Source organism: Nocardioides caeni, from assembly GCF_004912195.1.
In the GTDB taxonomy this organism is placed as follows: domain Bacteria; phylum Actinomycetota; class Actinomycetes; order Propionibacteriales; family Nocardioidaceae; genus Nocardioides; species Nocardioides caeni.
Genome location: NZ_STGW01000004.1, coordinates 126,550 through 183,035 on the forward strand (window position 1 = coordinate 126,550; position 56,486 = coordinate 183,035).

Here is a 56,486-nt window from a genome sequence, read left to right on the forward strand (position 1 = left end):
CGCCGGGCTGGCCGGGCTGGCCGGGCTCGTCGGGGGCAGGCACCTCGCGACCGTAGCAAGCGGGTCTGCGCGAGACTGGGCCCGTGGAGATCCCCGTCGTCGGTGCCGTCGTGGTCCGCGACGGCCTCGTCCTGTGCGCCCAGCGCGGCCCGGACGGCTCCTTGCCCGGCAAGTGGGAGTTCCCCGGCGGCAAGGTGGAGCCCGGGGAGTCACCCCGCGGCGCCCTGGTCCGGGAGATCGACGAGGAGCTCGGCTGCACGGTCGAGGTCGACGAGGAGATCGCGACGTCGCCGTACGACGACGGCCGGGTCGTCGTCGTGCTGACCACCTTCTGGTGTCGGCTCGTCGGCGGCGTGCCACGGCTCACCGAGCACGCCGAGCTCCGGTGGGTCGCGCCGGGCGACCTCGCCTGCCTCGACTGGGCACCTGCCGACGTACCGGCCGTCGAGGTGGTGGCGGCCGCCTTCAACTCGGCCTGATCGACCGGGATCTGATCAAACAGGCTGATCAGATCCCGGTCGATCCCCCACGCCGACGGCCCGGCCCCTCCGAAGAGGGACCGGGCCGTCGGGTCGTGCTGTGATCAGCTGCAGCCGCTGGTGGAGCCGCAGCCCTCGCAGACGTAGCAGGAGCCGGCTGGGCGCATCTTGGTGCCGCAGGTCATGCAGAGCGGGCTGTCGACGGCGTGGCCGGTGATCTGCTCGAGCAGCTCGGCGGTCGTCTTGGCGGTCTTGGTCTCGACGGTCGGAGCGCCGGCCAGCGGATCGGCATCCACGACGTCGGACTCGACCACGATCGCCTCGACCGGCGCGGCCTTGGCGACCGGCAGGGACTCGAGCAGCTCGGAGGCGTTGCCCGTCTCCTCGAGGGGCTCGTAGGAACCGGTCTCGAGGTGGCGCTGGCGCTCCTCGGCGGAGTAGATGCCGAGGGCCGAGCGCTCGTCGAACGGGAGGTAGTCGAGCGCCAGGCGGCGGAAGACGTAGTCCATGATCGACTGGCTCATCCGGACGTCCGGGTCGTCGGTGAGACCGGCGGGCTCGAAGCGGAGGTTGGTGAACTTCGAGACGTAGGTCTCCAGCGGCACGCCGTACTGCAGGCCGATCGAGACCGCGATCGAGAAGGCGTCCATCACGCCGGCCAGGGTCGAGCCCTGCTTGCCGAGCTTGAGGAAGATCTCACCCAGCGTGCCGTCGTCGTGGGCACCGGAGGTCATGTAGCCGTCGGCACCGGCGACCGAGAAGGACGTGGTGCGAGCGGTCCGCGACTTCGGCAGGCGCTTGCGGGTCGGGGCGTAGACGACCTTCTCCACGACCTTCTCGACGACCGTCTCAGCGGCAGCGGCGTCCGCGGCGGCGGCGTCCTTCTTGGCCTTGCCGCCACCGTCGGCCAGCGGCTGGCCGACCTTGCAGTTGTCACGGTAGATCGCGGTGGCCTTGAGGCCGAGCTTCCACGACTCCAGGTAGATCGTCTCGATCTCCTCGACCGTCGCCGACTCCGGCAGGTTGACGGTCTTGGAGATGGCACCGGACAGGAACGGCTGGCAGGCCGCCATCATCTTGACGTGGCCCATCGGCTTGAGGGACCGCTCACCCATCGCGGTGTCGAAGACCTCGTAGTGCTCGGGCTTCAGGCCGGGAGCGTCGACCACGTGGCCGTGCTCACCGATGTAGTCGACGATCGCCTCGACCTTCTCGGCGTCGTAGCCGAGCTTGGTCAGCGCCCGCGGGATCGTCTGGTTGACGATCTGCAGGGAGCCGCCGCCGACGAGCTTCTTGAACTTGACCAGCGAGAAGTCCGGCTCGATGCCGGTCGTGTCGCAGTCCATCATGAAGCCGATGGTGCCGGTCGGGGCGAGGACCGAGGCCTGCGCGTTGCGGAAGCCGTTGGTCTTGCCGAGGTCGACGACCTTGGCCCACTCCTCGGTGGCCAGCTTGTGCACCTCGGTGTCGGCGATGTGCAAGGTGCGCACGTCGTCGTTGGCAGCCTGGTGCTTGCGCATCACGCGGTTGTGCGCCTCGGCGTTGCGGGCGTAGCCGGCGTAGGGACCGACGACGGCGGCGAGCTCCGCCGAGCGGCGGTACGACGTGCCGGTCATCAGCGACGTGATGGTGGCCGCCATCGCGCGACCGCCGTCGGAGTCGTAGCCCAGGCCCATCGCCATCAGCAGGGCGCCGAGGTTGGCGTAGCCGATGCCGAGCTGGCGGTAGTCGCGGGTGGTCTCGCCGATCGGCTCGGTCGGGAAGTCGGCGAAGCAGATCGAGATGTCCATCGCGGTGATGATGAACTCGACGGCCTTCGCGAAGAGCGGGGCGTCGAAGGTGTCGTCGTCGCGCAGGAACTTCAGCAGGTTGAGCGAGGCGAGGTTGCACGAGGAGTTGTCGAGCGACATGTACTCCGAGCACGGGTTGGACGCGGTGATCCGGCCGGTCTCGGGGTTGGTGTGCCAGTCGTTGATCGTGTCGTCGTACTGCAGGCCCGGGTCGGCGCAGGCCCAGGCGGCCTCGCTGATCTTGCGGAAGAGGCTGCGGGCGTCGACCGTCTCGATGACCGAGCCGTCCTTGCGCGAGCGCAGGCCGAACTCGGTGCCGTTCTCGACGGCCTTCATGAACTCGTCGTTGACGCGGACCGAGTTGTTGGCGTTCTGGTACTGGACCGAGGTGATGTCCTTGCCGCCGAGGTCCATGTCGAAGCCGGCGTCACGCAGGGCGCGGATCTTGTCCTCCTCGCGCCACTTGGTCTCGACGAACTCCTCGATGTCGGGGTGGTCGACGTCGAGGACGACCATCTTGGCCGCGCGACGCGTGGCGCCGCCCGACTTGATGGTGCCGGCCGACGCGTCGGCGCCGCGCATGAAGGAGACCGGGCCCGACGCCGTGCCGCCGGAGGACAGCAGCTCCTTGGAGGAGCGGATCCGGGAGAGGTTCAGACCGGCGCCGGAGCCGCCCTTGAAGATGAAGCCCTCCTCCTTGTACCAGTTGAGGATCGAGTCCATCGAGTCATCCACCGAGAGGATGAAGCAGGCCGAGACCTGCTGCGGGGACTTCGTGCCGACGTTGAACCACACGGGAGAGTTGAACGAGAAGTACTGGTGCACGAGCAGCCAGGTCAGCTCGTGCTCGAACACCTCGGCGTCCGCCGCGGACGCGAAGTAGCCGTGCTCGATGCCGGCCTTGGTGTAGGTCTTCACGACCCGGTCGACCAGCTGCCGCAGCCCCGTCTCACGCTCGGGCGTGCCGACCGCTCCACGGAAGTACTTCGTCGTGACGATCGTGGACGCGTTGAGGGACCAGAAGTCGGGGAACTCCACGCCGAGCTGCTCGAAGACGGTCTCGCCGGTCTTCCAGTTGGTCTGGACGACGTCGCGGCGCTCCCAGGTGATCTCGTCGTAGGGGTGGACGCCCTCGGTGCTGAAGACGCGCTCGATCTTCAGTGCCTGCTGGGTGGCAGCGTTGGTGTTGCTGGCCGTCTCGGTCATGACTCTCCTGATTTCCTGGGTGGCGGCGGGTGCGGCGGTGCGTGGCGGGAGCAGGGGAAGAGTGATGGCCCGGCAGGCAGCTTCCCCACTACCTGCCGGGCGTTCGTGGTCAGCCCGTCGGGGCTGGGGCCGGACTGAGGTCCGGTGCCAGCTGGCGCTCGGCGCGCAGCAGGGCGATCTCGTTCTCGAAGTCGGCCGCGGACTCGAAACCGCGGTAGACCGAGGCGAAGCGCAGGTAGGCGACCTCGTCGAGGCGACGCAGCGGCGTCAGGATGGCCAGCCCCACCTCGTGGGCGGCGATCTCGGGACTGCCCGCGAGGCGGAGCTGGTCCTCGACCTCCTGGCCGAGCCGGGCCAGGTCGTCCTCGTCGACCGGGCGGCCCTTGCACGCCTTGCGGGCGCCGGCAATGGCCTTCACCCGGTTGAACGGCTCGGTCGCACCGGAACGCTTGAGGATCGTCAGCTGCATCAGCTCGACCGTCGTGAAGCGCTTCTCGCAGTCCTGGCACATCCGGCGACGGCGGATGGAGCTGCCGTCATCGGCGACCCGGGAGTCGAGGACCTTGGTGTCCGTGTGCTTGCAGTAGGGACAGTGCATGGTCTCTCTCCTCTCGGATCGGCTCCTGGCGGGCGAACATTGTGGATGACCAACGCTGTGGAGAACCACGGTTCGACTGTGCACGAGGGAGCGGTTTCTGTGCATCCCCACCCCTCGTCCTGTGGACTAGATGTGGAGAACTACATCGTTGTAACTACTAGATGTAGTGGTAACCGTACGCCGGGCTCACCACGGGTGCATGGCCGGGGTGGGATGAGTTGCGGGAATTTTTTCCCGCAGGGCGTTTGCGCACGTCACAGGGCGTGAAACTGCCCGATGGACAGCCGTCCACGCCCGCGTGTCGCCCACGATCCGCGGACCGCACGACCGACTGAGAGGCATCTCCATGACCACCACCCCCTGGCGGCGCGCCGTCGCCGCGCTCGCCACCGCAGCCATCCTGCCGTTCGCGCTGAGCGCTTGCGGCGACGACAGCTCCGGAGGCGATGACGACAAGGGCTCGAGCAACTCGTCGGAGGACAAGAGCGACGATGCAGCTGACGCCGCCGCCGACGACGCCGCCGCCGACGCAGAGAGCCAGCTGGAGGAGCTCGAGGAGTCCTCGGGTGTCGACGTCGAGACCGGAGGCGACCTTCCCGAGGGCTTCCCCGAGGACGACATCCCGCTGGTCGGCCAGGTCGAGCAGGGCGCTGCCATCGACACGCCCGGCGCTGTCGGCTGGTCGGTGGCCACGTCCTACGACGGAGCCAAGGACGCCGCGCTCACCGAGGCATCCGAGGCTCTGACCGAAGCCGGCTTCGACGAGCAGACCGCAGGTGCGATCCCCGACGGGGCGCTCTTCGCCAAGGGCGACTACTCGGTGACGGTCGCCGTCGTCGAGGACGGCAGCGGCTCGACGCTGATCTCCTACGCGGTCGCGCAACTCCCCAGCTGACCCGCCGAGGTGGAGGGTTCCGACGCGAACCCTCCACCCATCGGACACAATGGCGGCCGTGGCGGGAGGAAAGCGGAGCGGGCAGCGACAGAAGGCGCGACTGCGCCCCGACCTGCTCCTGCTCGCCCTCGGGGCCACCTTCGCGCTGGTCGCCTGGGGATACCTCGTCATCGCCGCCATCGACTTCGGCGCCTCAGCCCGGCACGACGGACGGACCAGCGCCTGGTTCTTCCTCGCCGTCGCGAGCATCGGCGCCATCTTCTGCCTGTTCCTCGCGTTCATGCTGGTCGTCCGCATCACCCGCGCCCTCGGTCTGACCGCGACACCCGACCCACGACCGCAACGCGACCCGAACGCGCCGAAGGGCGGCAAGCGCGCTGCCCGGTGAGGTCGACAGCGCATCTCGCCACCCTTCGGCTTCCCCAACCTCCGCCGGGGTCGAAGCGGCGGAGTGATCACGGGCGGCCCTAGCGGGACGCGGGCACGCGCAGCTCCTGGCCGGCGTAGACGACACTCGAGTCGAGCGCGTTGAGCTGCTGGATCTCGGCCACGACGTCACGGACGTCGCCGCCACCGGCGACGTCGCCGGCGATGTCCCACAGCGTCTCACCGGGAGCCACGGTCACGAGCTCGATCGCCGGGTCGCCGCCACTCTCGCCGCTCGCAGCCGAGCCCGCCGCCAGCGACAGGGCCACCGTGGCGACCACCAGCAGGGCCAGCACGAAGACCACCAGTCGGCCGCGGCGCGTCAGACGTACCGAGGAGGACGGACGCGCCGTCGGACCCGCGACGGGCCGGCGGACGGACTGCGGGGCCAGGGTGATGGTGCTCATGGGGACCTCCGGGGGAAGGAGCGGGGTCGGATCGATGTGGTGGGGGAAGACTCGCGGAGCCCTCCGACACAACCTGTTCAATCAGCTGGTCACCCAGCCGTTCGATCAACCGTTCGATCGAACACATGTACGAGGTTAGAGCAGGTGTTCGAACAAATCCAGTGCCTCTCGAATATTCGTTCGAGCCCCTCTGGTCCCGGAACCGGGCGACACGCCGTTCGAACAGATGTTTGAAACGGTCCCGTCGATCCACTAGCGTGGACGCACCGGACCAGCTGGCGAGCTGCCGGCAAGCCGTCGCGATCCCGCTGGCGAGCTGCCGGCGAATTGGAGGGCACCATGGCCGACCGCAAGGGCGAGTCGACGAGCACGAGCAGCAAGCGCAGCACCAAGGGCGCGGTCTCCGAGCTGCCCGACGGGCCGGCCGACAGCACCGGTCTGACGCCGCGCCAGCAGCGGATCCTCGCGCACATCAAGGACAGCATCGAGAAGCGTGGCTACCCGCCCAGCATGCGCGAGATCGGTCAGGCCGTCGGGCTCACCAGCTCCTCCAGCGTCGCCCACCAGCTGCGAGCGCTGGAGGAGAAGGGCTTCCTCAAGCGCGACCCCAACCGGCCGCGCGCGTTGGAGGTCTTCCTTCCGGAGGTGCTGGCGGCACGACGGGCGATGGGCAGTGCCGAGGAGTCGGTGATCGACGAGACCGGGATCGGGGACGCCGCACCGGTCCCGACCAACGTCCCGGTCGTCGGTCGGATCGCCGCCGGTGGCCCGATCCTCGCCGAGGAGCGGGTCGAGGACGTCTTCCCGCTGCCGCGCCAGCTGGTCGGCGACGGCCAGCTGTTCCTCCTCGAGGTGCAGGGCGAGTCGATGATCGAGGCTGCCATCTGTGACGGCGACTACGTCGTGATCCGCCAGCAGCCCACCGCGGAGAACGGTGAGATCGTCGCGGCGATGATCGACGGCGAGGCGACCGTGAAGACCTTCCAGCGCAAGGACGGCCAGGTCTGGCTGCTCCCCCACAACCCCGCCTTCGAGCCCATCGACGGGACGAACGCCACGATCCTCGGCAAGGTGACCGCGGTCCTGCGCAAGGTGTGACGTACGGTGGGGCGGTCCCTCGCCGTCTGCGAAAGCGCCTTCCCCATGACGTCCTTGCGCCGGGCCCCGGTCCGCGGCCTGCTGGCCCTCGTCCTTGCTGCCCTGACCGCCGGTCTGATGGTGGTGTCCCTGGTGGGTGCGCCCGCCCAGGCGGCTCCGGACCGACCGGCCGGCGCGCCCGCCCCCGCCACGGCGCCCGGCGACGACGACCTCACCAACGAGCAGGTGGCCGAGCAGGCACTGGAGACCGTCGAGGCGGCGATCGCGCCCGGCGAGCCGGACACCGCCGCGCAGCCCGACCCGGCCGCGCACCAGGAGTTCACCTCGGCACTGCGTGACCTCTCCTCGCTGCAGGACTACCTCAGCCCCGCCAAGCAGAAGGTGGCCCAGCGACTGCTGGCGCGTCCGACGGACCCCGTGTCCACCTGCAGTGACTCCGACTACGCCTGCTTCGGCTCGGCGCCGGTGCAGAAGCTGTGCAACGCCCTGATCTGCGTGCACTACACGAAGACCGGACCCCACCGGGTCCCCGGCGACAACAACGGCCCCGGCGGCTCCTGGAACGGCACTGCCGGCGGCGCCCCCGACTACGTCGAGTTCACCCTCGCCACCATGACGACGGTCGCGAAGCGCTATGTCAACGCGGGCTACCGCCCCGTCGTCTCCGACGAGGGCGCCGACGGCACCGCACAGACGGACATCTACGTCGCCGACATCGGTGGCGGCGCCTTCCCGCTCTACGGCTACTGCTGGACCAACGACGCAGAGAACGCCCACGTCACCGTCGCGCCCTACTGCGTGCTCGACAACGACTACAAGTCGAGCCAGTTCCCGACCCACACCCCGCAGGGCAACCTGCGGGTGACCGCGGCCCACGAGTTCTTCCACGCGGTGCAGTTCGCCTACGACTTCTACGAGGACGCCTGGTTCTTCGAGTCGACGGCGACGTGGGCCGAGGACATCTTCTACGACACCGTCAACGACAACCGCCAGTACCTGCCCTACGGTCCCCTGGGACGCCCCGCCAAGTCGCTGGACCTGTGGAGCGGCCTGACCCCCTACGCCTCCTGGATCTTCATGCAGTTCCTCGGCCAGCGCTTCCCGGCCTCCCAGGGCGACATGCCGGTGATCATCCGTGAGATCTGGGAGAAGCTGTCCCACACCGGGACCGGGGCGGAGAGCATGTACTCCGTCCAGGCCATCTCCTCCGCGCTCGAGGCGCGCGGCACCGACCTCACCACGGAGTTCGCCAAGTTCACGGCGTGGAACCGCCGCCCGAGGTCCTTCTATGCCGAGGGTGCGGCCTACCGACCTGCCGGCCTCTCGTCGAGCTATCGGATCAGCCCGTCCGACACCGCGAAGCGGGTCCGGTTCAGCCTGGACCACCTCAGTGCCCGGCACTACCGCTTCACCTCCGACTTCCGCGGCTCCAAGCGGCTCGAGATCAAGGTCAACCTCAACGACAGGGAGGCTGGCGGGTTCGCCTACGTGCTGTTCAAGCCTCGCGGGGAGGGTGCCCGTCTGCGGGTGATCCCCCTCAACGCCGCCGGCAACGCCACCGTCACCTATCCGTTCGGGAGCTCGGTCGACTGGATCGAGGTCGACGCGGTCAACGCCAGCGCCCGCTACACCGCGTGCGACACCGCCCCCGCGGACGAGCGCCCCTACTACACGTGCGGCGGCCGCCCCGTCGACGACCGCATGGCGCAGGCCATCACGGTCCGCGCCGTCAACCCCTGAGGCGGGTCAGCGCCGAGCGCACGACGGCGGGGTCCGTCGTCGGCCACATCGGCGGCAGGCTCGCCTTGAGGAAGCTGCCGTAGCGCGCCGTCGCCAACCTCGGGTCGAGGACCGCGACGACGCCCCGGTCGCTGGTCGTGCGGATCAGCCGGCCCGCCCCCTGGGCGAGCAGCAGCGCGGCATGGGTGGCGGCGACCTGCATGAAGCCGTTGCCACCCGCCTGGTCGGCCGCCTTCTGGCGCGCGCTCATCAACGGGTCGTCAGGGCGCGGGAACGGGATCCGGTCGATGATGACCAGCTGGCAGGTGTCGCCCGGCACGTCGAGCCCCTGCCACAGGCCCAGGGTGCCGAACAGGCACGTGTGGGGGTCCTCCACAAACTGTCGAGCCAGCTCGGGCAGCTGTGCCTCCCCCTGCGCCAGCGTGGTGAGGTGCGGCAGGGCTGACCGGACGTGCTCCGCAGCGGCCTCCGCCGCCCGTCGGCTGGAGAAGAGTCCGAGCGTGCGCCCCTCGGCCGCGTCGACCAGCTCGGTGATCTCGTCGAGCTGTGCCTTGCCCAGGCCGTCGCGACCCGGCGGGGGAAGGTGCCGGGCGACGTAGAGGATGCCCTGGCGTGAATAGTCGAACGGGCTGCCGACGTCGAGGCCACGCCATGGCTGGGCGTCGGGCGCCACCGTCGCCGACGCAGACGGGGCCGCCAGCTGCTCGGACGGCTTGAGCCCGACCGAGGTCGCGACCGAGCTGAAGTCGCCGCCGAGCATCAGCGTCGCCGACGTCATCACGACGGTGTTGTCGGCCAGGAGCTTGTCGCGCATCTGGCCCCAGACCTGCAACGGCGCGATGCACAGGACCGGCGGCATCCGGTCGGAGCCCTCCGTGCGCCACAGTACGTCGGACTCGGACGCCGCAGCCATCCGCTCCGCCGTCGTGAAGACCTCCTGGACCATGCCCTTGGCCTGGGTGAGCGCGGGGTCGGGGTCACTGCCCTGCTCGGCCTTAGGGAAGGCGGAGACGCAGGCGCGAGCCGCGTCGCGGACGAGGGCCAGTGCGTCGGCGAGATCCTCCGGGATCCGCTCGAAGCGTCCGGGCCTGGCCTCGGCGACCGCGGACCGCAGGGCGTCGGCAGCGTCGGCGAGGTCGTCGCCCTCGCTGCCGTCGACGTGGCGCACGCTGCGGCGGGCGGCGCGCTCCACCTCGGCCGCCCACAGCTCGTCGGTGGCGGCCTGGGTGACGCGGGCGGCGAGCTCGTGGGCCTCGTCGATGATGACGGCGTCGTAGTCGGGGATCATCGGGATGCCCTCGACCGCGTCGATCGCGAGCAGGGAGTGGTTGGTGACGATGAGGTGGGAGCGCTGGGCCTTCTCCTTCGCCCGCTCCGCGAAGCACTCCTCGCCGAACTGGCACTTGGAAGCGCCGAGACACTCACGTGCCGAGACGGCGACCTGGCGCCACTCGCGCTCGGTGTGACGAGGAGCCTCGTCGCGTTCGCCCGTGCCGCCGTCCTCGGCGACCTGCTCGGCCCACTCGCGCAGCTCGAGGACCTTCTTGCCCATCGAGCCGAGCGCCGCCTCGGCCTGGATCAGCTCGCCCTGGTCGTCGGGCGCGCCCTGGCGGACCCGGTGCAGGCAGGCGTAGTTGGAACGCCCCTTGAGGACGGCATAGCTGGCGTCGACACCCGGCACCGTGCCGACCGCCTTGACCAGCCGCGGCAGGTCGCGCTCCACCAGCTGGGGCTGCAGCGCGAGGGTTGCGGTCGCGACGACGACCCGGCGGTCATGGAGGAGCGCCGGCACCAGGTAGCCCAACGACTTGCCCGTGCCGGTCCCCGCCTGCACGAGGAGGTGCTGCTTCTCGGCGAAGGCGGTGGCGACCGCCTCGGCCATCGCGACCTGGCCGTCGCGCTGCTGTCCGCCGAGCGCTGCGACGGCCGTGGAGAGCAGGTCGCTGACGGGGGTGGTCACCGGCAGAACCCTAGAGCGTGGGGCCGACGGGTCCGGCGCCGGATCCACAGGCCCGACGAGCTCAGACCGCGTAGGCCGCGAGCTCGCTGGCCAGCGCCTCGGAGGCGCGGCCGCTGATGCGGGTGCCGTCGGCGGTGTGCTCCATGCCCGTGATCTCGCCGTCCTTGTGGATCCGGTCGACGAGATCGCCGCGGGCATAGGGCACCAGCGCGGTGAACTCGACGCGCGGACGCGGCAGGTCGGCCTCGATCGCGGCCAGCGCCTCCGCGATCCCCTCCCCGGTGTGGGCCGACACGGCGACCGAGTGCGGCTCGCGCCGCCGCAGCCGGTCGACGACCAGCGGGTCGGCGATGTCGGTCTTGTTGATGACGACGAGCTCGGGGATCTCGGTGGCGCCGACGTCGGCGAGCACCTCGCGCACCGCCGTCAGCTGCCCCTCGGGATCGGGGTGGGAGCCGTCGACGACGTGGACGATCAGGTCGGCGTCGGCGACCTCCTCCAGGGTCGAGCGGAACGCCTCGACGAGCTGGTGCGGCAGGTGGCGGACGAAGCCGACGGTGTCGCTCAAAAAAACGTGGTCGGGTCCAGGGTGGCGAACAGCGCATCCTCGACGANCGGCCGTCGGCCGTCTCGGTGCGCCGCGTGGTCGGGTCCAGGGTGGCGAACAGCGCATCCTCGACGAGCACGCCCGACCCGGTCAGTCGGTTGAGCAGCGAGGACTTGCCGGCGTTGGTGTAGCCGGCGATGGCGACCGACGGGATCTCGTTGCGGCGCCGCCCCTGGCGCTTGGTGTCGCGGGCGCCCGACATGCCCTTGAGCTCGCGGCGCAGCTTGGCGATCCGGTCGTTGATGCGGCGGCGGTCGGTCTCGATCTTGGTCTCACCGGGACCGCGGCCACCGATGCCGTCACCACCGGCGGCGCGACCACCGGCCTGCCGGGAGAGGTTGCCACCCCAGCCACGGAGCCGCTGCTTCATGTAGGTCAGCTGGGCCAGCTCGACCTGCGCCTTGCCCTCGCGGGACTTGGCGTGCTGGGCGAAGATGTCGAGGATCAGCGCCGTCCGGTCGACGACCTTGACCTTGACCTTGTCCTCGAGGTTGCGCAGCTGGGACGGGGCGAGCTCACCGTCGCAGATCACCGTGTCGGCGCCCGTCGCCTGGACGATCTCGCGGACCGCCTCGACCTTGCCGCGGCCGATGTAGGTCGCCGGGTCCGGCCACTGCCGGCGCTGATAGATCGCCTCCAACACCTCGGCGCCTGCGGTCTCGGCGAGCAGCGCGAGCTCGGCCATCGAGTTCTCGGCGTCGGCGACGGTGCCGTCGGTCCAGACCCCGACGAGGACGACGCGCTCCAGGCGGAGCTGGCGGTACTCGACCTCGGTGATGTCCTCGAGCTCGGTGCGCAGGCCGGCCACCCGGCGCAGCTCGTGGCGCTCGACCAGGTCGAGGTCACCCGTGGTCAGCTCGGTGGAGCGGGCCTCGTGAGCGGCGGGCGCGTCGGCGTACCCCGACGCGAAGCCGTCGTCGGGACCGGCCCCGGCACCCTCGTCGAGGTCGGCATCGAGGTCGTCGGCAGCGTCGAGATCGGCGTCGTCGAGGGCGTCCCAGCCCTCCGTGGCGCGCAGCGCGGCGGCGAGGGAGAAGTCTTCAGCATGGTTCGTCATAGGCGTGTCCAGCGTAACGACCGGGACCGCAGGATGCTTCCCGATTTCGTCGCGTGACCCGCGGCACCGTAGCCAGGAGGGCCGGCAGTCGTTTCACCTGACGTGGGTGTTCTTCGACCGGGGGGCGAGAACCGACTCTTCCTCGCCGCCATCATGATCTCAGTCCTCGTCATCGCGGGAACCTTCCTGCTGCGCAATCCGGGAGAGGACTCCGAGACGGCGATCGACTCGGCCCGCCCGGCCGAGCCGACGGCCAGCGCGAGCATCGACCCGACGCAACGGGCCCGTCGCGCCCGCCCGGCGCCGTCCGACGGAACGGCAACGTCGGTGCCCGACGCCGGTGACGCGGTCGCCGCCGACTTCCCGGGGCTCGGTGAGCCCAACGGGATCTCGGGCGAGGGCCGCAACTACTCGCTGACCGAGCACACGATGACCATCCAGCTCTCGAGCCCCAACCCGCTGGGGCTGGTCGCCTACCTGATCCCCGCGAGCACCGAGAACCCGCGCGGCAAGGCGGTGGTCGAGGCGCGGACGTGGAGCCTGACGACGACGGTCTACGGCAAGCCCAAGTACGGCGCGGTCTACGTCCAGGCCGGCTACGACGGCCGGCCGGCGACCTGCGTCATCACGATCGACGGCAAGGTCACCGAGCGTCGCTCCACCAAGGGGCCCTACGGCGCGATGTGGTGCCTGGGCTGACGCCCAGGCACCACAGAGGCAGGGGCCGGTCAGGCCGGGATCACTTCGGGGGCATCCTGATGCCGCCGTCGACGCGGATCACCTCACCGTTCATGTACGAGTTGGTGATGCACTCCAGCACCATCGAGGCGAGCTCGTCGCCGGAGCCCAGGCGCTTCGGGAAGAGCACGTTCTGGCCGAGGTTGGCCTTGAACGCGTCGGCGGCCTCGCCCTCGCCATAGATCGGGGTGTCGATGAGTCCCGGCGCCACCGTGTTGAGGCGGATGCCGGCGGCAGAGAGGTCCCGGGCGACCGGCAGGGTCATGCCGACGACGCCGCCCTTGGACGCGGAGTACGACGCCTGGCCGATCTGGCCGTCGAAGGCGGCCACGCTGGCGAGGTTGACGATGGCGCCGCGGCAGCCGTCCTCGTCGGGCTCGTTGAGGCTCATGGCCGTGGCGGCCTGGCGCACCATGTCGAAGGTGCCGATCAGGTTGATGTGGATGACCTTGGTGAAGGCCTCCAGCGAGTGCGCGGACTCGACGGTGCCGTCGCGGCCGATGGTGCGCTGCGCCCAGCCGATGCCGGCGGAGTTGACGACGGCCTTGATCGGGGCGATGTCGGCGGCGGCCTTGACGGCCGCGGCGATCTGCTCGGTGTTGGTCACGTCGACCTGGGCGAACACGCCGCCGATCTCGGCGGCGAGGGCCTCGCCCTTGTCGGCCTGGAGGTCGGCGACGACGACGGTGGCGCCCTTGGCGGCGAGCTGGCGGGCAGCGGCGGCGCCGATGCCCGACGCGCCGCCGGTGACGATGGCAGATGATCCGGTGAGTTCCATGTCACGGAGCATAGGGGGACGCCGTCGATCGTGACACCAAAGGTGTCACAGTCAGAGACGGGTCACGCCCTCGGCCAGCACGACGGCCGGGCCGGTCATCATGATCCGGTCGTCGACCGTCCAGGAGATGTGCAGCGTCCCGCCCGGCAGATCCACCCGATAGGACGTGTCGCGGGCGGCCTCGTCGGCGAGCGCTGCCGCCACCATCACCGCGCAGGCGCCCGTGCCGCACGCCCTGGTCTCGCCCGAGCCCCGCTCGTGGACTCGCATCGCGACGTGGCCGGGCGCGCGTCGCAGGACGAACTCGACGTTGACGCCCGCGGGATAGACGGCCGCGTCGTGCTCCGGCGCCTCGAGCAGCGGACCCACGTCGGCGAGGTCGCTGCCCTCGTCGAGGAAGGCGACCGCGTGCGGGTTGCCCATGTCGACATGGACCGCCGGCCAGGTCCGGTCGCCCACCGAGACCGACGTGTCGGCGAGGACCCGCGGGACGCCCATGTCGACCGTGATCTCGCCGTCGACCTCACCGCCGGCGAAGGTCAGCACCTTGACCCCGTCGCGGGTGGCGACGGGCACGGGCCCCGCCGGATCGGCCAGACCCGCCTGGGCGAGGTGCCGGCCGAAGACGCGGATGCCGTTGCCGCACATCTCCGAGATCGAGCCGTCGGCGTTGCGGTAGTCCATGAACCACTCCGCCCCGCCGTCCGCCTCCGTCTGTCCGGCACCTGCCTCACCCACGGCCGTCGTCCGGATCACCCGCAGCACGCCGTCGCCACCGATGCCGGCGCGGCGGTCGCACAGCGCCCGCACCCGCTCGGCGCTCAGCTCACCGTGCACCGACCCGTCGGGGTCGGGCAGCAGCACGAAGTCGTTCTCGGTGCCGTGACCCTTGAGGAACGCATAGGACTCAGCGCTGGACATAGAGCCCCTTCTCGTAGCGAGGGCCGTAGTAGTCGTCGAGCTCCTCCAGCGACCGTCCCGACGTCTCCAGCCGGTGCGCGAGCACCGCCCTCCGCGGCACGTGCGCCTCCGGGGCCCAGGTCTCGGGCCGCCAGAGCCCGGAACGCAGGAACGCCTTGGCGCAGTGGAAGAAGACCGTCTCGATCTCGACCACCACGGCCAGCAGCGGACGGTGTCCCTTGACGACCATCTCGTCGAAGAAGGGAGCGTCGCTCACGAGCCGGGCACGGCCGTTGATCCGCAAGGTGTCGCCGCGGCCGGGGATGAGGAAGTTCAGGCCGACCTGGGGGTTGGCCAGGATGTTGCGGTAGCCGTCGGCACGCCGGTTGCCGGGCCGCTCGGCGAGCGCAATGGTCCGATCGTCGAGGACGAGCGCGAGCGAGCCGGCCGGGTCGCCCTTGGGCGAGGCGTCGCACCGTCCGTCGGCATCCGATGTGGCCATCACGCAGAACGGCGAGGACGCCAGCCAGTCGCGGTCGACGTCCGAGAGCCGGGACCGCTCCTTGTCCCGTGCAGCAGGCAAGGGCTCGCCGAGCAGCGCGGCCAGCGCCGTCTCGTCCACGATCTCGTCCCACTCGTCCCGGGTCACGGATCAAGCGTAGATGCTCAGGACACGCGCGGGATCACGACGTGGGCGACGACGAGGTTGTGGTCGGACTGGTGGCTGTCGGACGCGTCACCGAAGGTCCGCACGACGTTGCGGTGCAGGGTGAAGCCGCCGGCGCCCTTCGCGAGCAGGAAGTCGGTGCGGTTGCCGACGCCGGTGGAGTTCCGCGGCGGGTTCGCGACGTGCTTGTTGACGGTGCCGAAGGCCAGCCCGTCCTTGACCGGTGCCGTGCGGGAGTCCCAGAAGCCGGCGCGGACGAAGGTGGGCTGCCCCTCGCCCACGCAGCCGTTGGACTCGTCGCAGGAGCCGGACCCCGCGCTCCCGTCGCTGAAGCTCCCCTTGAAGTCGCCGCCGGCGAGCACCGGGAGACCTGCCGTGCCGGCCGCGGCGATCTGGTCGAGGAGGATGCCGGCGGCCTTGTTGGCGTTGCGCTTGCGCTGGGCGACCGTGCCGCCCGGGGTGTCCTCGAGATGGACCGACACGACGAAGATGTCCTGTCGCTGCGGGTCGGCGACCCCGGCGGCAGGCGTCAGTCGCACGCCCGGCGTCGGCAGCGGGGTCGCGGGGTTGCCGTCGTTGGCCATGCCCAGGGCGGTCCCCTCGACCAGCTCCCACTGGGAGGTCCGCCACATCACCTGCTGCGACCCGACGCCATGGCTGGTCCAGTCCGTCTGCCCCCGTGCATCGAGGCGGGCGAGCAACGACTGCGCACGATCGTCGTTCGCCTCCTGCAGCACCACCACGTCGAGGTCCTGGCTCGCGATGTTCTCGGCGAGGTTCGCGATCTTGGCCGGCACTGCCCCGAGCCGGCTCGGGAGCTCGGTGTTGTAGGTGCCGAAGGCGACGGCGTCACCGGCGTCCGGGACGCGTGACTGGGGGAAGAACCCGAACCAGCCCGACTTGCGATAGGTGCGGGTGCAGCCGTTGTCGTAGTTGAGCTGGCCGTAGACCGGGTTGCCGTAGGCCGGGTGGAGGAAGCGGTCACCTGCCGTCGCGGCGGCGGGCAGCTGGATCGAGACGCCGGTGGAGGCCGGGCCCTGCCAAGGGGTGTGGTTGTGCTCGAAGCCCTTCCAGTAGCCGTTGGGCGCCGCGGACCAGTCGAGCCGGTAGCGGGCGACGTACGGCGTGCGGCCCCACGTGACCCGGGCGGCGGTCTCGCTGGTCTGGACAGTGGCGGAGTGCCTCAGCGCCGGGACCCCCGGCGCGCGGTTGGTGAAGCGGACCTGACGTGCGGACGACCAGGGCCCGACCCGTCCGCTCCGGACGGCGCGCACCTGGACGCGCCAGGGCTCGCACCGGGTGCTGAGCGCGGGCGAGGTGGCCGAGGCGCGGGGCGAGGGGTGGACCCTCGCCCTGGCCAGCGCCGCAGTGGTCCTCCCCCACCGGACCTGGTACGACGCCCCGGGGATCGCCCGCCAACGCACCTGCAGCTTCGCGGCCACCCACTCCTGACCCACGGGGGTCACGCCGGTCACCTTCGGCGGTGGTGCGACCCGCGCCAGCGCGGAGGAGGGGCCGGGCGCCGCGATCGGCACGGCCAGCAGCGCGAGCAGCAGTGCGCCGAGCGACGCCAGGGAGGCCAGGCGGAGGAGGTGCTTCACGGGTCTCCCATCGGCCGGGACTCCGGCGGTCGTAGGCGCCGCAGCCTACGTCCGATCCTCGAGCAGCACGCCGTCGATCGAGTAACGGGCCGTGACGAAGGCACCGTTGCGCGACGTCTCCTCCAGTCGCAGGTCGAGCCGACGCGGCAGGAGCGGCCGTCCGGCACCGAGGACCACGGGTGCGATCGAGACGATCACCTCGTCGAGGAGCCCCGCATCGGCGTACTGCCCGGCGAGGTCGCCGCCGCCCACGACCCAGACGTCGAGGTCGCCGGCAGCTGCGGCGAGCTCTGCCTGCAGGTCCCTCACGTCGCCGCGGGCGAACCGGACGTCGGCGCCCTCGGGCACGGCCAGCTCGCGGGTGGTCATCACCCAGGTCGGCTGCGCGTAGGACCAGGCCTCGCCGGTCGCGCCGAGGTGGTCGAGGACCCACTCGTAGGTCGTGGACCCCATCACCAGCGCACCGATGCCGGCGATGAACGCGCCGTAGTTCTGCGGCCCCTCCTCGTCGAGGTCCTGGCGCATCAGCCAGGCCAGCGAGTCGTCGGGGTCGGCGAGGAAGCCGTCGAGGGTGGTCGCCGTGTAGTAGACGGTGCGGGTCATGGAGCCGAGCCTGCCAGTCTCAGCCGACACCGGCCCCGGCGCGCAGCACCTCCGGGCCGAGCCAGCGGCACGCGACGAGGGCGAGCTCGAGGTCGAGCCGCTCCTCGCCGATCGGCTTGCCCCGCGCCTCGATGGCCCGGTCGACGCGGTACTTCACGGTGTTCTTGTGCAGGTGCAGGCGCGCGGCCGTGGCGACATAGCTCTCGCGGTCCTCGACGAAGGCGAGCAGGGTCTCGCGCATCCGGGCCGCGGCATCGGTGTCGTGCGCGAGGTCGCCGAGCGTGCGGGCGACCATCCGCCGCGTGGCGCCCAGGTCGCCGGCGAGCATCGCGGCTGCGCGGACCGAGGGCTCGGCGTAGGAGACGACGGGCGCGTCGAGCTGGCCGAGCTGCACCACCCCGTGAGCGGCTGCGGCGCCGAGGTGGGTCGCCCGGAAGCCCGGCTCCCCGGCCTCGGGCGTGCCGATCGCGACCCGGATCCCGTCCGCGTCGGACGCCAGCACCTCCGCGATCGCAGCCGTGTCGACCTCGGCCGAGCGGCCGATGGGCAGCCAGGCCCACGCCGTGTCGCGGTCGCGGGGCACGAACAGCGGATGGCCGGCAGCGCCGAGCCGCTGACCGAGCCGTGCCAGCAGCCGTTCGGAGTCGGCCAAACCGGTTTCGGCGCCGGCCGTCCACAGCACCAGCCCCAGGTGGTGCTGGCGCAGTCGGTAGCCCAGCGCCGTCTCGGTCGCGGCCAGGTCCAGCCGGTCGCCGCGCACCAGGGCCTCGACGGTCTCGCGCTGCACCGCGCTGCGGTTGGCCAGCCAGCGCTCGCGCTCGGTCTGGTAGGCGCTCATCACGTCCTCGGAGACCGCGTCGACGTACTGGAAGGAGGTCTCGGTGAGCAGGTGACTGGTCTGCAGTGCCAGGGCCGGGTCGGCCACGCGACGAGCGATCTCGTCGTTGGCCCACCGCAGGATCAGCTGCTGCCCGAGCCGGTAGGCCCGGAGCAACGCACTCGGCGGCGTGCCGCGCTGGGCGAGTCGTCGCGCGTATTCGACGGCTGCCGCGGGCGCCTGGATCTCGTCGACCGGCACGTGGCCGTGCAACAGATGAGCCAGGGTCTCGAGGTTGGAGCCGGCGCTGCCGTTGAGCAGGTCGACCAGCGTCGGGTCCCGGGGCAGCTCGGGGATCCGCTCGCCGAATTGCACGACGAGATGGGCGGTCAGCTCGACCCGTCGCTCGGCGAGCAGCGTGGCGACACCGTGGAGCTCGGTCTCGGCTGCGGACACGGGCACGGGCACGCTCCTCTGCGTGGTTTGGGTCGACGAACCAACGGGTGACGGCCGTCACGTCATGGTGCCAGACTGTGGCGCCGCCATGCCTTGGCTCCGCGGCGGCGAATGTCCCCTCGACTTCGTGCTGTCGGACCAAGAACGGCGGCCGTCCCCGGTCCTAGCGTCGACCCATCACCTCCCGAGCCCCGCAGGAGCCCACGATGAGCCTCGACCACCTCCCCTGGCGGCGCCCCGCGTCGTACGACGACCGCCCTTGTGTCCGCGACGAGCGCACCGAGCTGACCTACGCCCAGCTCGGTCGACGGGTCGACGCCGCCGCCGAGCAGCTCGCCGCCCGGGGCGTCGGCCCCGGCTCCGTGGTGGCAGTGATGCTCCCCAACCGGGTCGAGCTGCTGGTGACGATCATGGCCGCGTGGCGCCTCGGCGCCGCGGCGACGCCGATCAACCCGACCTTCACCGCCAGCGAGGCCGACCACCAGATCGGCGACTCCGGCGCCCTCGTCGTCGTCGCCACCGATCCGACGGTCGTCCAGGGCGACATCGTGGTGCTCGGTGTCGACGCCCTCGCCACCACCCCCGCCGGGACCCTGCCGGCCGCGGACACCTCGACCGACGACCTGGCACTGCTCGTCTACACGAGCGGCTCGACCGGTCGTCCCAAGGGCGTCATGCTCGACCACGGCAACATCGACGCGATGATCGCCAGCATGGGCGAGGCGATCGCCATCCGCCCCGACGACCACTGCCTGCTGGTGCTCCCGCTCTTCCACGTCAACGCGATCTGCGTCAGCTGGCTGACGCCGATGTCGGTCGGTGCGCAGCTGACCGTGCTGCAGCGGTTCCACCCGGTGGAGTTCCTCCGCGCGGTCGAGACCTACCGGCCGACGTACTTCTCAGCGGTGCCGACGATCTACTCCCACCTGGTCGCGCTCCCGGTCGATGTCCAGCCCGACGTGAGCTCGGTCCGCTTCGCCATCTGCGGCGCGGCGCCTGCTCCGCCCGAGCTGTTCGCCGCGGTGGAGGCGCGCTTCGGCTTCCCACTGGTGGAGGGCTACGGACTGTCGGAGGGCACCTGCGCGTCGACCTGCAACCCCGTCGACGGCGTCCGCAAGCCCGGCACCGTCGGCCCTGCCCTCCCCGGCCAGCTGGTCGCCATCATGGCGCCGGACGGCAGCCTCGTCCCGAACGGCGAGCGGGGCGAGGTCGTCATCAAGGGCGGCAACGTGATGCGCGGCTACCTCAACCGCCCGGAGGCGACCGCCGAGACGCTCGGCGACGGCTGGCTGCACACCGGCGACGTCGGGATCCTCGACGAGGACGGCTACCTCCGGATCGTCGACCGCATCAAGGACATGATCATCCGGGGTGGGGAGAACATCTATCCCAAGGAGATCGAGAACGTCCTGCACAGCGACCCGTCCGTCCTCGAAGCGGCCGTGGTCGGCGGACCCGACCCCGTCTATGGCGAGGTGGTGGTCGCCTTCGTCTCCGCCGCCCCCGACAGCCCGGCCGCTGCGGTCGACGTCGACGCGCTGCTCGAGCGCTGCCGCGCCGAGCTCACCAAGATCAAGGTCCCGGTCGCCGTTCACGTCCTCGAGGCACTGCCGAAGAACCCCGTCGGCAAGATCGACAAGCCCCACCTCCGCGCGCTCGTCGCCGCGGCCGGTGTCACCACAGGAAAGGGTGTCTGACCATGGGATTCCTCAAGCCCGCTCCCCAGCCGGTCGCCCCGGCCGAATTCGTCCGGCTGCCGCTGAGCGACCGGCTCCGCGTGCTGACGACGAGCTGGGTCGACGACGGCTTCGGCACGCCTCGCGCGCTGACGCTGATCTACATCCTGAAGATGCTGGGCCTCTACTTCGCCGTCGGCCTGGCGATCACTGCGGGCACCACGGAGCACGTCCACTTCACCGAGCCGGGCACGTGGTTCGACTCCATCGTCGTCTACCAGAAGCTCGCCGTGTGGTTGATGCTGCTGGAGGTGATCGGCCTCGGCGGCGCTTTCGGCCCGCTGTGCGGCCACTTCATGCCGTTCCTCGGCAACATCCGCTACTGGCTGCGGCCGGGCACGATCCGGATGGCGCCGTGGGCGAGCCGGGTGCCGGGCACCGCCGGGGACGAGCGCACCTGGTTCGACGTCCTGCTCTACGTCGGGGTCCTGGCCGCGCTCGCCTACCCGTTGCTCGCGCCCGCCGACGCCGTCGAGTCCCTGCCGGCCGGCACCGGCCCGCAGGAGCTGATCCCGCCTGCTGCCTTCGTCCCGATCCTCGTGCTCATGCCGCTGATGGGCCTGCGGGACAAGGTCGTCTTCCTCGCGGCCCGCTCCGAGCAGTACCTGCCGATCATGCTCTTCTCGGCGATCTTCGGTGCGCTCGTCCTGGCCGACGACGCCACGAGCGCCGACTTCATCAATCTGGTCGTGGTCTTCAAGATCGTGATCTGCATCGTGTGGATCGGCGCAGGCTTCTCCAAGCTGGGCCTGCACTTCGAGCACGTGGTGCCGCCGATGGTCTCCAACAGCCCGGGTGTACCCAGCGCCGTGAAGCACGCGCACTACCGGGACGTCGGCAGCGACGACCTGCGCCCCGGCCGGCTCGCCTGGTTCATGGCGCACGTCAACGGCACGACCGTCGAGATCGGCATCCCGCTCGTCCTGCTGTTCACGACCAACCCCACCGTCGCGATGGTCGCCGCCGTAGCGATGCTGATCTTCCACATCTACATCACCTCCACCTTCCCAATGGCTGTCCCGCTGGAGTGGAACGTCTTCTTCGGCTTCATCGCGATCGTGCTGTGGGGCGGCTTCGGCGACGGCTTCGACGCTGACGTCTACAACATCTGGGAGTTCTCCGAGCCGCTGTTGCTGATCCCGGTCTTCGCCCTGCTGATGACGTTCCCGATCCTGGGATCGCTGCGGCCCGACCTCGTCAGCTTCCTGCCGAGCATGCGGCAGTACGCCGGCAACTGGGCCACCGCGATCTGGGCGATGCGGCCCGGCGTCGAGGAGCGGCTCAACGAGATCCGGTGCGTCGAGACCCAGATGGACCAGCTCCAGCGGATGATCGGCATGCCCTACGAGCGCGACGACGCCGAGATGACGCTGCAGAAGGTCAACGGCTGGCGCGCCCTGCACAGCCAGGGCCGCGGCCTCTACTCCGTCCTCTACGAGCACCTCGACGACATCGAGGAACGCGTCGTGCGCGAGGGCGAGTTCATGTCCAACATCCTGCTCGGCTGGAACTTCGGAGACGGCCACCTCAACGACGAGCGCCTCATCGCCGCCGTGCAGAAGCGGCTCAACCTCGCCCCCGGTGACCTCGTCTCCGTCTATGCCGAGTCGCAGGCCACCCCGTGGCGGACCAGCACACCGCAGCACTACCGGGTGATCGACGCCGCCCTCGGTGTCGTCGAGCGCGGCACTTGGGACGTCCGCGACTGCGTCAAGGAGCAGCCGTGGCTCCCCAACGGCCCGATCCCGCTGCAGGTTGGCTGGACCGCCGACGGGTACGGTCGCCAGAGCACCCTGACCAACGGGAAGGACCCTGCGACGTGAGCACCGCAGTCGTGATCGGCAGCGGACCCAACGGCCTCGCCGCAGCCATCCGGCTCGCGCAAGCCGGGTTGAGCGTCACCGTCGTCGAGGGCCACGAGCGCCCCGGCGGCGGGACCCGCAGCGACGACCAGTTGACGGTGCCGGGCGTGCTGCACGACGTGTGCGCCGCCTTCCATCCGACCGGGCTGGCCTCCCCGTTCTTCGCCTCCCTCGGACTGGAGCGGCACGGGCTGCAGTGGCTGCACCCGGAGATCGACCTCGCCCATCCCCTCGACGACGGACGCGCCGGCCTCGCTGCCCGCGACATGGACGTCACGGCGGCCAGCCTGGGCCGCGACGGCGCCCGCTGGCGCCGGATCTTCGAGCCGATGGTGCGCAACTTCGACGACCTGATCGGCGAGGTCTTCCAGCCCGTCGTCCACGCCCCACGGCACCCCGTGACACTGGGCCGCTTCGGGGTGAAGGCGCTCATGCCAGCCACGTGGCAGTCGGCCCGCTTCGGCGACGAGCCCGCGAAGGCACTGTTCATGGGCGTCGCGGCCCACAAGTTCGGGACGCTCACCGGCCCCCTCGGTGCCTCGGTCGGCCTGATGCTCACCGGTGCCGCGCACGCCGTCGGGTGGCCCGTGGCCGCGGGTGGGACGGAGTCGATCACCCGCGCGCTGCTCACCGAGCTGGCGTCGTACGGCGGCACGGTGGTGACCGGCGTCCGGGTCCGCTCGCTCGACGAGCTGCCCGGCCTGGTCGGCAGCCGGCCGGAGGTCGTCATCCTCGACACGGCGCCTGCCGGAGTGCTCGAGATCGTCGGTGATCGCCTGCCGGCCCGGGTCCGTCGGGCCCTCACCCGCTACACCTACGGGCCGGCGGCGTTCAAGGTCGACTTCGCGATCGAGGGCGACATCCCCTGGACCAACCCCGACTGCGCCCGGGCGGGGACCCTGCACCTGGGCGGCACGGCCCGGGAGATGGTCGCGATCGAGGCGGCGACGGCACGCGGCGAGATGCAGGAGCGTCCCTTCGTGCTGCTCGGCCAGCAGTACCTCGTCGATCGCGCCCGCTCCGTCGGTACGACCAACCCGATCTATGCCTACGCGCACGTGCCGGCCGGCTACACCGGCGACGCGACCGACGCCATCATCGGACAGATCGAGCGCTTCGCGCCGGGCTTCCGCGACCGCATCCTCGCGACCTCCACCTGGAGCCCGGCCGACTGGGAGGCGTACAACCCCAACTACGTCGGCGGCGACATCTCCGCCGGCGCCAACACGGCTCGGCAGATCGCCTTCCGCCCGCGCATCGCGGCCAACCCCTACACGCTGGGCGTCGACGGGGTCTACCTCTGCTCGTCCGCGACGCCGCCGGGCGGCGGCGTGCACGGGATGAGCGGCTTCCATGCCGCGGAGACGGCGTTGGCGCGGCTGCGCTGACGCGCGTCCGGCTCCCGACTCCCGGCTCAGCGCTTCGCCTGCGCCCTGTCGCCCATGCCGCGCATCGCGGCCACGGCCTTCAGCCCGACCGCCGGAAGCACGTCACCGGCGCGCACCATGGCGCCACGCCAGCGCGGGACGACGCGGAAGAGCTGGCGCGAGTCGAGCAGCGCCAGGCCCGCGGCCGCCACGTCGCGCTCGTCCAACGGCTTCGGGCCGGCGAACAGCAGGGCGGCACCCGGGTCCTTCTCGACGTCGTGGACCATCGCGGTGGCGACCACGTCGGGGCACAGCGCCCGAACCCGGATGGGCAGGCCGGCGTGGTCGAGGTCGCCCTGCAGGGACGTGGTGAACGAGAGAACCGCGGCCTTCGTGGCGGCGTACAGCGCGAGGCCCGGCACCGGCGTGAGCGCCGAGATCGAGGCGACGTTAAGGATCCGGCCGCCTGACTCCCCCATCGCGCCGACGGCTGCGCGACAGCCGCCCAGGACACCCTTGACGTTGATGTCGACGATCGCGTCGACCTGCTCGTCGGGGTGCTCCCATGCCTCGCCCGCGAAAAGCACGCCGGCGTTGTTGACCCACACCCGCAGGGGTCCGCGGGCCGTGGCGGCCTCGGCGACGGCACGGTGTCCCGCCGCGTCGCGCACGTCGTGCGCCATCGCCCACGCTCCGCGGCCGATCGCGTCGGCGGCGGCCTGCGCGGCCGCGCCGTCGATGTCGGTCAGCAGCACCTCGTGGCCCCGGTCGGCGAGCTGCTCCGCGAGCGCGCGGCCGATGCCCCGGGCCGCGCCTGTCACGACGGCCACTGCGGGAGCGGTCATGGTCGATTCTCCTCTCGTCGCACGACGGCGAGGGCCTCGCCGACGCGGTCCGGGTCGTCGTACGCCACCCAGGTGATGCGGGGGTCGTTCTTCCACCACGCCATCTGGCGGCGGGCGAACCTCCGGGTCGCGATCGCGGTGCGCTCGATCGCCTCCTCCTCGCCCATCTCGCCGGCGAGGACGGCCATGGCCTGCCGGTAGCCGATGGCGGCGGCCGCTGTCCTGCTCTCCGCCAGGCCATCGGCGAGCAGTCGCTCGACCTCGCCGATCAGGCCGGCCTCGAACATCCGCTGCACGCGCAGCCAGATCCGTTGCTCCAGCACGTCGCGCTCGATGGCGACGCCGATCTGGACGGTGCGGGGGTCGACGTACTCCTGCACCGGGAGGCGGGCGCTGAACGGCTGGCCGGTGACCTCGATGACCTCCAGCGCCCGGACCGTACGACGCCCGTTCTCCACCTCGAGCCGGTCGGCCGCGGTGGGGTCCAGCCGGCGGAGCCGGTCGTGCAGCGCCGCAGGGCCCACCTGCGCCAGCTCCTCCTCGAGCCGGGTCCGCACGGTCGCGTCGGTGCCGGGGAAGTCGAACCTGTCGAGGATCGCGCGGTTGTAGAGCGCCGAACCGCCCACCAGGACGGGGCTGCGTCCTCGCCCGCGGATCTCTGCGATCGCGGTGCGTGCCCATCCCTGGAACTGCGCCACCGTCGCCTGGTCGCGCACCTCGCGGGTGTCGAGCAGGTGGTGCGGGATGCCGCGGCGCTCCTCGACGGGCAGCTTCGCCGTGCCGATGTCCATGCCGCGATAGACCTGCATCGCGTCGGTGTTGACGATCTCGCCGTCCAACGCGCCGGCGAGATCGAGCGACAGGGCCGTCTTGCCGCTGGCGGTCGGGCCGACGATCGCGACGACCACCGGAGCCGGACCGGGCGAGGACGGGCAGGACATGGGAGCCAGTCTCCCAAGGGTGTGGCAGGGTGACATCGGCGGCTCAGGTCGGGCCGTGCACATCCATCGCTTTGGGGGTTTCTCGTGGGCTTTCTGGACAACGCCAAGGACAAGCTGAGCGACGCCGTCGACAAGCACGGCGACAAGATCGAGGGCGGCATCGACAAGGCCGCCGATCTCGCCAGTGACAAGACCGGCGGCAAGTACGACGACAAGATCGAGTCCGGCGTCGACAAGGCCAAGGACGCCCTCGACGGGCTCGACGGCAAGGACGACGACATCCAGTGAGCGTGACGGACCCGGCGACCGGGAAGGTGCGCTTCAGCATCGTCCCGGCCGCCTACGTCCTCCTGCTGCGCGAGGGCACAGCAGGGGACGAGGTCCTGCTGCAGCTGCGGCAGGGCACCGGCTACATGGACGACCACTGGGCCTCTGCCGCCGCCGGCCACGTCGAGCGGGGCGAGACCGCCCTCGACGCGGCGCGCCGGGAGGCGCTCGAGGAGATCGGCGTCGCCGACCTCGACCTCGAGTTCGCCACCGCGATGCAGCGCACCGCCCACGACCTGCCGATCGACGAGCGCGTCGACTTCTTCTTCACCGCCCGGTCGTGGCGCGGGGAGCCCCGCATCGTCGAGGCGGCCAAGTGCGCCGAGCTGCGCTGGGTGCCTCTCGACGAGCTGGACACGTTGCCCGGTCCGGTGGTGCCCCACGAGCGGTTCGTGCTCGACGGGCTGCGGCGCCGGGACCTGACCCCGCTGAGCCAGTTCGGGTTCTGACCCGAATCCGATCGCACGGTTGCGAGTGGCCCGCGCGGTTACCGGACCATCATGAGCAACGACCAGCCGACCGCCGATCCCAACGACGACACGGGACAGTCGCTGTCGCCGCAACCCGAGCCGACCGCGGTGCCGCAGGCACCCCCGCCCGGCGGACCCAACGCCGTGCCGGGCGTCGGTGGCGACGGCGCCTACTCCGTCGAGTCCCGCGACCCGGTGCCGCAGCACAACCCGGCCACCGACGAGCTGCCGGAGGAGACCACCGAGCCCGAGGACACGGACACCGCGGCCACCCGCGGCGAGGAGACGCCCGATCCGGAGGACGAGTCGCCCGCCTGAGTGGGCGAACTCGCCACGTCTCGAGACGCTTGCTGCGCAAGCTCCTCGACGAACGGGGGGGGAGGGCTCAGCCGCAGGTCGGGCCGGCCGGCAGTGGCGCCGGGACGCCGACGGACGGCATGCCGAGGCCGACACCCTTCGACGTGGCGCCGCCCCCGCTGGTTGAGCCCGTCGAAACCCGACGCTCCCACGCGTCGCCGGACCGCGTGCGCCGCAGCGCCTTCACGGGACCGTCCGCGACCAGGTGGTGCGGGGCGGCGTAGGTAATCTCGACGGTGACCATGTCGCCGGGGCGGGGCTCGCCGTCGACGCCCGTGAAGTCGGCCTCGAAGTGCACGAGCCGGTTGTCGGGGGCGCGACCGGAGAGCCGCCGGGTCTCGGCGTCCTTGCGGCCCTCGCCCTCGGCGACCATCAGCTCGAGCTCGCGACCGACCAGCTTCTGGTTCTCGGACCAGGTGATCTCGTTGACGAGCTCGACGAGGCGGTCGTAGCGGTGCGTGACGTCGGCCTGGGGGACCTGGTCGTCGAGGGTCGCGGCCGGCGTACCGGGGCGCTTGGAGTACTGGAAGGTGAACGCGCCCGCGAAGCGGGACTCGCGCACCACCTTGAGCGTCTCCTGGAAGTCCTCCTCGGTCTCGCCGGGGAAGCCGACGATGATGTCGGTGGTGATCGCCGCGTCCGGCATGGCGGCGCGCACGCGCTCGATGATGCCGAGGAACTTCTCCTGCCGGTAGGACCGGCGCATGTCCTTGAGGACCTTCGACGAGCCGGACTGCAGCGGCATGTGCAGGCTGGGCATCACGTTGGGGGTCTCGGCCATCGCCTCGATGACGTCGTCGGTGAACTCCGCCGGGTGCGGGCTGGTGAAGCGCACCCGCTCGAGGCCCTCGATCTCGCCACAGGCCCGCAGCAGCTTGGAGAACGCCTGCCGGTCGCCGAACTCCACGCCGTAGGCGTTGACGTTCTGGCCCAGCAGGGTGACCTCGGAGACGCCTTCGGTGACGAGCGCCTCGATCTCGGCGAGGATCTCGCCGGGCCGGCGGTCCTTCTCCTTGCCCCGCAGGCTCGGCACGATGCAGAACGTGCAGGTGTTGTTGCAGCCGACGCTGATCGACACCCAGGCGGCATACGCCGACTCCCGCTTGGTCGGCAACGTCGAGGGGAACACGTCGAGGGACTCGAGGATCTCGACCTGCGCCTCCTCCAGCGCCCGGGCCCGGTCGAGGAGCGCCGGCAGGGAGCCGATGTTGTGGGTGCCGAAGACGACGTCGACCCACGGGGCCTTCTTGACGACGGTGTCGCGGTCCTTCTGCGCCATGCAGCCGCCGACGGCGATCTGCATGCCGGGACGCTTGGCCTTCAGCGGCGCCAGGTGCCCGAGGTTGCCGTAGAGCCGGTTGTCGGCGTTCTCCCGCACCGCGCAGGTGTTGAAGACGACGATGTCCGCGACGTCGGCCTGGTCCTTCGCGTCGGCCTTCTCGTGCCGCACGTAGCCGGCGTCCTCGAGGAGCCCGGAGAGACGCTCGGAGTCGTGGACGTTCATCTGGCAGCCGTAGGTGCGGACCTCGTAGGTGCGCGGCTGCTCGGACGGGGCTGCGGGGGCGACAGGGTGCTCGACGGTGGTGCTCATGACCGGTCAAGGGTACGGCGGCAGGCGGCTCGTCCCGTAACCCTCGGTAGGCTCGCCCCATGACCGAGACCGTCACCCCGGGGTTCGTCGCGCGCAACAACCAGCTGCTCGGCAGCCTGTTGAGCATCGTGGCGCTGCTCGTGGCGGTCGGGCTCGGCGCCGGCATCATGCTCAGCACGAACACCCGCGGCATCTCCGCGATCCTCACCGTGCTGCTGATCGCGGGCGGGACCTTCACCCTCCTGCTGCTGACCATCGGTGCGGCGATGCGTGCCGCGACCGCTCCCGAGCAGTGGCGCGCCGAGGAGGACGACTGGCGCGGCGAGATGGGCCTGGCGCCCCTCACCGACGAGCTGCAGACCGCCTCCGCCTCGACCCAGCGCATCGCCGCCGTGCTCGGCGCCGTCGCGATCGTCCTGGGGCTGGGGCTCAGTGTCGTCCCGGCCATGCTCTGACCCCTCGCTGATCCGCACGCGCAGGTCACGGAACGGTTCCGGTCCGGCCGACACCGCCCGCGGCACTAGCGGCGGCAGCATCGCCGGGGCTAGCGTGCCTTGGCATGACGGCCCCTCTCAGCGAGGACCTACGAGCCCGCGATCTCGTGGAGCTGCGTGGCGTCCAGAAGTGGTACGGCGACCTCCACGTGCTGCAGGACATCGACCTGAGCGTGGCGCAGGGCGAGGTCGTGGTCGTCATCGGACCGTCCGGCTCCGGCAAGTCGACGCTGTGCCGCACCATCAACCGGCTCGAGCCGGTCGACGAGGGCACCATCCTCATCGACGGAGCGCCGCTCCCCCAGGAGGGCAAGGCGCTCGCCCGGCACCGCGCCGACGTCGGGATGGTCTTCCAGAGCTTCAACCTCTTCGCCCACAAGACGATCCTCGACAACGTGACCCTTGGTCCGATCAAGGTCCGCAAGATGGCCAAGGCCGACGCCGAGAAGCGCGCCCACGAGCTCCTCGACCGCGTCGGGGTCGGTCACCAGGCGGCGAAGTATCCCGCCCAGCTCTCCGGCGGCCAGCAGCAGCGCGTCGCCATCGCCCGCTCGCTGGCGATGGACCCCAAGGTCATGCTCTTCGACGAGCCGACCTCCGCGCTCGACCCGGAGATGATCAAGGAGGTCCTCGACGTCATGGTCGACCTCGCCGAGCGCGGGATGACGATGATCGTCGTGACCCACGAGATGGGATTTGCGCGCACCGCGGCCAACCGTGTCGTCTTCATGGCCGACGGACGGATCGTCGAGTCCGCGGACCCCGAGTCGTTCTTCACCAACCCGCAGTCCGACCGGGCCAGGGACTTCCTCGGGAAGATCCTCAAGCACTGATCGAGCACTGATCGAGCACCAACCCGACGCACGTTCGATCCGGACCACCCGGGAAAGAAGGAGAGAGATGCGCACGAAGATGATGGCCGCCACGCTGGCGGCCGGCCTCGCCCTCAGCCTCACCGCTTGCGGCGGGGACGACGACGACGACAAGTTCAAGATCGGCATCAAGGTCGACCAGCCGGGCCTGGGCCTCAAGGAGTCCGACGGCTCCTTCAGCGGGTTCGACGTCGACATGGCCCGCTACATCGCCGAGGGACTGGGCCACGACCTCGACGACGTGGAGTTCGTGGAGGCGGTCTCCGCCAACCGCGAGACGTTCCTCGAGAACGGGACCGTCGACATGATCCTGGCGACGTACTCCATCACCGACGAGCGCAAGGAGAAGGTCGACTTCGCCGGCCCCTACTACGTCGCCGGACAGGACCTGCTGGTCCGCGCCGACGACGACAGCATCACCGGGCCCGAGAGCCTCGACGGCAAGACGCTCTGCTCGGTCACCGGATCGACGTCCGCCCAGCGGGTCAAGGACGAGTACTCCGACAAGGTCCAGCTGCAGGAGTTCGACTCGTACTCCAAGTGCGTGGACGCCCTGCTCGGCGGCCAGATCGACGCGCTGACGACCGACGACATCATCCTGGCCGGCTTCGCCCAGCAGCACCCGGGCGAGCTCAAGGTCGTGGGCAGCCCGTTCTCCGAGGAGAACTACGGCGTCGGCCTGCCGAAGGACTCCGAGGACCGCGACAAGATCAACGACCTCATCGAGGAGGCGTTCGAGGACGGCGCCTGGGAGAAGGCGTTCAACGACAACCTCGGCGACAGTGGCTACCCGCTGCCCGAGACGCCGCCGACCGTCGACCGCTACTGATCCGACCGACCCGGTCCTGACCCGGCCCTGACCACGGAAGGCGGTCCGCAGTGGACGTGATCATCGAGGCGTTCCCCGACATCCTGCAGGCGTTCTGGCTCAACATCCGCCTGGCGCTCTACAGCGGGGTCCTCGCGCTCGTCCTCGGCACGCTGCTGGCCGCCTTCCGGGTCTCCCCCGTGCCCCTGCTGCGACTGATCGGGACCGTGTGGGTCAACACGATCCGCAACACCCCACTGACGCTGGTGATCACGTTCATGCTGTTCGGGCTGAGCTACCAGCTGGGCGTCACGTTCAGCGACACGATCAGCGAGAACGTCTTCTGGCTGGCCGTCGTCGGCCTCGGGGTCTACACCGCGGCGTTCGTCTGCGAGGTGCTGCGGGCCGGCATCAACACCGTCGACGTCGGACAGTCGGAGGCAGCACGCTCACTGGGCTTCACCTTCACCCAGAACCTGCGCCTGGTGATCCTGCCGCAGGCCTTCCGCGCGGTGATCGCCCCGCTCGGCAGCACCTTCATCGCGCTGATCAAGAACACGACGATCGCCGTCGTCATCGGCGTCACCACCGCCGAGGGCATCAACGAGTCGTCGGGCCTGATGCGCACGCTCATCGAATTCAACGGCGACCAGACGATCCTGATCTTCGCGGTGTTCGCGCTCGGGTTCGTGATCATCACCCTCCCGATCGGGCTGCTGACGTCGTGGGCGGCAAAGCGGCTCGGAGGTGTGCGATGAAGTCGGCCTCCGGCTCCGTCCTGTACGACGTCCCGGGCCCACGCGCCCGGGCGCGCAACATGGTGCTCAACGTGATCGGCGCGGTGCTGATCGCGGCCGCCGGCTGGTACGTCTACGACAAGTTCGCCCAGGACCCGAAGGGCCCGCAGACCAGCCAGTGGGACCCCGAGAAGTGGAAGCCCTTCCTCGAGGGCGACACGTGGGACAACTTCCTGCTGCCCGGGATCGAGGGGACGCTGAAGGCGGCCGCCCTCGCGGCGGTGCTGGCGATGGCATTCGGCACGCTCTGCGCCGTGGGGCGGATGTCGACGATCCGGCCGGTCGCGTGGATCGCTGCGGCGGTCATCGAGTTCTTCCGCGCCGTCCCGCTGCTGATCATGATGATCTTCCTGTGGCTGGCGCCGACCAAGCTCTTCGGCGCCGACGCCAACGTGTTCCTGGCCGTCGTGCTCGCGCTGATGTTCTACAACGGCGCCGTGATCGCGGAGGTCATCCGCGCCGGGGTCCAGGCACTGCCCCGCGGCCAACGTGAGGCCGGAGCCGCGATCGGCCTCACCAACGCCCAGGTGATGCGGCTGATCCTGCTGCCGCAGGCACTGCGCGCGATGCTGCCCGCCATCGTCGCCCAGCTCGTCGTGCTCCTGAAGGACAGCGCACTGGGCTACATCATCGGCTACGCCGAGCTGCTGCGGCAGGGCAACAACATCGCCACCAACAACGGCAACCTCGTGCCCGCCCTTCTGGTCATCGCGGCGATCTTCATCGTCATGAACCTGGCGCTGACGGGTCTCGCCAACTGGATCGAGCGACGCACGCGTCGTCGTGGTCGCACCGCCGCGACGGTGGGCCACGCCGACGTCGTACCGCCCGCGGCCGGGACGGGTGCCGCGCTCTGAACGCGGCACCCCGGGCTCACTTCTTGCTGGTCACCCAGAGGTTGATGACGCCCTCGATGACGACCGTGCCGTCGTCGAGCTGACCGCGGACCCGGACCGGCAGGTCACCCTCGGCACCGTCCCACTGCTCCTGGTCGGTCTCGGCGATGCAGGTGATGTCGCCGGTCGCCTTTGCGGTGTAGGAGATCGACATGCCCTTGGGGATCCAGCGCTTGGTGCTGGGGACGGTCGACTCGGCGAGCGCGCCCATCGCCATCTCCAGGCCGTTGCAGAGCGCGATCGCGTGCACGGTGCCGATGTGGTTCTGCACGCTGCGGCGCTTGGCGAAGGTGATCTCCGCGTAGTTGGGCCGCATGTCGACCACGCGCGGGTGGATCGTCGCGAAGTAGGGCGCCTTCTGCGCGAAGGCGAGCGAGAAGACGCGCTTGCCGATCGTGCCGCCGACGACGGGCAGGCCGGTGGTGGTCTTCCAGAGGTTGTGCACCTGAGTCATGGCGCTCAGATTACTCGTGAGTAACAACGTCGGCAACGGCAGGCCGGGGCTCGCGGAGGAACTCCAGGATCCGGGCGTTCACCACGTCGGGACGCTCCAGCTGCAGGAAGTGGCCAGCGGCCTCGATCACGGCGACGCGGCTGCCGGCGGGCAGGCGGTCGCCGATGCGGCCCGCCCACCTCGCGTCGAGACACCCGTCGTCGGCGCCCTGGAGATAGAGCAGCGGCACCTTCGGCTCCGCGACCCAGTCGCGGGCCAGCGGCGCATAGTGGGCGGGCAGGCTGCGGATCCGCGGCTGCGCCCGGTAGTAGCCGATCGCGGCCGACCGGTGCGCTGCGTCCGGCAGCGCGGCGGCCAGGTAGGCGAGATCCGCCATGGCGTCGTACCCCGGCGACCAGCGACGCCACAGGTGCGCGACCAAGCGGTCGAAGGTGCGCTCCGGGACGGCCGGCACCTGGTTGAACAGGGTGTACCAGCTCATCGCGGCCTGGCGCGGCAGGATCCGGGCCCACTGCCAGAGGTCGTCGCGCCGCGGGTTCATCGCAGCGAACGGCGGCACCGCCATGCTGACGATCGCGGCAAAGGGGTTGGCGTCGGAGGCGGCGATGCCGTTGGCGGTGATCGCGCCCCAGTCGTGCCCGACGAGGACCGCCCGCTCGTCGCCGCCGAAGGCGCCGTGGAGGCCGAGCACGTCGTCCATCAGCGCCGGCACGTGGAAGGACCCGTCGGCGGGCAGCGAGCTCGGGGCGTAGCCGCGGGTGAAGGGCGCCACGACGCGATAGCCCTCCGCGGCGAGCGCCGGACCGAGGTGGCGCCAGGTGTGCGCGGTGTCGGGGAAGCCGTGCACCAGGACCGCGAGCGGACGCTCCCGGTCGTCGGCATCGCCCCACACGAGGCTGGCGAGGGTCACCCGGTCGAGAGCAGTGGCGCGCTGATCCACGCCCGCGACCCTAGTGGTCGCGTCGCCGGCTGCCCAACATTGTCTTGACATAAAGATTCTCGACAGGTCCGCTACGCTGGCGGCATGCGGGACGATGTCGACGAGCTGATCGAGGCGTGGGCGCGCGAGCGCAACGACCTGGACCTCGCCCCCGTCGCGGTCTTCAGCCGGATCTCCCGGCTCGCGCACCACGTCGACCGGGCCCGTCGCCAGGCGTTCACCACCCACGACATCGAGTCCTGGGAGTTCGACGTCCTCGCGGCCCTGCGCCGCGCGGGCGACCCCTACGAGCTGTCCCCCGGCCGTCTCCTCAAGGAGACCCTGGTGACCAGCGGCACCATGACCAACCGCGTCGACCGGCTCACCGCCCGCGGCCTCGTGGAGCGCAACCCCGACCCCTCCGACCGCCGCGGCGTCCTGGTCCGGCTCACCCCCGACGGCAAGGACGCCGTCGACGGCGCCTTCGCGGCGCTCCTCGGCGCGGAGCGCGACCTGCTCACCGGCCTGACCGGCGACGACCAGGCCGAGCTGGCCGACCTGCTGCGACGGCTGCTGCTCCCCTTCGCGGACTAGCGTCCCGGCTCCGACCGGGTCAGATGGCGAGCTGCGGTCCCCGGAGCAGGGTGTTCGGAGAGGGCTCCGGCGGCCGGTAGCGCTCGGCCTGCTCGACGTCCACGACGCCGAAGTCGTGCAGCACCTCGATCACGCCACCGCGGAGGCTCCACAGCTCGTTGGCCGTGCCGCGCACGCACGCGACGGTCGCGTCGCGCAGCTGCGACCACTCGGCGTGGATCCCGTCGGACGCGCGGCCGATGGTGGCGGGCCGGCTCATCGAGTGCTTCGGCTCGATGTCCTCGATGGCATAGGCCGTCCGGTCCAGGCTCGTGGTCGCACCCGGGATCGAGACCTCGGCGACATAGCGCAGTCCGCCACGGTCGATGGCGACGACATCGCCTGCGTCCGCCAGCGCCGCCGGGTCACTGCCCGCGCCGGTGATCCGCGACAGGTCGAAGGCCGGCGAGCCCGAGATCAGCGTGGTGGCACGCCCGCTGCGGGTCGCGAGGTCGTCCTCCTGCTCGGTGATCGAGGTGTTGAGGCTGGTCAGCGCCTCGGTCATCAGCGTCCACGACTCGTGCTCGTCGTAGCCGGCGAGGGAGACCTCGATCGGGTTGGGCTCCGCGCCCTCGGGGATCAGCGCGTCGGCCAGCCCGACCGCAGCACCGATCGCGCTGATCGCCGTCGACAGGCCGCCCGTGGCGAAGACGCCGACCGCGGTGATCAGGGCACGCGGGATCGCCAGGTCGATGCTGCCCCCGCCGACCAGGCCCTTCTTGTCCATCACCTCGAAGCAGGCGTCGAACAGGGCCGCCACGTCGGTGCGCGCCTTCTCCAGGATCGACGCCTGCCCGGCGAGGTGCTGGCCGAGCACGCCGGTCGCGGCGAACTCGCCGCGGATCACGTCATCGGTCTTCGTCACCAGCACGTCGTACATCTGGGTGGCGGTGTAGCCCTCCATCGCGCCGATCTTGGCGTCGATGGTCTCGCGGGCGCTGTGCAGGTCGCCGTTGCCCAGCACGGGTACGCCGGAGGCGCCCGGGTCGAGGTCGTCGGCATCGAGGGCCGACGGGTCGAGCAGCGAGTTGGCCTGCGTCCGCAGCGCGTCGACCCGCCATCCCAGCCAGGCCGGGTCCGGCAGCTCGGTCCAGGGCTCCAGGACCTCAGGCACGGTGGCGCGCCAGTCGGCGAAGAGGTCCCGGAAGTAGGTGTCCTCGGTGCGTTCGCCGTTGTTGTAGGTCGTGCCGTCGTTGTCGCACTGCCAGTGCGAGGCGAGGCCGATGATGGTCCAGCCGCCGCTGCCGTTGCGCGTGCCCCAGCCCATGGTCTGCATCCGCCAGTCGATGGCCGCCTCGGCGATGCGGGGGATCAGCGAGCTCAGGTCGTCGTAGCCGGTCATGGTCGACGCACCTACCCGGCGGCGTCAGGCGTCAACCCTCACTCGAGGAGCTCGGCGGCCTCCAGCCACTCCATCTCCGCGGCCTCCTTCTCCTCCTGCAGCGCCGTGAGCTCCGTCCCGAGGGTCGTGAGGCGCTCGGGGTCCGTCGCGTGGGCGATCAGCTGCCCGGTGAGCTCGGCCTCCTGCGCGGACAGCCGCTCGAGGACCTTGTCGAGGCGGGCCACGGTCTTGCGGGCCGAGCGCTCCTCTGCCGAGCCGGACTTGGCCTTGGTGCGGGAAAGCGGGAGACCGTTGTCGCCGGCAGACTCGGATCTCGACGCGCTCGTGCGACCTCGTTCCTCGGTCGCATCGCTTGCTCGATCTTCGCTCCGGTTCGGCGCGAGCTCGTTCCTCGCTCGCACCTCCCTCCGCTCGAGGTACTCATCCACCCCGCGCGGCAGCATCGAGATCCGGCCGTCGCCGAGCAGGGCCCAGACGGAGTCGGTGACGCGCTCGAGGAAGTAGCGGTCGTGGGAGACGACGACCAGGGTGCCCGGCCAACCGTCGAGGAAGTCCTCGAGGACGTTGAGGGTCTCGATGTCGAGGTCGTTGGTGGGCTCGTCGAGCAGCAGCACGTTGGGCTCGGTCAGCAGCAGCCGCAGCAGCTGGAAGCGGCGCCGCTCGCCGCCGGACAGGTCGCCGATGCGGGCCGTGAGCTTGTCGCCGGTGAAGCCGAAGCGCTCCAGCATCGAGGTGGCACTGATGTCACCGTCGACGGTCCGGGTGACCCGGCGGATGCCCTCCACGGTCGCGAGCACGCGCGCCTCGGGGTCCTCGACGTCGATCGCCTGCGTCAGGTGCTGCAGCGCGACGGTGCGACCGTGGCGCACCTTGCCGACCGACGGCGCCGCCTCGCCGCTCAGCAGTGACAGCACCGACGTCTTGCCCGCTCCGTTGACCCCGACCAGGCCCACCCGGTCGCCCGGACCCAGCCGCCAGGTCGCGTGCGAGAGCAGCTCACGGTCACCGCGCACGAAGTCGACGTCCTCGAGGTCGATGACGTCCTTGCCGAGCCGTTGGGCCGCGAAGCGCTGCAGCTCCAGCCGGTCGCGGGGCGGCGGCACGTCCTCGATGAGGGCGGTCGCGGCGTCGATGCGGAATTTCGGCTTGCTCGTCCGCGCCGGCGCACCACGCCGCAGCCACGCCAGCTCCTTGCGGACGAGGTTCTGTCGCCGTACCTCCGAGGCGGCGGCCTGACGCTGCCGCTCGGCCTTCGCCAGAACGAAGGCGGCATAGCCACCGTCGTAGATGTCGACCGCACCGTCGTGGACCTCCCACGTCTGCTGACAGACGGCGTCGAGGAACCAGCGGTCGTGGGTGACGACGACCAGGGCCGAGGGCCGCGCGGCCAGGTGCGCCGCCAGCCAGGCGACTGCCTCGACGTCGAGGTGGTTGGTCGGCTCGTCGAGCACGATCAGGTCGTGGTCGCCCAGCAGCAGCCCCGCGAGCGCGCACCGGCGGCGCTCCCCGCCGGAGAGCCCGTGCACCGCCCGGTCGAGGTCGATGCCGGCGAGCAGGACGTCCACGATCTCGCGCAGCCGCGCGTCGGCGGCCCACTCGTGGTCGGCCATGCCCCGCAGCACCACCTCGCGCACCGTGTGGCTGTCGTCGAAGTCGTCGTGCTGGGCGAGGACGCCGACCAGGAGCCCCCGCTGCCGGGAGACCCGGCCCTCGTCCGGCTCGTCCGCGCCCGTCATGACGCGCAGCAGGGTCGTCTTGCCGTCACCGTTGCGACCGACGATGCCGATCCGCTCCCCCGCACCGATGCCGAGGGACACGTCGGCGAGCAGCGGACGGATGCCGAAGGCCTTCGACACCCGCTCGAGGCTGACCAGATTTCCGGGCAGCCTTCCGGACGCGTTGCCCGTGCGCGGATCAGGCATAGGTCACCACGTGGGCGCCGGCGACCGGACCCGGCGCGAGGGTGCAGCGCACCCCGCGCTGGTTGAGCAGCTCGGCCGCGACCCGGGCGTCCGACACGTTCTCGTGCAGCGCGAGCAGGGTCGGCCCCGAGCCGGACAGCAGCACGCCCTCCGGGGTCGTGGCGCGCAGGTAGGCCTCCACCTCGACCAGGTCCGGGCGCAGGTCCCGCGCCGCCGGCCACAGGTCGTTGGCGAGCAGGTCGCCCACCGCGACGACGTCGCCGTCGGCGAGCGCCTCCAGCATCGGCTCCGGCACCGGCGGGTCGATCGGCGCGTCCGGCTCGATCACGTCGAAGTGGCGATAGACCGCCGGCGTCGACAGGCCCTCGTCCGAGAGCACCACCAGCCACCAGCCGGAGGTCGCGTCCGGCACCGGCGTCACGAGCTGACCGTGGCCGGTGCCGAGCGCCGTCCCACCGACCAGGGCGAACGGCACGTCGCTGCCGAGTGTCCCGGCGATCTGGAGCAGGTCGTCGTCGCTGGTCTGCAGGTCCCAGAGGCGGTCCAGGCCGAGCAGGGTCGCCGCGGCGTCCGCCGAGCCCCCGGCCATGCCGCCCGCGACCGGGATGCCCTTGTCGATGACGATCCGCGCGGCGAGGTCGAGCCCGTGGTGCGCGGTCAGCGCCCGCCCGGCGCGGACGGCGATGTTGTCCTCGTCGAGCGGTACGCCGGCGACGGGCTCCGTCAGCTCGACCGACCAGTCGTCGGCGTCGGTGACGGTGACGTCGTCATAGAGGCCGACGGCCTGATAGATCGTCGCCAACGGGTGCAGGCCATCGGGACGCGGGCGACCGACGCCGAGGTGCAGGTTGACCTTCGCCGGGGCCCGGACGGTGACCGACCACGACGGCGGCAGCTGCGCCGCGGTCACCGGGCCGCCGCCTGCTCGGCGAGGGCGACCGCGATCGCGATGAACTCGTCGATGCCGAGCGCCTCGCCGCGCGTCAGCGGCTCGATGCCGGCCGTCGCGAGTGCGGCCGAGGCGGCCTCCGCGCCGCCCGCCAGCTCGCGCAGGGCGCCCCGCAGCGCCTTGCGACGCTGCGCGAACGCCGCGTCGATCACGGCGAACACCTGCTCGCGGGTGACCCGGTCGGTCGGCGGCGCGTGGTGCGTCCAGGCGACCAGGCCCGAGTCCACGTTGGGCGCGGGCCAGAAGACGTTGCGACCGATGGCGCCGGCGCGTCGTACGTCGGCGAACCAGGCGGCCTTCGCCGACGGCACGCCGTAGGTCTTCGACCCCGGCGGTGCGGCCAGCCGGTCGGCGACCTCCGCCTGCACCATCACCAGGCCGTGCTCGAGCGACGGGAGCAGCGCCATCAGGTGCAGCAGAACCGGCACGGAGACGTTGTAGGGCAGGTTGGCGACCAGGGCCCGCGGCGGCGGCCCCGGCACCTCGGTCACCGCGAGCGCGTCGGCGAGGACCACACGGAACCGATCGACGTGGCCCGGCGCGAAGGTCGCGATGGTCTGCGGCAGCTCGGCAGCGAGGAGCGGGTCGACCTCGATCGCGGTGACATCCGCGCCCGTCTCGAGCAGCGCGAGCGTCAGCGACCCCAGGCCGGGCCCGACCTCGAGGACGCTCTCGCCCGCGACGACGCCGGACTCCCGGACGATGCGCCGCACCGTGTTGGGGTCGATGACGAAGTTCTGGCCGCGCTGCTTGGTCGGTCTCAGGTCCAGCCGCGCCGCGAGGGCCCGGACCTCAGCCGGACCGAGCAGTCGCGGCGCGGAGGTCTCGGTCATGGACCTCAGCCTAGGGCGTTCCCCCGCGGTCGCAGTCAGCGCGGCAGGCCGAGGACCGACGCGCAGTGCGGCCACGCGCCGTAGCCGCCGGCCGCGTCGCGCACCTTGGTGGCGATGGCGATCTGCGTCTCGCGGGAGGCCTGGTGCGGCATGCCCGGGCCACCGTTGGCCTGCCAGGTGCCGAGGCTGAACTGGAGGCCGCCGTAGTAGCCGTTGCCGGTGTTGATGGCCCAGTTGCCGCCGGACTCGCACTGGGCGAGGCGGTCCCACACGGTGCTGCCGCCGGCGTAGTTGGCGGCGACGGTCTTGGTGCCGACGCGGACGACGCGGGTCACCGGCTTGCGGTGGACGTCCTGCGTGACGACGACGCGGCGCACCACCTCGCCGTTGTGGACGAACAGGCGGTAGGTCACGTCGCGGAGGCCGTCGGTGCCCTCGGTGACGACGGACTCCTCGCCCTCGTACATCGAGTCGTCCTCGATCTCGCGGACGGGGGCCGCCATGACCTCGCCATCGACGTGACGACGACGCAGCTCGACGTCGGTGAAGACGACGCGGTCGCCGTCCTCGATCTCGACGTCACGACGCGGACGGGTCCGATCGCGGTCGTCGAGCTCGACGCCGACGGCCGCCAGGGCGTCCTCGACGGTCAGTGCGGCGACCTCGCGGGTCATCGCCTTCCGGCCGGCCAGCACGAAGGTCAGCTTCTTGGGCGTGACGACCTCGATCTCGGCGCCGCCGCGCTCGATCGTCGTGCCACGGCTGGTGGAGAGACGGCTGTCGGCATACATCGAGCCGATCTGGGACAGCGCGCCCTGCACGTCGGTGGCCGTCACCCAGTGCGTGGTGGTCTCACCGTCGACGGTCAGCTCGACCGGACGGCTGAACCGGACGGCGATCTTGTCGCCGCCCTCGATCTGCTCGTCCACGCCGGGCTGGACGAGGTCGCGCTCGGCGAGCTCGATGCCCTCGTCCGCCAGCACGTCCCCGACGGTGTCGCCGAGCGTGCTGACCGTGCGCTCCTCGCCGTCGACCGACAACGTGACCTCGGTGCTCATCGAGGAGTAGCCCCACGTCACCGCCGAGACGGCCAACAGCACCGCGACGATGGTCGCGACGAAGGCAGTCCGGCTGCGGGTCAGGGTGTCGATCGTGCCCTTCAGGGGCTGGACGAGGTGGGGGCGCGCAAGTGGCACGGTGCTCCGATGTTCGTGCTGCCCGGGCCTCGGCGACCAGTCCGGGGCAGCACTGCGCTCCCCCTCGAGGACTGGTCGGAATGGTGCGTCCGATCCCGGCCGTCAGTCATCCACCAGAACAGGTGCGCCGCGCCGATGCAAACTCGCGCAGGCGTGTCCACGCTCAGCGGGTGACCCACCTCACCCAATTTTGCTAACTTTTGTTAGCAGTCGGGGCCGCGGGCCAGACGCCACCGAAGGCCGCGAAGGTCGAGCCCTCCACGGCGGCGCAGAGCTCGCCCAGGTCCTCGCCGCGGACCTCGGCCATGAGCCGCATCGTCAGCGGCACCAGATAGGAGGCATTGGTCTGGCCACGGTGCGGGTGGGGGGTGAGATAGGGCGCGTCGGTCTCGACCAGGATCCGGTCCCGCGGAGCGATCCGGAGCGCCTCGCGCAGCGGCTCGGCGTTCTTGAAGGTGACCGTGCCGGCGAAGGACAGGTGGGCGCCCCGGTCGAGGCAGGCGCGGGCGAAGTCCGCGTCACCGGAGAAGCAGTGCATCACCCAGCGCTCGGGCGCACCCTCGGCATCGAGGACCTCGAGCACCTCGTCGTGGGTGTCGCGGTCGTGGATGACCAGGGTCTTGTCGAGCCGCTTCGCGAGGTCGATGTGCCGACGGAACGACTCGACCTGGATCGCGCGCCCGTCCTCGCCGGTCCGGAACGCATCGAGGCCGGTCTCCCCCACCGCCCGCACGCCGTCGTGCGCGCCGGCCAGCTCCTCGATCTCGTCCCACGCGGCCTCGAGCGCGACGCGGCCACCCTCGGCGTGGATCCGGGGCGCCTCGTTGGGGTGCAGCGCCACGCCGGCGACGAGTCCGGGATGCCGCTGGGCCGCCTCGACCGCCCAGCGGGCGCCCCGCAGGTCGCAGCCGATCTGGACGATCCGGGTCACGCCCACCGCCGCGGCCGCGGCGATCGCCTCCCCGGCGTCCCACGGATCGCCGCCACGACCGATGTCGAGGTGGCAGTGGTTGTCGACCACGGGATGCGGCAGCGCCGCCGGGACCGGCGCCTCCGGCCGGGTCACGCCGGGCTGCTCCCCACCCGGTCGAGGATCGCCTCGGCCAGGACGTCGGGAGCCTGCGTCGGGATCCAGTGGGAGATGCCCGCCAGCTCGACGAAGCGGTACGGCGCCCCGCTCACCCAGCGCGCGGTGTGCTCCGCGCCCCAGCGACCCAGCGCCAGGTCCTCGTCGCTCCACACCAGCGTCGTCGGCACACCGACGACCTTGGCCCGCATCGCGCGCGGGTCGTTGAGCAGGAGGGCGCGGTACCAGCCGAGCGCGCCCGGGAGCGCGCCACTGTCGACGACCTCCCGCTTGATCCGGGCGATCTCGTCGCGGTCCAGGCCCGCGTGGGCGAGCTGCCGGTCGCTGCCCTTGTCGATGCGGCGCAGGACCGCCTCGGGCAGCCGCGGCAGCTGGAAGGCGAGCATGTACCAGGACAGCAGCAGCTGACGCGAGCGCACCATCGAGGTCAGGAAGGCGCCGGGGTGCGGCACGGAGACCGCCGTGAGGGAGCGCACCCGGTCGGCGTGGTGCTGGCCCAGCGCCCACGCCACGATCGCACCCCAGTCGTGGCCGACGACGTGGGCGCGGCCGGTGGGACCGGCGACGACATCGATCAGGGCGGCCGCGTCGGCAGCGAGCTCGCTGACCCGGTAGTCCCGGCGTCGCTTCGGCCGGGCGCCCGGAGCATAGCCGCGCTGGTCGAGGGCGAGGGTGCGGTAGCCGGCCTCGTTGAGGATCGGGGTGACCGCTCCCCAGCAGGTCGCCCGCTCGGGGAAGCCGTGGAGGAGGACGATCGGCTCGCCCTCGATCGGCCCCTCGTCGATCACGTCGAGGACAAGTCCCGCCCGCTCGACGGTCGTGATCCGGGCCAGAGCCTGCTCAGTCATCGATGTGCACCACCTGGTAGACGTCACGCTTGGGGATCCCAGCCTGCACCGCGACCGCCGCGATCGCGTCCTTGCGCCGCATGCCGGACTCCTCCAGCTCCGCCACGGCCGCTCGCAGGCTCGCCGGGTCGCTCGCCACACCGGCCGCGGGATCGGCTCCGGCGACGACGATGGTCACCTCGCCCCGGATGCCGTCGGCGGCCCACGCCGCGAGGTCGGCGAGCGGCCCGCGTCGTACCTCCTCGTGGGTCTTGGTCAGCTCGCGGCACACGGCGGCGGCGCGGTCGGCGCCCAGCGCGTCGCGCATCGCCTCGAGCGCGGCGAGGGTGCGGTGCGGAGCCTCGAAGAACACCATCGTGCGCTGCTCGGCGCCGAGGTCGGCCAGCCGACGCGACCGCTCCCCCGCCTTGCGGGGCAGGAAGCCCTCGAAGCAGAAGCGGTCCACGGGCAGGCCCGACACGGCCAGCGCGGTGAGCACCGCCGACGGGCCGGGGACCGCCGTCACGCGGATGTCCGCCTCGACCGCTGCCGCGACGAGGCGGTAGCCGGGGTCGGAGACGCTCGGCATCCCGGCGTCGGTCACGAGGACGACCCGCTCCCCGGCCTGCAGCGCCTCGACGAGCGCCGGGGTGCGCGCGGCCTCGTTGCCCTCGAAGTAGGACACGATCCGGCCCGACAGCTCGATCCCGAGGTCGCTGACCAGCCGGCGCAGGCGCCGGGTGTCCTCGGCCGCGATCACGTCGGCACCGGCCAGCTCGGCGGCCAGCCGCGGCGGCGCGTCGCCGACCTGCCCGATCGGGGTGCCTGCCAGCACGAGGACTCCGGTCACAGTCGCATCATTGCAGCCGGGGGTTTCGAGGCTCGCTGGCGCTCGCACCTCAACCACCGGCGGGCTCGCTGGCGCTCGCACCTCAACCACCGGCAGTGCGTAGGCTTGCGCCCCGTGACCGCTGTCAGGGAGGAGACCGCCACCGTCGGCCTCTCCACGACGGCGACCGGACGTCCGGTCCCCCGGGCGGTCGACCGCGCGCTGGCGCCGCTGCAGCGACGGCCGGACCTGCGCGAGCGGTTGATGGGCTGGCTCGGCCCGCTCGCCGTCGCGATCCTGACGCTCGACCTCCGGCTGGTCGGTCTCGGCGACCCGCAGCGCTTCGCGTTCGACGAGACGTACTACGCCAAGGACGGGTGGTCGCTGCTCAACAACGGCTACATCCAGACCTACCTCGGCGACGTCGACGGCAACACCGGCAACGAGATCAACGACGACATCCTCGCCGGCCACGTGCAGGGCGTCTGGACCGGCGAGCCGTCGCTGGCCGTGCACCCCGACGTCGGCAAGTGGCTGATCGCGCTCGGCGAGAAGGCCTTCGGCATGGATCCCTTCGGTTGGCGCTTCGCGTCGGCCGTCGCGGGCGCGCTGATGGTGCTCGTGCTGTGCCGGCTCGTACGACGCCTCACCGGCTCCACGCTCCTGGGCTGCGTTGCCGGGGCCCTGCTGATGCTCGACGGACTGCACTTCGTGCTCTCCCGCCTGGCCCTGCTCGACATCTTCCTCGCGCTCTTCATCGTCTGCGGGGTGCATTGCGTCATCGCCGACCGCGCCTGGTTGCGGGCGCGACTGGGGCGGCGAGCGGAGCAGCAACCGGGCGTGCCCCTGTCCGGCTGGGGTGGGCGAGTCCTGCTCCGTCCGTGGCTGCTCGCTGGTGGCGTGTGCTGGGGCCTGGCGATCGGCACCAAGTGGACGGCCCTCTATCCGCTGGCGGCGTTCGGCGTCCTGTGCTGGATCTGGAGCGCGGGTGCGCGGCGGATGCTCGGCGTGCGGTGGCCCCTCCTCAAGGGCGCGGTCGCCGACGGCGTACCGGCCTTCCTGCACCTCGTGGTGGTCGCCGGCCTCGTCTACGTCGCGACCTGGGGCGGCTGGCTGGCCAACGCCGACCAGTACGAGGAGCACCTCAGCGCGACGCAGTACCGCCAGTACACGGGCGAGGGCCACTGCTCGGATCCCGACGAGAACGGGGACCGGGACTACGTCCCCACCGACCTCGACAAGTCCCAGCGGTGGCCGACCGCGGACGAGCCGGATGCGAAGGGCCCGGCGGAGGCGGCGCAGTCACTGCGCTCGCTCTGGTACTACCACCAAGACGTGTTCACCTTCCACACCCACTTCCTCAACTGCGCCGAGCACTTCTATGAGTCGAAGCCGTCGAGCTGGCTGCTGATCAACCGGCCGGTCGGGGTGGCGGTCACCAACGACATCCCGCCGGGCACGGACGGCTGCGACGCACCGGCCGACAGCGAGTGCATCCGGCAGGTGCTGCTCATCCCCACGCCCGTGCTGTGGTGGGGCGGCATCGTCGCCCTGCTGTTCTCCGTGGTGATGTGGATCGGCGCCCGCGACTGGCGCTTCGGCGTCGCCGTCGTGGGGGTGCTGTCGACCTGGCTGCCGTGGCTGCAGTACGACGACCGGCCGATCTTCCTCTTCTATGCGATCGCGATCCTGCCGTTCACCCTCATCGCGATCACCCTCAGCATCGGGACCCTGATCGGGCCCTCACGCCTGCCGTCGGCCCGGCGGACGGCAGGCGTGATCGTGGGAGGCGCGTTCTTCATCCTCGTGCTCGCGAACTTCATCTGGTTCTGGCCGATCTGGACCAACCAGCTGCTCACCCAGAGCGGGTGGCAGGACCGGGTGTTCTTCGCCCGCTGGATCTAGCCGCTGGCTGAGGCACGAGCCGAGGCCGGGCCGCGACGGCGGTCGAGCGCCCGGCACTGGCACCGCGCGCGAGCACCTCGGGAGGGAGGGTCGCGGCCCACAATCCGCGATGCCGGCCGGCGCGACCGCCGCCGCGGCGATCGGGGAGCAGCCGATCCGAACCTGCGGACCAGCTCGCTGCTGGTTCTCTACCCGCCTCCCCCCATCGCATCCGGGGGCAGCCGCGATCAGGCCGCGCGGGAGGGCTTCGCGGGAGCGCCGACCGAACGTCGGAGGTCCTCGAAGATCCGCTGCAGCAGGCGCGAGACCTGGACCTGCGTCACGCCGAGCTCGTCGGCGATCTCCTGCTGGGTCCGCTGCTCATAGAACCGCAGCTGCAGGATCCGGCGGTCGCGGGGCTTGAGCTTGCGGCAGGCGGGCCCCAGCATGGCGACCGCCTCGCTGTGCCCGAAGCCGGGATCGAGGTCGGGCAGGACCTCCCCGAGGGTCGCACCGGACGGGGTGAGCGGCTCATCGAGCGAGGTGGCGTGCACGAGGTCACCCGCTCCGCGCGCCTCCAGGACCTCCTCGACGTCGCAGTCGAGCTCCTCGGCCAGCTCCTGGACCGTCGGCGGACGGCCGAGCAGCTGTCCGAGCTCCTCGTCGGCGTGCGCGAGTCGCGGCCGCAGCTCCTGGATCCGCCGCGGCGGGCGCACCAGCCAGGTCATCGAGCGGAAGTGGCGCTTGATCTCACCGAGGATGCTCGGCACGGCGAACACCAGGAGATCGTCGCCCCGCTCGGGGTCGAAGCCCTGGACCGCCTTGGTGAGGGCCAGGCAGGCGACCTGCTCCAGCTCCTCCTGGCTCTGTCCGCGGTGCCGGTAGCGGCCGGCGAGGGACTTGGCGACCGGGATGTTGAGCACGATGACCTGCTCGAGGAGGTCGTCGCGCTCGGCGCCGGTGGCTGCGGCCGCCTGGGCGAGCAGATCGGCGGTGCGGGTCCGACGGTCGCTGGACGTGGTTGTCTTCACAGTGGTGGGCATGACTGGCTCCCAACATTCGAATGCCGGCGGACGGGGGGCTCCGGCCGCGTCGTACCTCGTGTTGAACACGCCTACCGTAGCGCTTTGGGACCATGGATACCACCCGAAATGACTAGTCTTAACCATCCGAAGTGGTCAGCGAGAAGAGGACGGCGCCCGACCGTAACGGTGGGCCGAGGCAGCGGTTGATCCTCACGTGGAGCAGATCATGGTGGCCCTCAGCCCGTTCACCCGCCGCAGCCGTTCGCTGGCCGTCAGCCACGTCGAGCAGGAGCTGGGTCGCGGGCTGGAGCAGGGCGAGCACGTGATCGTCCACGACGCCGTCGCCGACGAGTACTTCAGCGCCCAGGTCGCCGACGTCGAGTTCGACCTCACCGACACCAGCTATCGCCTCGAGATCGGCGGGCGGATCACCTCGGCCGAGGCAGCCGAGTGGATGGCCCCGCCCAGCGACGACGACCGCCTGACCACACGCGACATCGTCGACCTGCTCGCCGAGCTGCGGCGCAGCGAGCGCAGCGTCTCCGCGGCCCTCGACGACCTCCGGGCCCGGTGACAGCGGCCGTTCGTCCCGGCCCGCGTAGTCCCAACTGATCAGGCCTTTCGTCCCTCCGGTCAGAAGTGCCACAGAGTGGCCATCGCGGGCCGTTCCACCCCGCACAATCGACGTGTGCCTCAACAAGACGTGATCCGCGTGTACCTCGTCGACGACCACGAAGTCGTCCGCCGGGGTGTCGCGAGCCTGCTCGAGACCGATCCCACCATCGAGGTCGTCGGCCAGTCCGGGAGTGCGGCCGTCGCCCTCCACGAGATCCTCGACCTGCGTCCCGACGTCGCGATCCTCGACGCCCACCTCGGCGACGGGACGGGGGTGGACATCTGCCGCGAGATGCGGTCGGTCGACCCGTCGATCAAGGGACTGATCCTCACGACGTACGACGACCCCGACGCCATCTCCTCGGCCATCCTCGCCGGTGCCTCGGGCTACGTGCTGAAGAAGATCGAGGGCAACTCGCTGCTCAGCGGCATCAAGCTCGTCGCCGGTGGTCACTCGCTCATCGACCCCACCGTTGCCAGCCGCGTCGTGGAGCAGATGGAGCTGCAGCGCAAGTCGCTCGACGTCATCTGCGAGCTCACGCCGCAGCAGCGCAAGATCTTCTTCCTCATCGCCGAGGGCATGACCAACCGCCAGATCGCCGAGGAGCTCTTCCTCGCCGAGAAGACGGTCAAGAACCACGTCACGGGCCTGCTCGCCCGGCTGGGCCTGCAGCACCGCACCCAGGCCGCGCTGCTCGCCGTACGGCTGAAGGGCGGGGACGGGTCGACGTCCGTGGCCTCCGCTCCGCCTGCGCGTCGCGTCGGCTGACTTCCCGATCGCTCAGCCGCGGTCCGACAGGATCGCGCGCGGGTGCAGCAGCGCAACGACCCGCGACGAGCGGACGGCGCGGGTCAGCCGGACAGGACGACGTTGCGGACGCCGCCGGCCCGCCAGGAGGTCGGCCGCGACGTCGACACTGCAGCAGCCGTCGCCGGAGGCTCCTCGGCGGCGTGCTGGAGATGGGCCGCGAGCGCCGCTCCGCGGGCGCCGGCGGCAACCCGCTCACCGGCCCGGACCCATCAGCACCGCGGTGCCGTCCGGGCGCACGATCACGTTGCCGGCGCGCACGTCGCGGCGGGCGAAGCCGCCGTCCGGCAGCGTGTGGAGGTGGTCGAGCGCGGAGGCCACCTGGCCCAGCCAGGCCAGGACGACCTCGGGCGGGGCAGGTTCCTGGTCACGCATCGAGGTGCCGTCGACCCACACGTGGGCGGAGTAGAACAGGTCGGCGTCCTCCTCGGCGACCCCGTGAGCGCTCAGCGGCGGCCCGACAAAGCTGTCGACGTGGACGGCCAGATGTGGGTGCCGGGCGGTGCGCAGCCGTTCGCTGCGCTCGAGGATCTTGCGGAAGAGCTGCTCGTCGACGCCGCTGAGCAGCTTGAGCCCGACCCGTGTCCCCGGTGGTCGGCGACCCCGCGCCGGAGCTCGGCCTCGTAGACCACGCCGATGCCGCCCTTGCGGAAGCTGCTGGGCCGGCGCACGCCGTAGAGGGAGCGATCGCGGGGCGGGCCGGTCACGGCGGCGTACGGCGCGATGTCCATCAGTCACCACCCAGCAGCGCGCTGTGCAGTCGGAGGGCCTGCGCGACGCGGTCGAGCGCGTCGCTGGGGCCGTCCGGGTCGGCAAGACGGTGCAGCACGAGCAGTCCGTCCATTGCTGCGACCGCCTCCCGGACAGTGCGCTCGGAGTAGTTGCTCGCGGCGGCGAGCTCGGCGTAACCCGGCCGCCGGGCGCGGCCACGGTGCAGTGGCCCCAGCGGGCGCTGAGGTTCTGGACCATCACCCGCCCGCGGTGCCAGGACGGCTCGCCCCAGACTCATGGGACGTTCTCGAGGTAGACGGGCGCGTGCCCGATCCGGATGGCGCAGCCGGCACCGCGCCCGAAGGCCACCACGTCGCTCGGGGCGAGAAAGCGCTCGAGCATGCCCTGGTGCGGCGCCTCCCACCAGACCTTGGCGACGACGGGTTCACTCACAGCCCGAAACATAGGGCCGCCCGGGACCGGGCGGGAGCGATACCGACAGCAACTGTCGGTTCCGCGTGACAACCCCCGTGCGCGCACGGGACGGTCGTCGTGGCGGGGCACCGTCGGCCGGGCCGGTGTCGTGGGGGGATCGGCCCGGCCACGGTCACGAAGCGCAGGGAACCCCGCCTCCTGGGCGGGGATCCATGCGCTCGCGGGGGTCAGAGGACGAACTTGCCGACCATGTCCTTGAGCTCGGTGGCGATGCCGGTGAGCTCGGTGGCGGAGGTGAGCGTGTTCTGCGCACCTTCGCGGGTGTCGGAGGCCGCGGTGGCGACCTGGGTGACGTCCTCGGCGATGCCGTTGGCGCCGGCCGCCGCCTCGGTGACCGAGCGGGCGATCTCGTTGGTGGTGGCGGTCTGCTCCTCCACCGCGGAGGCGATCGTCGACTGGATGTCGTTGATCTTGGCGATGACGTCGGCGATGCGGCTGATGGCCGAGACGGCGCCCTGGGTGTCGGACTGGATCGCGTCGATCTTCTGACCGATCTCCTCGGTCGCCTTGGCGGTCTCCTTCGCGAGCTCCTTGACCTCGTTGGCGACCACGGCGAAGCCCTTGCCCGCGTCACCGGCTCGAGCGGCCTCGATGGTGGCGTTGAGCGCCAGCAGGTTGGTCTGCTGGGCGATCGAGGTGATCACCTTGATGACCTGGCCGATCTCGGCGCTGGACTCACCCAGCGAGGCGACCGTGCCCTGCGCCTCGGACGCGACGGTGACCGCGTCGGTGGCGACGGTCGCGGCCTCGGTGGCGTTCTTGGCGATCTCGCGGATCGACGCCGTCATCTCCTCCGCCGCCGTGGCGACGGTCTGGATGGATGCCGAGACCTGGACCGACGCGCTCGACGCGGACGCCGCGCGGTCCGACGTCATCGACGCTCCCTCGCCCATGCCCTCGGCGAGGGAGGTGAGCTGACCGGCGGCGGCGGCGAGAGTCTCGGCCGTGCCCCCGATGTTGCCCATGCTGGAGCGCAGCGTCATCATCAGCGACCGCAGGCCCTCGGCCACCCGGCCGACCGCGTCCTCACCCTCGATGTCGAGCGTCCGGGTCAGGTCGCCCGCCGCGGCGGCGGAGACGACATCGAGGATCTGCTCGACCTTGGCCGCCAGGTCGGCGGCCGCCTCCCGCTCGGCGGACTCCTTCTCGATCCGGCTGATCGCCTGGGACACCATGCGACCGACGTTGCGCAGTGCCTCCAGACGCTGCTGGCTCGGCTGCAACGTCTCGGTGGCGAAGAAGTCCATCGTGCCGACGACCTCGCCGTCGACCATGACCGGGAAGCAGACGCCGCTCTTGACGCCCACCTGCTGGGCGATGGGTGCGCGCACGCAGTCGGTCATCTCGCCGATGTCCGGGGTGAAGAACAGGTCCCGCTGCGCCCAGGCGCGGCCGGACAGACCGACGCCCTCGGCGAACGAGGCCTGCAGGGTCACCCGGCGGAACTCCGGGCCGGCGTCGCCGGACTCCGCGCTGAACTTGAGGGTCCGGTCCGCCGGGTCGACCTTCCAGAAGGATCCGTAGGCCCAGCCGAACTCACCACGGACGGTGTCGAGAGCCGACTGCACCGCGCTGTCGACGTCCGTGGCCGACGAGAGCGTCGACAGCACCTTGTTGACGGCGGTGGTGTCGGCCTGCGACTCCGTGCGCTCGCGGTCGCCCCGGATGCGGTCGGTGATGACCTCCCACGTGGCCATCGCGCCGATGTAGTCGCCCTTGCCGTCGGTGATGGCGCTGACCAGGAGGTCGAGGGTCTCCTCGCCGACCTTGATGTCGGCGCGACGCGGCAGGTGCTCGGCCGTGGCCAGCAGACCGCGCTGGTAGGCCGGCGTCTTGTGGAACACGTCGAGGCTGGAGCCCACGACGTCGTCGGCCTTCACCGGCAGCGAGCCCTCCAGACCCCGCAGGGTCGTCAGCGACGCCGGGTTCATGTAGCGGATCACGAAGTCGCGGTCGGCGAACATCATGTTCGTCGGGCTGTTCTCCATCATCGACGTCACCCGGGCGACCTCCTCCTCGAGCCGCACCTTGTCGGTCACGATGTCCCAGGTGGCCATCGCGCCGACATGCTGCCCGCTGGCGTCGCGGATCGGGGAGACCAGCAGGTCGAGGATCTCCGGGCCGACGTGGATGTTGGCCCGGCGCGGCAGCTGGTGCTCGTCGCTGAGGATGTTGCGCTGATAACTCGGCGTCTTGTGGAAGATGTCGAGGCTGGAGCCGACGATGTCGTCGGCCTTCACCGGCAGGTGCTCCTCCAGGCGACGCAGTGTCTCGAGCGACGCCGGGTTCATGTAGCGGATCACGAAGTCGAGGTCCGCGAACATCATGTTCGTCGGGCTGTTCTCGAGCATCGACAGCGCGAACGCCGCCGACCCGGTCTCGGCAGCCTTGGGGGCGGTGGCACGGGGCTTCGCCGTGCGCGGGCTCTTGGGAGCAGGAGCGGTGCCGTTCACCGGCACGTCCAGGATCTCGGTCACGGGTTTCCTCCGGTTTTGTCGGGTGCGGTCGAGACGTCGACGGCACGGTCTGCGTCGAGGACGAGCAGGATGGTGTCGGGCAGCGGGCGAACCCCACGGACGACGTCCTGCACCTCCCTGGGCATGTTCGAGGGGGCCGGCTGGGCGTCCACCCCGGCGGTGTCGATCACGTCGCCGATGTCGTCGACGAGGAGGCTGACCACCTCGCCACGACTCCGGACGATCACGTTCATGGGCAGCTGGTCGCCGCTGCGGGCGGGCAGGCCGAGGCGGACCCGGAGGTCCACGGCCGTCACGATCTGGCCGCGCAGGTTGATGAGCCCGGTCACGGCCTCGTCGGCCTGCGGGACCGGAGTCATCGGCTGGTGCCGGAGCACCTCCTGCACCTCCTCGACGGCCACACCGAAGAACAGGTCGGCGACCCAGAAGGTGCAGTACTGCTCGCCGACGCGGGTGGCGGTGGCGGTCTGGCTCATGCGCTGACCCCCGATCGGGAGACGACGGCCTCGAGGTCGACCAGGTCGGTGACCCGGTCCTGCACCACCGCGCTGCCGGTGACGCCGGCGCGGCGGCCGACCTGGCTCGCACTGACGGCCACGTCGACGACGTCGAGCACGCGGTCGATGACGATGCCGACGGCACCGCCGGTCTCGGCGTTCGTCTCGTGGACGACCACGCTGACCTGCTCGCCGCGGTCGCTGGTGTCGGGCAGACCGATCGCCGAGGCCAGCCGCACCAGCGGCAGGATGCCGTCGCGATACTGCACGACCTCCGCCACGCCGCTGCGCTCGATGCGCTCGGTCGGGAACTCCTCGAGCCGGGCGACCGCCGCGAGGGGCAGGGCCGCGCGGCGACCGTCGGCCACCTCGAGGACCAGCAACGACGTCAGGTCGGCAGCGGTGGCCCCGCGGGCGTCGGACATCTCCTGCTGCGTCGCGGCGACCCCCGCGGTCACGGCGATGCCGGCCACGTCGAGGATCAGCGCCACGCGACCGTCGCCCATGATCGTCGCCCCGGCATACATCGCCAGCGACTTCAGCTGGCGGCCGATCGGCTTGACCACGATCTCCTGGGTGTCGTGGACCGTCGAGACGCACAGGCCGAAACGCACCTCGTCCGACTGGAGTACGACGACCGTCAGCGCCTCGCCGTCGGGAGCTGGGCCGCCGAGGATCTCGGCGAGGGACACCAGCGGCAGGAGCTTGCCCCGCAGCCGGAGGACGGGCGCCCCCGCGAGGTTCTCGACCTGACGGGCCAGGTCGTCGCCCTCGATGCGGACCAGCTCGACCAGGTTGGCCTGCGGGATGGCGTAGCGCTCGTCGCCGTCGGCGAGGCCCTCCCCCACGACGAGTGCGGGGATGATGGCCAGCGTCAACGGGATCCGGACCCGGGTCGTCGTACCGCGACCGGGCTCGGAGGCGACGTCGACGCTGCCGCCGATGCGCTCGATGTTGGTGCGGACCACGTCCATCCCGACACCGCGGCCGGAGATGTTGGAGACCTGGGCGGCCGTGGAGAAGCCGGGCCGGAAGATCAGGCCGAGGATCTCGCGCTGGTCCATCCGGGCCAGCTGGTCACGCGTGACGACCCCGCGCTCCAGAGCGACGGAGCCGATGCGGTCGGGGTCGATGCCCTTGCCGTCGTCGGCGATCTCGACGACCACCTGGCCGGACTCGTGGTAGGCGCGCAGGCTCAGCGTGCCCTTGGCGGGCTTGCCGGCCGCGGTGCGGACCTCGGGCGGCTCGATGCCGTGGTCGAGGGAGTTGCGGACCAGGTGGGTGAGCGGGTCCTTGACGGCCTCCAGGAGGCTGCGGTCGAGCTCGGTCTCGTGACCCTCCATGACGAGCTCGACCTCGCGACCGAGCTGGTGGGACAGGTCGCGCACGACGCGCGGCATCTTCGACCAGACCTGGCCGATCGGCTGCATGCGGGTCTTCATCACCGACTCCTGCAGCTCGCTGGCCACGAGGTCGAGGCGCTGGCTGGCGCGGACCAGCTCGAGGTCGGCGCTCAGCGAGCTGCGCTGCAGCAGCTGGTTGCGGGTCAGCACCAGCTCGCCGACGAGGTCGACGAGGTCGTCGAGCAGGTCGACGTCGACGCGCACGGAGGCGTCCACCACGGCGCGGCGCTCGATGCTCTCGCTGGCGGCCGGCTCGGGCTCGACGACCGGCTCGGGGTCGGGGGTCGACGAAGCTGCGGCGGGCGCCGCCGGGGACACGTCCGGCCCCGCCGCAGCTTCGTCGGTGGCGGGCTCGTCGGCGGACCCGGCCGCCAACAGGCCCTCGATCGCTGCGACGACCGGAGCGACGTCGACCTGTGGGTCGTCGTCGCGGCTGGTGCGCTCGATCGCGTCGAGGAGGGCACGGACCGTGTCGACCATCGACAGCAGCGCCTCGGCGATGGTCGGCGTCATCACGGCCTCGCCGTCGCGCAGGCGCGACAGCAGGGTCTCCCCCACGTGGGTCAGCTGCTCGAGGCGGTTGAACGCCAGGAACCCGCTGGTGCCCTTGATCGTGTGGATCGTGCGGAAGATGCTCGAGAGCCGCTCCCGTGAGTCCGGTTGCTGCTCGAGCTCGACCAGGTCGCGGTCCAGCTGGTCGAGGTTCTCGTGGGACTCCACGAGGAACTCGGCGATGATCTCGGCGTCGTCGTCCATCTTGTCCTCCCTTCCGGGGCGCCTATCGGCGTCGGAGGGAGGCGGATGAGCCAGCTGGAGCGAGTAGGGACCTAGTCCCAGGGCAGGGGTCCCGAGGAACCCTCACCACCCCGTCACGTGCGGTGGCGCAGCGCCTCGGAGAGCGAGGCGACGGCCTCGGCGGCCGGGGACGCGGCCTCGGCGTTGGACTCGGCGAGCTGCTCCAGCAGCTCGGCCCGGTGGACGGCCACCGACCGTGGCGCGTCGATGCCGACCCGGATCACGTCGCCACGGACCTCGAGGACGGTGACGGTGACGGCGTCGGGCGTGCCGGCGCCGATGACGACGCTTTCGCCGACCCGGCGCGAGAGAACGAGCACGTCGTCGAGACTAGTGGATCGACGCGACGCTCGGCACGAGGATGGCCGGGACAGTGATCACGCGACGAGCGGCGCGGCGAGCGGGAGGTCCTGGTCGTCCAGGATGACCTGGCTGGCGCGCCGCGTCGCCGTGTTGACCAGCAGCGGCGCCCGGAGGTTGACGGTCGTGTCGGCCAGGTCGGCGCCGGCGCGGACGACGAGGAGGACCATCACGTCCTCGACCCGGTCGATGCCGAGGTCGGCGACGACGTCGTCGGCGATCTCGGGCGCGTAGTCGGGATAGAACGCCGACGGCGGGACGACGATGAACTGGAGGTCGTCGTGGTCGAGCGAGCGGAACCCGTGCAGCATCCCCTCCTCGTCGAGACGGACGAGGGCGAAGCGGGCATCATCGGGGAAGCCGGGCATGGGATGCACCAGCTCGATGACCGGGATCCCCTCCGCGCCGGCGCCGGCGTCCGTGACGTCCATGACCGCGATCATCGCAGGAAGTCCAGCAGGCTGGGCTGCATGACCCGGGATGTCGCGGCGAGCGCCGCCTGGTAGGCGACCTCCTGCATCTTCAGGTCCACCGTCGTGGCAGCCAGGTCGGCGTTCTCGATCGTCGAGAGCTGGTTCTCCAGCGACAGCGACGAGTCGCCGGCGGCGACCTCGGCCTTCTCCAGCCGCTGGAAGCGGGTGCCGGCAGCCGTGCGGGCACTGGTCACGGTGTCGACGCGGGAGTTGAGGGTGTCGATCGCGGCGTTGATCGCGGTCTGGTTGCCGGCGCGCAGCGCCACGGAGAGCGCCTCGAGCTCGGCGAAGGCGGAGGTCGGGCCGCTGCCGAAGACGTCGGCACCGTTGACGTCGACCTTCACGACGACGTCGCCGGCGATACGGCGGTTGACGTCGCCGGGCACGCCGACATAGGCGCCCGTCGCGTCGTAGGCGACCGTGCCGCCGGTGACACCGCCGAAGACCGGACTGTCGAGATAGGTGGTGTTGGCGATCGCGAGGAGCTCCTCGCGCAGACCGTCGACCTCGACCGCGAGGGCCTCCCGGGCCACCACCCCGGCGGTGGACGCGTTGGCTCCCTGCAGGGCGAGGTCGCGCGCCCGCTTGACGGTGGTGGTGACGGAGTCCATCGCACTGTCGGCCTGGGTGAGCCAGCCGAGGCCGTCCATGGCGTTGCGGGCGTACTGGGCCTGGTCGGCCAGCGAGGTGCGCAACCTCATCGCGGACGTGGTGCCGGTCGGGTCGTCCGAGGGACGGTTGATGACGCGGCCGGTGGACAGCCGCTCCTGCAAGGTGGCGAGATTGCCCAGCCCACGCTGGAGGTTCTCCAGCGATGAGTGGGTCATCATGCGCTGGGTGACGCGTCCGATGGCCATGGTTGTTCCCTTCCCGAGTCCGTCAGCGGCCGACGATGCCGGTGCGGTTGATCAAGGTGTCGAGCACTTCGTCGAGGGTCGTCAACAGCCGTGCGGCGGCCTCGTAGGCCCGCTGGGCGGTGACGAGGTTGACCGTCTCCTCGTCCAGGTTGACGCCGGCCTGCTGCTCCCAGGCGCTGTCGAGGGAGCGGGTGAGCGCGGCCTGGTTGGCGGTCTGCCGCTCGACGGCCGCGACCCGGCTGCCGAAGCCGTTGACCAGCTTCTGGTAGTCGTCGAGTCCGTGGCCGAGCTGGCTCAACGCGTCGGCGTTCGCCCCGTCGAGACCTCCGGTCACGGAGGAGGCCGCCACGAGGGCGGGGTCGGAGATCGCCACCTGCAGGCTCGCCGCACCGACGAGCGGGTCGTAGGTGAAGAAGTCACCGCCCGCGGCGCCGGCGAGGTCGAAACCAGCAGCGTGCTGGGTGTTGATCGTCGCCGCGAGGTCGGCGGCGAGGGCGTCGAGGCCGGCCCGGTAGGCCGGCAGCGTCGTCGTCAGGACGTCCGCGACGGCGCCGACCTTGCCGCCGGGCGTGGTGCCGAGGACGGTGCTCCCCCACGACGCGTCGACGCGGAACGTGATCGGGGATCCGTCGGTGTCGCCGGTCGGCGTGACCCCGGACGCGAGGACGAAGGTGCCTGCCTCCCGGCCGCTGACCAGCGACTCGCCCGCGACCACGACGTCGAACTGGCCGTCCGGGCGCACCGACACGGTCGCGCCGGTGAGCTCGGCGAGCCGCAGGGCGAGCAGGTCCCGCTGGTCGCGCAGCGTGCCGGCGTCGGTGCCGTTCTGCTCGGTCACGAGGATGTTGTGGTTGAGCTCGGCGACGGCGCCGGCGGCGTCGTTCACCTCGCTGACCAGGTTCAGCAGGT

The 56,486-nt window shown here is 71.2% G+C and carries 55 protein-coding genes and 1 pseudogene (1 of these 56 running past the window's edge); 21 read left to right on the forward strand and 35 right to left on the reverse strand.

Annotated features, from left to right (window positions below; translation table 11 throughout):
- Positions 1–83 precede the first annotated feature (83 nt).
- The gene (locus tag E9934_RS08225) at positions 84–479 is read left to right on the forward strand and encodes a (deoxy)nucleoside triphosphate pyrophosphohydrolase (RefSeq protein WP_162851538.1); all 396 of its coding nucleotides are present in this window, start codon (positions 84–86) and stop codon (positions 477–479) included.
- Between the two features lie 104 nt (positions 480–583).
- On the opposite strand, the gene E9934_RS08230 is transcribed toward E9934_RS08225, so the two are convergent.
- On the reverse strand, positions 584–3,475 hold the full coding sequence (locus E9934_RS08230; protein ID WP_136562403.1) for a vitamin B12-dependent ribonucleotide reductase: 2,892 nt from the start codon (positions 3,473–3,475) through the stop codon (positions 584–586).
- A 109-nt stretch (positions 3,476–3,584) separates the two neighbouring features.
- Complete coding sequence (gene nrdR, locus E9934_RS08235) at positions 3,585–4,073, reverse strand: transcriptional regulator NrdR (protein ID WP_136562404.1); 489 nt, start codon at positions 4,071–4,073, stop codon at positions 3,585–3,587.
- Positions 4,074–4,419: 346 nt separating this feature from the next.
- Here nrdR and E9934_RS08240 point away from each other — a divergent pair, with 346 nt between their 5' ends.
- Both E9934_RS08240 and E9934_RS08245 read left to right on the forward strand, forming a co-directional pair.
- A complete protein-coding gene (locus E9934_RS08240) occupies positions 4,420–4,968 on the forward strand; it encodes a hypothetical protein (protein WP_136562405.1) in 549 nt (182 codons plus the stop codon).
- A 58-nt stretch (positions 4,969–5,026) separates the two neighbouring features.
- On the forward strand, positions 5,027–5,356 hold the full coding sequence (locus tag E9934_RS08245; protein WP_136562406.1) for a hypothetical protein: 330 nt from the start codon (positions 5,027–5,029) through the stop codon (positions 5,354–5,356).
- A gap of 79 nt (positions 5,357–5,435) precedes the next feature.
- Here the strand turns inward: E9934_RS08245 and E9934_RS08250 are convergent, their stop codons facing one another.
- Positions 5,436–5,801 (reverse strand): LysM peptidoglycan-binding domain-containing protein, encoded by a 366-nt coding sequence (locus E9934_RS08250; protein WP_136562407.1) that lies wholly within the window; start codon positions 5,799–5,801, stop codon positions 5,436–5,438.
- 339 nt (positions 5,802–6,140) lie between these two features.
- Between E9934_RS08250 and lexA the strand changes: the two genes are divergently transcribed.
- The gene (lexA, locus tag E9934_RS08255) at positions 6,141–6,899 is read left to right on the forward strand and encodes a transcriptional repressor LexA (protein WP_136562408.1); all 759 of its coding nucleotides are present in this window, start codon (positions 6,141–6,143) and stop codon (positions 6,897–6,899) included.
- A gap of 45 nt (positions 6,900–6,944) precedes the next feature.
- Positions 6,945–8,639, forward strand: coding sequence for an MXAN_6640 family putative metalloprotease (locus tag E9934_RS08260; RefSeq protein WP_136562409.1), 1,695 nt, complete (start codon positions 6,945–6,947; stop codon positions 8,637–8,639).
- Here E9934_RS08260 and E9934_RS08265 read toward each other — a convergent pair.
- Together E9934_RS08265 and hflX are read right to left on the reverse strand one after the other, a co-directional pair.
- Positions 8,629–10,599, reverse strand: a complete 1,971-nt coding sequence (locus E9934_RS08265) for an ATP-dependent DNA helicase (RefSeq protein WP_238694841.1) — start codon at positions 10,597–10,599, stop codon at positions 8,629–8,631. The genes E9934_RS08260 and E9934_RS08265 overlap by 11 nt on opposite strands.
- A gap of 61 nt (positions 10,600–10,660) precedes the next feature.
- A pseudogene (gene hflX / locus E9934_RS08270) lies at positions 10,661–12,263 on the reverse strand (GTPase HflX).
- A 153-nt stretch (positions 12,264–12,416) separates the two neighbouring features.
- On the opposite strand from hflX, the gene E9934_RS08275 reads away from it, so the two are divergent.
- Complete coding sequence (locus E9934_RS08275) at positions 12,417–12,962, forward strand: hypothetical protein (protein ID WP_136562411.1); 546 nt, start codon at positions 12,417–12,419, stop codon at positions 12,960–12,962.
- A 40-nt stretch (positions 12,963–13,002) separates the two neighbouring features.
- Here E9934_RS08275 and E9934_RS08280 read toward each other — a convergent pair whose 3' ends face one another.
- The 6 genes from E9934_RS08280 to E9934_RS08305 are packed head-to-tail and all read right to left on the reverse strand — an operon-like array spanning position 13,003 to position 18,829.
- Positions 13,003–13,779: an SDR family NAD(P)-dependent oxidoreductase gene (locus tag E9934_RS08280; RefSeq protein ID WP_136562412.1), complete on the reverse strand. Its 777-nt coding sequence runs from the start codon at positions 13,777–13,779 to the stop codon at positions 13,003–13,005.
- 51 nt (positions 13,780–13,830) lie between these two features.
- Positions 13,831–14,700, reverse strand: coding sequence for a diaminopimelate epimerase (dapF, locus tag E9934_RS08285; RefSeq protein ID WP_136562413.1), 870 nt, complete (start codon positions 14,698–14,700; stop codon positions 13,831–13,833).
- Positions 14,687–15,328, reverse strand: coding sequence for a pyridoxamine 5'-phosphate oxidase family protein (locus E9934_RS08290; protein ID WP_238694842.1), 642 nt, complete (start codon positions 15,326–15,328; stop codon positions 14,687–14,689). Before E9934_RS08290 ends, dapF begins: the two co-directional genes overlap by 14 nt.
- A 17-nt stretch (positions 15,329–15,345) precedes the next feature.
- Positions 15,346–16,947 carry an endonuclease/exonuclease/phosphatase family protein gene (locus tag E9934_RS08295; protein WP_136562414.1) on the reverse strand — a complete coding sequence of 534 codons (1,602 nt, stop codon included), beginning with the start codon at positions 16,945–16,947 and terminating at the stop codon, positions 15,346–15,348.
- A 45-nt stretch (positions 16,948–16,992) separates the two neighbouring features.
- Entirely contained in the window at positions 16,993–17,550 is a 558-nt protein-coding gene (locus E9934_RS08300) for a dihydrofolate reductase family protein (RefSeq protein ID WP_136562415.1), read from the reverse strand.
- A gap of 19 nt (positions 17,551–17,569) precedes the next feature.
- Entirely contained in the window at positions 17,570–18,829 is a 1,260-nt protein-coding gene (locus E9934_RS08305; protein WP_202977241.1) for a PucR family transcriptional regulator, read from the reverse strand.
- Between the two features lie 200 nt (positions 18,830–19,029).
- Here E9934_RS08305 and E9934_RS08310 point away from each other — a divergent pair, with 200 nt between their 5' ends.
- The 3 genes from E9934_RS08310 to E9934_RS08320 are packed head-to-tail and all read left to right on the forward strand — an operon-like array spanning position 19,030 to position 23,809.
- Positions 19,030–20,520, forward strand: a complete 1,491-nt coding sequence (locus E9934_RS08310) for a class I adenylate-forming enzyme family protein (protein WP_136562416.1) — start codon at positions 19,030–19,032, stop codon at positions 20,518–20,520.
- 2 nt (positions 20,521–20,522) lie between these two features.
- Positions 20,523–22,382 carry a DUF3556 domain-containing protein gene (locus E9934_RS08315; RefSeq protein ID WP_136562417.1) on the forward strand — a complete coding sequence of 620 codons (1,860 nt, stop codon included), beginning with the start codon at positions 20,523–20,525 and terminating at the stop codon, positions 22,380–22,382.
- On the forward strand, positions 22,379–23,809 hold the full coding sequence (locus tag E9934_RS08320) for a phytoene desaturase family protein (RefSeq protein WP_136562418.1): 1,431 nt from the start codon (positions 22,379–22,381) through the stop codon (positions 23,807–23,809). The genes E9934_RS08315 and E9934_RS08320 overlap by 4 nt, the downstream gene beginning before the upstream one ends.
- A 26-nt stretch (positions 23,810–23,835) precedes the next feature.
- Here E9934_RS08320 and E9934_RS08325 read toward each other — a convergent pair whose 3' ends face one another.
- Both E9934_RS08325 and miaA read right to left on the reverse strand, forming a co-directional pair.
- The gene (locus tag E9934_RS08325; protein ID WP_136562419.1) at positions 23,836–24,633 is read right to left on the reverse strand and encodes an SDR family NAD(P)-dependent oxidoreductase; all 798 of its coding nucleotides are present in this window, start codon (positions 24,631–24,633) and stop codon (positions 23,836–23,838) included.
- Positions 24,630–25,574 carry a tRNA (adenosine(37)-N6)-dimethylallyltransferase MiaA gene (miaA, locus tag E9934_RS08330; protein WP_136562420.1) on the reverse strand — a complete coding sequence of 315 codons (945 nt, stop codon included), beginning with the start codon at positions 25,572–25,574 and terminating at the stop codon, positions 24,630–24,632. Before miaA ends, E9934_RS08325 begins: the two co-directional genes overlap by 4 nt.
- Before the next feature lie 84 nt (positions 25,575–25,658).
- On the opposite strand from miaA, the gene E9934_RS08335 reads away from it, so the two are divergent.
- From E9934_RS08335 to E9934_RS08345, 3 genes are read left to right on the forward strand one after another with little or no spacing between them, the layout of a single operon-like run.
- Entirely contained in the window at positions 25,659–25,862 is a 204-nt protein-coding gene (locus tag E9934_RS08335) for an antitoxin (RefSeq protein WP_136562421.1), read from the forward strand.
- Positions 25,863–25,864: 2 nt separating this feature from the next.
- The gene (locus E9934_RS08340) at positions 25,865–26,350 is read left to right on the forward strand and encodes an NUDIX domain-containing protein (protein ID WP_238694843.1); all 486 of its coding nucleotides are present in this window, start codon (positions 25,865–25,867) and stop codon (positions 26,348–26,350) included.
- 51 nt (positions 26,351–26,401) lie between these two features.
- A complete protein-coding gene (locus tag E9934_RS08345) occupies positions 26,402–26,689 on the forward strand; it encodes a hypothetical protein (RefSeq protein WP_136562422.1) in 288 nt (95 codons plus the stop codon).
- Between the two features lie 67 nt (positions 26,690–26,756).
- Here the strand turns inward: E9934_RS08345 and miaB are convergent, their stop codons facing one another.
- Positions 26,757–28,319, reverse strand: coding sequence for a tRNA (N6-isopentenyl adenosine(37)-C2)-methylthiotransferase MiaB (miaB, locus tag E9934_RS08350; RefSeq protein WP_136562423.1), 1,563 nt, complete (start codon positions 28,317–28,319; stop codon positions 26,757–26,759).
- A 59-nt stretch (positions 28,320–28,378) separates the two neighbouring features.
- On the opposite strand from miaB, the gene E9934_RS08355 reads away from it, so the two are divergent.
- From E9934_RS08355 to E9934_RS08375, 5 genes are all read left to right on the forward strand, one after another.
- The gene (locus E9934_RS08355) at positions 28,379–28,774 is read left to right on the forward strand and encodes a hypothetical protein (protein ID WP_136562424.1); all 396 of its coding nucleotides are present in this window, start codon (positions 28,379–28,381) and stop codon (positions 28,772–28,774) included.
- Positions 28,775–28,878: 104 nt separating this feature from the next.
- A complete protein-coding gene (locus tag E9934_RS08360) occupies positions 28,879–29,646 on the forward strand; it encodes an amino acid ABC transporter ATP-binding protein (RefSeq protein ID WP_136562425.1) in 768 nt (255 codons plus the stop codon).
- A gap of 67 nt (positions 29,647–29,713) precedes the next feature.
- Entirely contained in the window at positions 29,714–30,514 is an 801-nt protein-coding gene (locus E9934_RS08365) for a glutamate ABC transporter substrate-binding protein (RefSeq protein ID WP_136562426.1), read from the forward strand.
- A 50-nt stretch (positions 30,515–30,564) separates the two neighbouring features.
- Positions 30,565–31,251, forward strand: coding sequence for an amino acid ABC transporter permease (locus E9934_RS08370; protein ID WP_136562427.1), 687 nt, complete (start codon positions 30,565–30,567; stop codon positions 31,249–31,251).
- Positions 31,248–32,147, forward strand: a complete 900-nt coding sequence (locus E9934_RS08375) for an amino acid ABC transporter permease (protein ID WP_136562428.1) — start codon at positions 31,248–31,250, stop codon at positions 32,145–32,147. Before E9934_RS08370 ends, E9934_RS08375 begins: the two co-directional genes overlap by 4 nt.
- A gap of 16 nt (positions 32,148–32,163) precedes the next feature.
- Here E9934_RS08375 and E9934_RS08380 read toward each other — a convergent pair whose 3' ends face one another.
- A complete protein-coding gene (locus E9934_RS08380) occupies positions 32,164–32,640 on the reverse strand; it encodes a hotdog fold domain-containing protein (RefSeq protein ID WP_136562429.1) in 477 nt (158 codons plus the stop codon).
- A gap of 10 nt (positions 32,641–32,650) precedes the next feature.
- Positions 32,651–33,580: an alpha/beta fold hydrolase gene (locus E9934_RS08385; protein WP_202977242.1), complete on the reverse strand. Its 930-nt coding sequence runs from the start codon at positions 33,578–33,580 to the stop codon at positions 32,651–32,653.
- Positions 33,581–33,664: 84 nt separating this feature from the next.
- Between E9934_RS08385 and E9934_RS08390 the strand changes: the two genes are divergently transcribed.
- Positions 33,665–34,153: a MarR family winged helix-turn-helix transcriptional regulator gene (locus tag E9934_RS08390; protein WP_136562431.1), complete on the forward strand. Its 489-nt coding sequence runs from the start codon at positions 33,665–33,667 to the stop codon at positions 34,151–34,153.
- Between the two features lie 19 nt (positions 34,154–34,172).
- On the opposite strand, the gene E9934_RS08395 is transcribed toward E9934_RS08390, so the two are convergent.
- The 8 genes from E9934_RS08395 to rsmI form a co-directional block, all read right to left on the reverse strand.
- Positions 34,173–35,534 (reverse strand): hypothetical protein, encoded by a 1,362-nt coding sequence (locus tag E9934_RS08395; RefSeq protein ID WP_136562432.1) that lies wholly within the window; start codon positions 35,532–35,534, stop codon positions 34,173–34,175.
- A 38-nt stretch (positions 35,535–35,572) separates the two neighbouring features.
- Positions 35,573–37,456: an ABC-F family ATP-binding cassette domain-containing protein gene (locus tag E9934_RS08400; RefSeq protein ID WP_136562433.1), complete on the reverse strand. Its 1,884-nt coding sequence runs from the start codon at positions 37,454–37,456 to the stop codon at positions 35,573–35,575.
- On the reverse strand, positions 37,449–38,366 hold the full coding sequence (locus E9934_RS08405; RefSeq protein WP_238694844.1) for a 4-(cytidine 5'-diphospho)-2-C-methyl-D-erythritol kinase: 918 nt from the start codon (positions 38,364–38,366) through the stop codon (positions 37,449–37,451). Before E9934_RS08405 ends, E9934_RS08400 begins: the two co-directional genes overlap by 8 nt.
- A complete protein-coding gene (gene rsmA / locus E9934_RS08410; RefSeq protein ID WP_136562434.1) occupies positions 38,363–39,238 on the reverse strand; it encodes a 16S rRNA (adenine(1518)-N(6)/adenine(1519)-N(6))-dimethyltransferase RsmA in 876 nt (291 codons plus the stop codon). Before rsmA ends, E9934_RS08405 begins: the two co-directional genes overlap by 4 nt.
- A 35-nt stretch (positions 39,239–39,273) precedes the next feature.
- Complete coding sequence (locus E9934_RS20440) at positions 39,274–40,434, reverse strand: resuscitation-promoting factor (protein ID WP_275106622.1); 1,161 nt, start codon at positions 40,432–40,434, stop codon at positions 39,274–39,276.
- A 193-nt stretch (positions 40,435–40,627) separates the two neighbouring features.
- Positions 40,628–41,500 carry a TatD family hydrolase gene (locus E9934_RS08420; protein WP_136562435.1) on the reverse strand — a complete coding sequence of 291 codons (873 nt, stop codon included), beginning with the start codon at positions 41,498–41,500 and terminating at the stop codon, positions 40,628–40,630.
- Positions 41,497–42,369 carry an alpha/beta fold hydrolase gene (locus E9934_RS08425; RefSeq protein WP_136562436.1) on the reverse strand — a complete coding sequence of 291 codons (873 nt, stop codon included), beginning with the start codon at positions 42,367–42,369 and terminating at the stop codon, positions 41,497–41,499. Before E9934_RS08425 ends, E9934_RS08420 begins: the two co-directional genes overlap by 4 nt.
- Complete coding sequence (gene rsmI, locus E9934_RS08430; protein ID WP_136562437.1) at positions 42,362–43,198, reverse strand: 16S rRNA (cytidine(1402)-2'-O)-methyltransferase; 837 nt, start codon at positions 43,196–43,198, stop codon at positions 42,362–42,364. Before rsmI ends, E9934_RS08425 begins: the two co-directional genes overlap by 8 nt.
- 114 nt (positions 43,199–43,312) lie before the next feature.
- Here rsmI and E9934_RS08435 point away from each other — a divergent pair, with 114 nt between their 5' ends.
- Positions 43,313–45,082, forward strand: coding sequence for a dolichyl-phosphate-mannose--protein mannosyltransferase (locus tag E9934_RS08435; RefSeq protein ID WP_238694845.1), 1,770 nt, complete (start codon positions 43,313–43,315; stop codon positions 45,080–45,082).
- A gap of 227 nt (positions 45,083–45,309) precedes the next feature.
- Here E9934_RS08435 and E9934_RS08440 read toward each other — a convergent pair whose 3' ends face one another.
- On the reverse strand, positions 45,310–46,104 hold the full coding sequence (locus E9934_RS08440) for a sigma-70 family RNA polymerase sigma factor (RefSeq protein WP_158294964.1): 795 nt from the start codon (positions 46,102–46,104) through the stop codon (positions 45,310–45,312).
- A gap of 196 nt (positions 46,105–46,300) precedes the next feature.
- Here E9934_RS08440 and E9934_RS08445 point away from each other — a divergent pair, with 196 nt between their 5' ends.
- Together E9934_RS08445 and E9934_RS08450 are read left to right on the forward strand one after the other, a co-directional pair.
- The gene (locus E9934_RS08445) at positions 46,301–46,660 is read left to right on the forward strand and encodes a hypothetical protein (protein WP_136562439.1); all 360 of its coding nucleotides are present in this window, start codon (positions 46,301–46,303) and stop codon (positions 46,658–46,660) included.
- Between the two features lie 114 nt (positions 46,661–46,774).
- Complete coding sequence (locus E9934_RS08450) at positions 46,775–47,470, forward strand: response regulator (protein WP_238694846.1); 696 nt, start codon at positions 46,775–46,777, stop codon at positions 47,468–47,470.
- Positions 47,471–47,704: 234 nt separating this feature from the next.
- On the opposite strand, the gene E9934_RS08455 is transcribed toward E9934_RS08450, so the two are convergent.
- From E9934_RS08455 to flgK, 10 genes are all read right to left on the reverse strand, one after another.
- Positions 47,705–48,247: a protein kinase family protein gene (locus E9934_RS08455; RefSeq protein ID WP_136562440.1), complete on the reverse strand. Its 543-nt coding sequence runs from the start codon at positions 48,245–48,247 to the stop codon at positions 47,705–47,707.
- The gene (locus tag E9934_RS08460) at positions 48,240–48,518 is read right to left on the reverse strand and encodes a hypothetical protein (protein ID WP_136562441.1); all 279 of its coding nucleotides are present in this window, start codon (positions 48,516–48,518) and stop codon (positions 48,240–48,242) included. The genes E9934_RS08455 and E9934_RS08460 overlap by 8 nt, the downstream gene beginning before the upstream one ends.
- On the reverse strand, positions 48,515–48,673 hold the full coding sequence (locus E9934_RS19570; RefSeq protein WP_158294965.1) for a hypothetical protein: 159 nt from the start codon (positions 48,671–48,673) through the stop codon (positions 48,515–48,517). The genes E9934_RS08460 and E9934_RS19570 overlap by 4 nt, the downstream gene beginning before the upstream one ends.
- A gap of 209 nt (positions 48,674–48,882) precedes the next feature.
- The gene (locus tag E9934_RS08465) at positions 48,883–51,192 is read right to left on the reverse strand and encodes a methyl-accepting chemotaxis protein (protein WP_238694847.1); all 2,310 of its coding nucleotides are present in this window, start codon (positions 51,190–51,192) and stop codon (positions 48,883–48,885) included.
- Positions 51,189–51,668, reverse strand: a complete 480-nt coding sequence (locus tag E9934_RS08470; protein WP_136562442.1) for a chemotaxis protein CheW — start codon at positions 51,666–51,668, stop codon at positions 51,189–51,191. Before E9934_RS08470 ends, E9934_RS08465 begins: the two co-directional genes overlap by 4 nt.
- Positions 51,665–53,848: a chemotaxis protein CheW gene (locus E9934_RS08475; RefSeq protein ID WP_136562443.1), complete on the reverse strand. Its 2,184-nt coding sequence runs from the start codon at positions 53,846–53,848 to the stop codon at positions 51,665–51,667. The genes E9934_RS08470 and E9934_RS08475 overlap by 4 nt, the downstream gene beginning before the upstream one ends.
- 113 nt (positions 53,849–53,961) lie before the next feature.
- Positions 53,962–54,207 (reverse strand): carbon storage regulator CsrA, encoded by a 246-nt coding sequence (gene csrA, locus E9934_RS08480; RefSeq protein WP_136562444.1) that lies wholly within the window; start codon positions 54,205–54,207, stop codon positions 53,962–53,964.
- 57 nt (positions 54,208–54,264) lie between these two features.
- Entirely contained in the window at positions 54,265–54,678 is a 414-nt protein-coding gene (gene fliW, locus E9934_RS08485; protein ID WP_238694848.1) for a flagellar assembly protein FliW, read from the reverse strand.
- Between the two features lie 8 nt (positions 54,679–54,686).
- Positions 54,687–55,577 carry a flagellar hook-associated protein FlgL gene (flgL, locus tag E9934_RS08490; protein WP_136562446.1) on the reverse strand — a complete coding sequence of 297 codons (891 nt, stop codon included), beginning with the start codon at positions 55,575–55,577 and terminating at the stop codon, positions 54,687–54,689.
- A gap of 22 nt (positions 55,578–55,599) precedes the next feature.
- Positions 55,600–56,486 carry the 3' portion of a flagellar hook-associated protein FlgK gene (gene flgK / locus E9934_RS08495; RefSeq protein ID WP_136562447.1) on the reverse strand. 505 nt of this gene lie beyond the right edge of the window, so the window shows 887 of its 1,392 coding nt (coding positions 506–1,392); its start codon lies beyond the right edge, outside the window; the stop codon is at positions 55,600–55,602.

Bases quoted from the DNA above. Each gene is read 5' to 3' on its own strand.
- E9934_RS08230 (WP_136562403.1), bottom strand. From the start codon at position 3,475: ATGACCGAGACGGCCAGCAACACCAACGCTGCCACCCAGCAGGCACTG.
- nrdR (WP_136562404.1), bottom strand. From the start codon at position 4,073: ATGCACTGTCCCTACTGCAAGCACACGGACACCAAGGTCCTCGACTCC.
- E9934_RS08240 (WP_136562405.1), top strand. From the start codon at position 4,420: ATGACCACCACCCCCTGGCGGCGCGCCGTCGCCGCGCTCGCCACCGCA.
- E9934_RS08250 (WP_136562407.1), bottom strand. From the start codon at position 5,801: ATGAGCACCATCACCCTGGCCCCGCAGTCCGTCCGCCGGCCCGTCGCG.
- lexA (WP_136562408.1), top strand. From the start codon at position 6,141: ATGGCCGACCGCAAGGGCGAGTCGACGAGCACGAGCAGCAAGCGCAGC.
- E9934_RS08260 (WP_136562409.1), top strand. From the start codon at position 6,945: ATGACGTCCTTGCGCCGGGCCCCGGTCCGCGGCCTGCTGGCCCTCGTC.
- E9934_RS08275 (WP_136562411.1), top strand. From the start codon at position 12,417: ATGATCTCAGTCCTCGTCATCGCGGGAACCTTCCTGCTGCGCAATCCG.
- E9934_RS08280 (WP_136562412.1), bottom strand. From the start codon at position 13,779: ATGGAACTCACCGGATCATCTGCCATCGTCACCGGCGGCGCGTCGGGC.
- dapF (WP_136562413.1), bottom strand. From the start codon at position 14,700: ATGTCCAGCGCTGAGTCCTATGCGTTCCTCAAGGGTCACGGCACCGAG.
- E9934_RS08300 (WP_136562415.1), bottom strand. From the start codon at position 17,550: ATGACCCGCACCGTCTACTACACGGCGACCACCCTCGACGGCTTCCTC.
- E9934_RS08310 (WP_136562416.1), top strand. From the start codon at position 19,030: ATGAGCCTCGACCACCTCCCCTGGCGGCGCCCCGCGTCGTACGACGAC.
- E9934_RS08315 (WP_136562417.1), top strand. From the start codon at position 20,523: ATGGGATTCCTCAAGCCCGCTCCCCAGCCGGTCGCCCCGGCCGAATTC.
- E9934_RS08325 (WP_136562419.1), bottom strand. From the start codon at position 24,633: ATGACCGCTCCCGCAGTGGCCGTCGTGACAGGCGCGGCCCGGGGCATC.
- miaA (WP_136562420.1), bottom strand. From the start codon at position 25,574: ATGTCCTGCCCGTCCTCGCCCGGTCCGGCTCCGGTGGTCGTCGCGATC.
- E9934_RS08345 (WP_136562422.1), top strand. From the start codon at position 26,402: ATGAGCAACGACCAGCCGACCGCCGATCCCAACGACGACACGGGACAG.
- miaB (WP_136562423.1), bottom strand. From the start codon at position 28,319: ATGAGCACCACCGTCGAGCACCCTGTCGCCCCCGCAGCCCCGTCCGAG.
- E9934_RS08355 (WP_136562424.1), top strand. From the start codon at position 28,379: ATGACCGAGACCGTCACCCCGGGGTTCGTCGCGCGCAACAACCAGCTG.
- E9934_RS08360 (WP_136562425.1), top strand. From the start codon at position 28,879: ATGACGGCCCCTCTCAGCGAGGACCTACGAGCCCGCGATCTCGTGGAG.
- E9934_RS08365 (WP_136562426.1), top strand. From the start codon at position 29,714: ATGCGCACGAAGATGATGGCCGCCACGCTGGCGGCCGGCCTCGCCCTC.
- E9934_RS08375 (WP_136562428.1), top strand. From the start codon at position 31,248: ATGAAGTCGGCCTCCGGCTCCGTCCTGTACGACGTCCCGGGCCCACGC.
- E9934_RS08380 (WP_136562429.1), bottom strand. From the start codon at position 32,640: ATGACTCAGGTGCACAACCTCTGGAAGACCACCACCGGCCTGCCCGTC.
- E9934_RS08390 (WP_136562431.1), top strand. From the start codon at position 33,665: ATGCGGGACGATGTCGACGAGCTGATCGAGGCGTGGGCGCGCGAGCGC.
- E9934_RS08395 (WP_136562432.1), bottom strand. From the start codon at position 35,534: ATGACCGGCTACGACGACCTGAGCTCGCTGATCCCCCGCATCGCCGAG.
- E9934_RS08400 (WP_136562433.1), bottom strand. From the start codon at position 37,456: ATGCCTGATCCGCGCACGGGCAACGCGTCCGGAAGGCTGCCCGGAAAT.
- rsmA (WP_136562434.1), bottom strand. From the start codon at position 39,238: ATGACCGAGACCTCCGCGCCGCGACTGCTCGGTCCGGCTGAGGTCCGG.
- E9934_RS08425 (WP_136562436.1), bottom strand. From the start codon at position 42,369: ATGACTGAGCAGGCTCTGGCCCGGATCACGACCGTCGAGCGGGCGGGA.
- E9934_RS08440 (WP_158294964.1), bottom strand. From the start codon at position 46,104: ATGCCCACCACTGTGAAGACAACCACGTCCAGCGACCGTCGGACCCGC.
- E9934_RS08460 (WP_136562441.1), bottom strand. From the start codon at position 48,518: ATGAGTCTGGGGCGAGCCGTCCTGGCACCGCGGGCGGGTGATGGTCCA.
- E9934_RS08470 (WP_136562442.1), bottom strand. From the start codon at position 51,668: ATGAGCCAGACCGCCACCGCCACCCGCGTCGGCGAGCAGTACTGCACC.
- E9934_RS08475 (WP_136562443.1), bottom strand. From the start codon at position 53,848: ATGGACGACGACGCCGAGATCATCGCCGAGTTCCTCGTGGAGTCCCAC.
- fliW (WP_238694848.1), bottom strand. From the start codon at position 54,678: ATGGACGTCACGGACGCCGGCGCCGGCGCGGAGGGGATCCCGGTCATC.
- flgL (WP_136562446.1), bottom strand. From the start codon at position 55,577: ATGGCCATCGGACGCGTCACCCAGCGCATGATGACCCACTCATCGCTG.